Source organism: Streptomyces sp. TRM49041 (assembly GCF_008271805.1).
In the GTDB taxonomy this organism is placed as follows: domain Bacteria; phylum Actinomycetota; class Actinomycetes; order Streptomycetales; family Streptomycetaceae; genus Streptomyces.
The window spans coordinates 1-56,726 of sequence record NZ_VSRY01000159.1; the positions used below are offsets into that span (position 1 = coordinate 1).

The 56,726-nt window shown below is 72.2% G+C and carries 53 protein-coding genes (1 of these 53 running past the window's edge); 38 read left to right on the top strand and 15 right to left on the bottom strand.

The window, feature by feature from the left end:
* The 3 genes from FVS66_RS26535 to FVS66_RS26545 form a co-directional block, all read left to right on the top strand.
* Positions 1-1,083 (top strand): hypothetical protein (locus FVS66_RS26535; RefSeq protein WP_399226363.1); only part of this gene is annotated, 1,083 nt, incomplete at its 5' end.
* Positions 1,080-2,288, top strand: a complete 1,209-nt coding sequence (gene mycP, locus FVS66_RS26540; protein WP_149183757.1) for a type VII secretion-associated serine protease mycosin — start codon at positions 1,080-1,082, stop codon at positions 2,286-2,288. The genes FVS66_RS26535 and mycP, both read left to right, overlap by 4 nt.
* Positions 2,289-2,314: 26 nt before the next feature.
* Positions 2,315-3,046, top strand: a complete 732-nt coding sequence (locus FVS66_RS26545; RefSeq protein WP_149183758.1) for an SseB family protein — start codon at positions 2,315-2,317, stop codon at positions 3,044-3,046.
* 28 nt (positions 3,047-3,074) lie between these two features.
* Here FVS66_RS26545 and FVS66_RS26550 read toward each other — a convergent pair whose 3' ends face one another.
* Positions 3,075-3,437, bottom strand: a complete 363-nt coding sequence (locus tag FVS66_RS26550) for a DUF1844 domain-containing protein (protein WP_149183759.1) — start codon at positions 3,435-3,437, stop codon at positions 3,075-3,077.
* Between the two features lie 378 nt (positions 3,438-3,815).
* On the opposite strand from FVS66_RS26550, the gene infC reads away from it, so the two are divergent.
* The 10 genes from infC (at position 3,816) to FVS66_RS26605 (ending at position 14,767) form a co-directional block, all read left to right on the top strand.
* Positions 3,816-4,421, top strand: a complete 606-nt coding sequence (gene infC, locus FVS66_RS26560; protein WP_149183853.1) for a translation initiation factor IF-3 — start codon at positions 3,816-3,818, stop codon at positions 4,419-4,421.
* Positions 4,422-4,537: 116 nt separating this feature from the next.
* Positions 4,538-4,732 carry a 50S ribosomal protein L35 gene (gene rpmI, locus FVS66_RS26565; protein WP_010476245.1) on the top strand — a complete coding sequence of 65 codons (195 nt, stop codon included), beginning with the start codon at positions 4,538-4,540 and terminating at the stop codon, positions 4,730-4,732.
* A gap of 96 nt (positions 4,733-4,828) precedes the next feature.
* Entirely contained in the window at positions 4,829-5,215 is a 387-nt protein-coding gene (rplT, locus tag FVS66_RS26570) for a 50S ribosomal protein L20 (protein ID WP_071267962.1), read from the top strand.
* 146 nt (positions 5,216-5,361) lie between these two features.
* Positions 5,362-6,219: an RNA methyltransferase gene (locus FVS66_RS26575; protein WP_149183760.1), complete on the top strand. Its 858-nt coding sequence runs from the start codon at positions 5,362-5,364 to the stop codon at positions 6,217-6,219.
* Positions 6,220-6,285: 66 nt separating this feature from the next.
* Entirely contained in the window at positions 6,286-7,404 is a 1,119-nt protein-coding gene (locus FVS66_RS26580) for an ATP-binding protein (RefSeq protein ID WP_149183761.1), read from the top strand.
* Positions 7,405-7,541: 137 nt separating this feature from the next.
* The gene (gene pheS / locus FVS66_RS26585) at positions 7,542-8,669 is read left to right on the top strand and encodes a phenylalanine--tRNA ligase subunit alpha (protein WP_149183762.1); all 1,128 of its coding nucleotides are present in this window, start codon (positions 7,542-7,544) and stop codon (positions 8,667-8,669) included.
* Positions 8,669-11,197, top strand: a complete 2,529-nt coding sequence (gene pheT / locus FVS66_RS26590) for a phenylalanine--tRNA ligase subunit beta (RefSeq protein ID WP_149183763.1) — start codon at positions 8,669-8,671, stop codon at positions 11,195-11,197. The genes pheS and pheT overlap by 1 nt, the downstream gene beginning before the upstream one ends.
* A 262-nt stretch (positions 11,198-11,459) precedes the next feature.
* Positions 11,460-12,545 (top strand): PP2C family protein-serine/threonine phosphatase, encoded by a 1,086-nt coding sequence (locus tag FVS66_RS26595; RefSeq protein ID WP_149183764.1) that lies wholly within the window; start codon positions 11,460-11,462, stop codon positions 12,543-12,545.
* A 299-nt stretch (positions 12,546-12,844) separates the two neighbouring features.
* Positions 12,845-14,185, top strand: coding sequence for a transcriptional regulator (locus tag FVS66_RS26600; protein WP_149183765.1), 1,341 nt, complete (start codon positions 12,845-12,847; stop codon positions 14,183-14,185).
* 51 nt (positions 14,186-14,236) lie between these two features.
* Positions 14,237-14,767, top strand: a complete 531-nt coding sequence (locus FVS66_RS26605; protein ID WP_149183766.1) for an NUDIX hydrolase — start codon at positions 14,237-14,239, stop codon at positions 14,765-14,767.
* A 75-nt stretch (positions 14,768-14,842) separates the two neighbouring features.
* On the opposite strand, the gene FVS66_RS26610 is transcribed toward FVS66_RS26605, so the two are convergent.
* From FVS66_RS26610 to FVS66_RS26620, 3 genes are all read right to left on the bottom strand, one after another.
* Positions 14,843-16,159 carry an SPFH domain-containing protein gene (locus FVS66_RS26610; RefSeq protein WP_149183767.1) on the bottom strand — a complete coding sequence of 439 codons (1,317 nt, stop codon included), beginning with the start codon at positions 16,157-16,159 and terminating at the stop codon, positions 14,843-14,845.
* Positions 16,156-17,904, bottom strand: a complete 1,749-nt coding sequence (locus FVS66_RS26615) for an SPFH domain-containing protein (protein WP_149183768.1) — start codon at positions 17,902-17,904, stop codon at positions 16,156-16,158. The genes FVS66_RS26610 and FVS66_RS26615 overlap by 4 nt, the downstream gene beginning before the upstream one ends.
* A gap of 485 nt (positions 17,905-18,389) precedes the next feature.
* A complete protein-coding gene (locus FVS66_RS26620; RefSeq protein WP_149183769.1) occupies positions 18,390-19,250 on the bottom strand; it encodes a 3-hydroxybutyryl-CoA dehydrogenase in 861 nt (286 codons plus the stop codon).
* Between the two features lie 207 nt (positions 19,251-19,457).
* On the opposite strand from FVS66_RS26620, the gene FVS66_RS26625 reads away from it, so the two are divergent.
* Complete coding sequence (locus FVS66_RS26625; protein ID WP_149183770.1) at positions 19,458-20,753, top strand: family 10 glycosylhydrolase; 1,296 nt, start codon at positions 19,458-19,460, stop codon at positions 20,751-20,753.
* Positions 20,754-20,768: 15 nt separating this feature from the next.
* Here the strand turns inward: FVS66_RS26625 and FVS66_RS26630 are convergent, their stop codons facing one another.
* On the bottom strand, positions 20,769-20,975 hold the full coding sequence (locus FVS66_RS26630; protein WP_149183771.1) for a DUF1918 domain-containing protein: 207 nt from the start codon (positions 20,973-20,975) through the stop codon (positions 20,769-20,771).
* 89 nt (positions 20,976-21,064) lie between these two features.
* A complete protein-coding gene (locus tag FVS66_RS26635) occupies positions 21,065-21,670 on the bottom strand; it encodes a DUF6461 domain-containing protein (RefSeq protein WP_149183772.1) in 606 nt (201 codons plus the stop codon).
* Positions 21,671-21,913: 243 nt separating this feature from the next.
* Between FVS66_RS26635 and FVS66_RS26640 the strand changes: the two genes are divergently transcribed.
* Positions 21,914-23,077, top strand: a complete 1,164-nt coding sequence (locus tag FVS66_RS26640; RefSeq protein ID WP_149183773.1) for a methyltransferase — start codon at positions 21,914-21,916, stop codon at positions 23,075-23,077.
* A gap of 71 nt (positions 23,078-23,148) precedes the next feature.
* On the opposite strand, the gene FVS66_RS26645 is transcribed toward FVS66_RS26640, so the two are convergent.
* The gene (locus tag FVS66_RS26645; RefSeq protein WP_149183774.1) at positions 23,149-23,646 is read right to left on the bottom strand and encodes a hypothetical protein; all 498 of its coding nucleotides are present in this window, start codon (positions 23,644-23,646) and stop codon (positions 23,149-23,151) included.
* 165 nt (positions 23,647-23,811) lie between these two features.
* On the bottom strand, positions 23,812-24,384 hold the full coding sequence (locus FVS66_RS26650) for a YdeI family protein (RefSeq protein ID WP_149183775.1): 573 nt from the start codon (positions 24,382-24,384) through the stop codon (positions 23,812-23,814).
* A gap of 147 nt (positions 24,385-24,531) precedes the next feature.
* Here FVS66_RS26650 and FVS66_RS26655 point away from each other — a divergent pair, with 147 nt between their 5' ends.
* The 3 genes from FVS66_RS26655 (at position 24,532) to FVS66_RS26665 (ending at position 27,955) form a co-directional block, all read left to right on the top strand.
* Positions 24,532-24,969, top strand: a complete 438-nt coding sequence (locus FVS66_RS26655) for a helix-turn-helix transcriptional regulator (protein ID WP_149183776.1) — start codon at positions 24,532-24,534, stop codon at positions 24,967-24,969.
* Positions 24,970-24,979: 10 nt separating this feature from the next.
* On the top strand, positions 24,980-25,396 hold the full coding sequence (locus FVS66_RS26660; protein WP_149183777.1) for a VOC family protein: 417 nt from the start codon (positions 24,980-24,982) through the stop codon (positions 25,394-25,396).
* A 162-nt stretch (positions 25,397-25,558) separates the two neighbouring features.
* On the top strand, positions 25,559-27,955 hold the full coding sequence (locus FVS66_RS26665) for an excinuclease ABC subunit UvrA (protein WP_149183778.1): 2,397 nt from the start codon (positions 25,559-25,561) through the stop codon (positions 27,953-27,955).
* A gap of 63 nt (positions 27,956-28,018) precedes the next feature.
* Here FVS66_RS26665 and FVS66_RS26670 read toward each other — a convergent pair whose 3' ends face one another.
* The gene (locus tag FVS66_RS26670; RefSeq protein WP_149183779.1) at positions 28,019-29,158 is read right to left on the bottom strand and encodes a PP2C family protein-serine/threonine phosphatase; all 1,140 of its coding nucleotides are present in this window, start codon (positions 29,156-29,158) and stop codon (positions 28,019-28,021) included.
* Between the two features lie 171 nt (positions 29,159-29,329).
* Here FVS66_RS26670 and argC point away from each other — a divergent pair, with 171 nt between their 5' ends.
* Genes argC through FVS66_RS26695 form a run of 5 tightly spaced genes read left to right on the top strand, consistent with a single transcriptional unit; the run spans position 29,330 to position 34,166 of the window.
* The gene (gene argC / locus FVS66_RS26675) at positions 29,330-30,358 is read left to right on the top strand and encodes an N-acetyl-gamma-glutamyl-phosphate reductase (protein WP_149183780.1); all 1,029 of its coding nucleotides are present in this window, start codon (positions 29,330-29,332) and stop codon (positions 30,356-30,358) included.
* Entirely contained in the window at positions 30,355-31,506 is a 1,152-nt protein-coding gene (argJ, locus tag FVS66_RS26680; RefSeq protein ID WP_149183781.1) for a bifunctional glutamate N-acetyltransferase/amino-acid acetyltransferase ArgJ, read from the top strand. The genes argC and argJ overlap by 4 nt, the downstream gene beginning before the upstream one ends.
* On the top strand, positions 31,503-32,402 hold the full coding sequence (gene argB, locus FVS66_RS26685) for an acetylglutamate kinase (protein WP_149183782.1): 900 nt from the start codon (positions 31,503-31,505) through the stop codon (positions 32,400-32,402). The genes argJ and argB overlap by 4 nt, the downstream gene beginning before the upstream one ends.
* Positions 32,399-33,595: an acetylornithine transaminase gene (locus tag FVS66_RS26690; RefSeq protein ID WP_149183783.1), complete on the top strand. Its 1,197-nt coding sequence runs from the start codon at positions 32,399-32,401 to the stop codon at positions 33,593-33,595. The genes argB and FVS66_RS26690 overlap by 4 nt, the downstream gene beginning before the upstream one ends.
* 7 nt (positions 33,596-33,602) lie before the next feature.
* Positions 33,603-34,166, top strand: a complete 564-nt coding sequence (locus FVS66_RS26695) for an arginine repressor (RefSeq protein WP_149183784.1) — start codon at positions 33,603-33,605, stop codon at positions 34,164-34,166.
* Positions 34,167-34,230: 64 nt separating this feature from the next.
* On the opposite strand, the gene FVS66_RS26700 is transcribed toward FVS66_RS26695, so the two are convergent.
* On the bottom strand, positions 34,231-34,917 hold the full coding sequence (locus FVS66_RS26700; protein WP_149183785.1) for a L,D-transpeptidase: 687 nt from the start codon (positions 34,915-34,917) through the stop codon (positions 34,231-34,233).
* Positions 34,918-34,944: 27 nt separating this feature from the next.
* Complete coding sequence (locus FVS66_RS26705; RefSeq protein ID WP_149183786.1) at positions 34,945-35,547, bottom strand: pyridoxamine 5'-phosphate oxidase family protein; 603 nt, start codon at positions 35,545-35,547, stop codon at positions 34,945-34,947.
* A gap of 130 nt (positions 35,548-35,677) precedes the next feature.
* On the opposite strand from FVS66_RS26705, the gene FVS66_RS26710 reads away from it, so the two are divergent.
* The gene (locus FVS66_RS26710; RefSeq protein WP_149183787.1) at positions 35,678-36,871 is read left to right on the top strand and encodes an argininosuccinate synthase; all 1,194 of its coding nucleotides are present in this window, start codon (positions 35,678-35,680) and stop codon (positions 36,869-36,871) included.
* Positions 36,872-36,965: 94 nt separating this feature from the next.
* Positions 36,966-38,396 carry an argininosuccinate lyase gene (gene argH / locus FVS66_RS26715; protein WP_149183788.1) on the top strand — a complete coding sequence of 477 codons (1,431 nt, stop codon included), beginning with the start codon at positions 36,966-36,968 and terminating at the stop codon, positions 38,394-38,396.
* Positions 38,397-38,407: 11 nt separating this feature from the next.
* On the opposite strand, the gene FVS66_RS26720 is transcribed toward argH, so the two are convergent.
* Positions 38,408-38,923 (bottom strand): HAD domain-containing protein, encoded by a 516-nt coding sequence (locus tag FVS66_RS26720; protein ID WP_149183789.1) that lies wholly within the window; start codon positions 38,921-38,923, stop codon positions 38,408-38,410.
* Positions 38,924-39,008: 85 nt separating this feature from the next.
* On the opposite strand from FVS66_RS26720, the gene FVS66_RS26725 reads away from it, so the two are divergent.
* Entirely contained in the window at positions 39,009-39,560 is a 552-nt protein-coding gene (locus FVS66_RS26725; RefSeq protein ID WP_149183790.1) for a TetR/AcrR family transcriptional regulator, read from the top strand.
* The gene (locus FVS66_RS26730; RefSeq protein ID WP_149183791.1) at positions 39,557-41,101 is read left to right on the top strand and encodes an MFS transporter; all 1,545 of its coding nucleotides are present in this window, start codon (positions 39,557-39,559) and stop codon (positions 41,099-41,101) included. Before FVS66_RS26725 ends, FVS66_RS26730 begins: the two co-directional genes overlap by 4 nt.
* 126 nt (positions 41,102-41,227) lie before the next feature.
* Here the strand turns inward: FVS66_RS26730 and FVS66_RS26735 are convergent, their stop codons facing one another.
* On the bottom strand, positions 41,228-41,857 hold the full coding sequence (locus tag FVS66_RS26735; protein WP_149183854.1) for a lysophospholipid acyltransferase family protein: 630 nt from the start codon (positions 41,855-41,857) through the stop codon (positions 41,228-41,230).
* Positions 41,858-42,141: 284 nt separating this feature from the next.
* Here FVS66_RS26735 and FVS66_RS26740 point away from each other — a divergent pair, with 284 nt between their 5' ends.
* The 3 genes from FVS66_RS26740 to FVS66_RS26750 all read left to right on the top strand — a co-directional run bounded on the left by FVS66_RS26740 (position 42,142) and on the right by FVS66_RS26750 (position 44,519).
* A complete protein-coding gene (locus FVS66_RS26740; protein WP_149183792.1) occupies positions 42,142-43,314 on the top strand; it encodes a glycerophosphodiester phosphodiesterase in 1,173 nt (390 codons plus the stop codon).
* Between the two features lie 110 nt (positions 43,315-43,424).
* Positions 43,425-43,997, top strand: coding sequence for a sigma-70 family RNA polymerase sigma factor (locus FVS66_RS26745; RefSeq protein ID WP_149183793.1), 573 nt, complete (start codon positions 43,425-43,427; stop codon positions 43,995-43,997).
* A 39-nt stretch (positions 43,998-44,036) separates the two neighbouring features.
* On the top strand, positions 44,037-44,519 hold the full coding sequence (locus FVS66_RS26750) for a GNAT family N-acetyltransferase (protein WP_149183794.1): 483 nt from the start codon (positions 44,037-44,039) through the stop codon (positions 44,517-44,519).
* Between the two features lie 153 nt (positions 44,520-44,672).
* On the opposite strand, the gene FVS66_RS26755 is transcribed toward FVS66_RS26750, so the two are convergent.
* Together FVS66_RS26755 and FVS66_RS26760 are read right to left on the bottom strand one after the other, a co-directional pair.
* Positions 44,673-45,080, bottom strand: a complete 408-nt coding sequence (locus FVS66_RS26755) for a hypothetical protein (protein WP_149183795.1) — start codon at positions 45,078-45,080, stop codon at positions 44,673-44,675.
* A 1-nt stretch (position 45,081) separates the two neighbouring features.
* On the bottom strand, positions 45,082-45,444 hold the full coding sequence (locus FVS66_RS26760; protein WP_149183796.1) for a hypothetical protein: 363 nt from the start codon (positions 45,442-45,444) through the stop codon (positions 45,082-45,084).
* 552 nt (positions 45,445-45,996) lie between these two features.
* Between FVS66_RS26760 and FVS66_RS26765 the strand changes: the two genes are divergently transcribed.
* The 8 genes from FVS66_RS26765 to FVS66_RS26800 all read left to right on the top strand — a co-directional run.
* Positions 45,997-47,034: an ATP-binding cassette domain-containing protein gene (locus FVS66_RS26765; RefSeq protein WP_187645708.1), complete on the top strand. Its 1,038-nt coding sequence runs from the start codon at positions 45,997-45,999 to the stop codon at positions 47,032-47,034.
* Positions 47,031-47,702, top strand: coding sequence for a methionine ABC transporter permease (locus FVS66_RS26770; protein ID WP_149183798.1), 672 nt, complete (start codon positions 47,031-47,033; stop codon positions 47,700-47,702). Before FVS66_RS26765 ends, FVS66_RS26770 begins: the two co-directional genes overlap by 4 nt.
* A 108-nt stretch (positions 47,703-47,810) precedes the next feature.
* Positions 47,811-48,665 (top strand): MetQ/NlpA family ABC transporter substrate-binding protein, encoded by an 855-nt coding sequence (locus tag FVS66_RS26775; protein WP_149183799.1) that lies wholly within the window; start codon positions 47,811-47,813, stop codon positions 48,663-48,665.
* A gap of 130 nt (positions 48,666-48,795) precedes the next feature.
* Positions 48,796-49,443 carry a GNAT family N-acetyltransferase gene (locus tag FVS66_RS26780; RefSeq protein ID WP_149183800.1) on the top strand — a complete coding sequence of 216 codons (648 nt, stop codon included), beginning with the start codon at positions 48,796-48,798 and terminating at the stop codon, positions 49,441-49,443.
* A 124-nt stretch (positions 49,444-49,567) separates the two neighbouring features.
* The gene (gene cbiE, locus FVS66_RS26785; RefSeq protein WP_149183801.1) at positions 49,568-50,770 is read left to right on the top strand and encodes a precorrin-6y C5,15-methyltransferase (decarboxylating) subunit CbiE; all 1,203 of its coding nucleotides are present in this window, start codon (positions 49,568-49,570) and stop codon (positions 50,768-50,770) included.
* Positions 50,771-51,068: 298 nt separating this feature from the next.
* Positions 51,069-54,887, top strand: coding sequence for a nicotinate-nucleotide--dimethylbenzimidazole phosphoribosyltransferase (gene cobT / locus FVS66_RS26790; protein WP_149183802.1), 3,819 nt, complete (start codon positions 51,069-51,071; stop codon positions 54,885-54,887).
* Between the two features lie 199 nt (positions 54,888-55,086).
* On the top strand, positions 55,087-56,319 hold the full coding sequence (gene cobA / locus FVS66_RS26795) for a uroporphyrinogen-III C-methyltransferase (protein ID WP_149183803.1): 1,233 nt from the start codon (positions 55,087-55,089) through the stop codon (positions 56,317-56,319).
* Between the two features lie 70 nt (positions 56,320-56,389).
* A protein-coding gene (locus FVS66_RS26800; RefSeq protein ID WP_149183804.1) for an RNA methyltransferase crosses the window boundary here: on the top strand, positions 56,390-56,726 show its 5' end (the start). The gene runs 482 nt beyond the window's last position; only the first 337 of its 819 coding nucleotides appear in the window; it begins with the start codon at positions 56,390-56,392; its stop codon lies off the right edge, out of view.

Here is a 56,726-nt window from a genome sequence, read left to right on the forward strand (position 1 = left end):
CCCCGCAACCCGCACGCCGCCGCTCCCGCCTCCCCGACGGTGGCGAGCCCGGCCCGCGGCTCGGCGGCACCCGCGCCGGACGCGGGCGGGCCGCGCCCCGCACCTGACGGTGGTTCGCCGGCGTGGGCTCCGGTGGGCGTCCCACACCGGCCGGTGCCCGATGGGGCCGTCGGCGGGGCCGTGCCGCCCCCGCCGCGCACGGCCGCCGGGTTCGCCGCGCCGGACGGGCCGCCGCAGCCGTACCCGCATATGTACTGGCCGTCCCCCGAGGCGCCGGCCGAGACGACCACACGGCTCCGTCTCATACGGACGCGGCGCCCGGCCCGTACCGCGGCCGCCGTCGCCGCCCTCGTCCTCGGGCTCGGGCTCGTCGGGGGCGCCGCGGCAGGCACCTGGTTCCTCAGCGGCCCCGACGCCGCCCCCGCCCGCACGGCCTACACCGAGGCCGCCACCCTGTGGCACAGCACCCCCGTGGACACCCTGTTCCCGCGCAGCCTCCAGGGCGCCGGCGCCGGACCCGGCGGCGCGGACCGCACCTGGACACGGATCGCCGTCGCTCCCGACGCGCCCTGCGCCACCTCACTCCACCCGCGGCTGGCCGCGACGCTCGCCCCGACAGGCTGCGTGCGGGTGCTCCGCGCCACATACACGGACGCGACCTCCAGCAGCGTCACCACCGTCGGCATGGTCTTCATGGACACCGACGTCTCCGGCATGACCGCCCTGCACACCCGCTTCACCGACGGCGGACTCGACAAGAGCACCGAGCTCATACCGCCCACCCTCGCCGCCCCCGGCACCGTCGCCGCGGGGTTCGGCAACGCCCAGCGGGCCAGCTGGCACATCGACGTCCTCACCGAGATCCCCGTGGTCGTCTACGCCGTCTCCGGCTTCGCCGACGGCCGCGCAGTGCCCGACCCCCAGCCCGCCCAGCAGGCGATGGCCAAGGGGCAGACGACGGCCCCGGCGCAGTCCGGGCTCGGCCATGAGTCGCGCGGCATCGCCGACCGTATAGAGCAGGGACTGCGCCAGGCGGTCACCAGGGCGACCGAAGGCCCCGCCGAGAAGAAGGAGGCCCGGTGAGGCCCGACCGCACCACCCGCACCACCGGCAGCGCCTTCGGCCCCCGTACCGCCCGCCTCCTCCTCGCCGCCCTCACCGCCACCGCCTTCGCCCTGCTCCCCGCCGTCCCCGCCCAGGCCGACGCCATCCGTGCCCGTCAGTGGGGCATCGAGGCGCTCAACACCGACCAGGCATGGCGCACCACCAGGGGCGAGGGCATCACCGTCGCCGTCCTCGACACCGGCGTCGACGAGACCCACCCCGACCTCGCCGACAACGTCCTCCCCGGCAAGGACTTCATCGGCTTCGGCGCCGAGCGCGGCGACCGCGCGTGGGCCCGCCACGGCACCGCCATGGCCGGGATCATCGCGGGCCACGGACACGGCCCCGGCGACGGCGACGGAGTCCTCGGCGTCGCCCCCGAGGCGAAGATCCTGCCTGTCCGGGTCATCCTCGAAGGCAGCGACAAGGCCAGGAGCCGCGCCCGCCACACCCGCGGCAGCGCCCTCGCCCAGGGCATCCGCTGGGCCGCCGACCAGGGCGCCGACGTGATCAACCTCTCACTCGGCGACGACAGCGAGTCCGCCCACCCCGAGGCCGCCGAGGACGCCGCCGTCCAGTACGCCCTCTCCAAGGGCGCCGTCGTCGTCGCCTCCGCCGGCAACGGCGGCGAGAAGGGCGACCGCGTCTCGTACCCCGCCGCCTACCCGGGCGTGATCGCCGTCACCGCCGTCGACCGCCTCGGCACCCACGCGTCGTTCTCCACCAGCCGCTGGTACGCCACGGTCAGCGCGCCCGGCGTCGACGTCGTCATCGCCGACCCGGACCGCAAGTACTACGAGGGCTGGGGCACCAGCGCCGCCTCGGCGTTCGTCTCCGGTGCCGTCGCCCTCGTGCGGGCCGCGCACCCCGGGCTCACCCCGTCGCAGATCAAGAAGCTCCTCGCCGACACCGCCCGCGACAGCCCCGAGGGCGGCCGCGACGACGAGAAGGGCTACGGGATGGTCGACCCGGCCGCCGCGATCGAGGCGGGTGCCAGGCTGAGCCCGGCCGACCTCAAGACCGCGACCGCCGGCTACAGCGGCCCGTACTTCGGACCCGGCCCGAAGCCCGAGCCGGACACGGAGGAGTCCGTCGGCCTCCTCGCCCCGGTCACCGGGGGCGTGGGGGTGCTGCTCGTGGTCGTCGCGGCCGTGCTGTGGCGCGGAGGGCACCGTACGGAGTGACCACGGCGCCCGGATAGGCTCGGATCGTGGCGCTCAAGAACATCCCTGACCCCGCTTTCTCCGACGACGACGGCTCCGCCGACCCGAAGCTCACCGAGGCCCTCGCGGCCTGGGCGGAGGACCGGTCCGCCGAGCCGCGCGTGCTGGAGGCCCTCAAGGGGGCCCGGCTACTCGTCCCCGTCGTCGCCGTGCTCGGCGAGGTGGAGGAGGACGAGAGCGGCCTGCGCCGTGAGAAGACCAGCGACATGGCCGTGCCGACCCTCACCGCCGGCGACCGCCGCGCGCTGCCCGCGTTCACGTCCACCGACGCGCTCGCCCGCTGGGACCCGGCCGCCCGCCCCGTCGCCGTACCGCTGCACCAGGCACTCCAGGCCGCCGCGCACGAGAAGGCCGACACACTGGTGCTGGACATGGCCGGGCCGGTGCCGTACCAGCTGACCGGCCCCGCCCTGCTGGCCCTCGCCGAGGGCCGCACCAGCACCGACCCGCTGGCCGACCCGGCCGTCACGTCCGCCGTACGCGCCGTGGTCGCCGCGGAGCCGGCCGTGCTCCGCGCGTACCTGGCCCGTGGCAGCGCGGACGGCACCCTCGCCCTGGTCCTCGCCCCGGACGCGGCCCCCGCCGACACGGCCCGCCGTGTCGCCGGAGCCATGGCGGCCGACGGAACACTGAGGGCCCGCCTGGTGCGCGGTCTCGACCTGGCACTCCTGCCGGCCGAGGCCACCCCGCCGGGCGAGCCCTTCTACGTAAAGGAATAGGAGAACAGGGGAGCGAGGGAGCCGGGGCTCAGCCGAAGACCGGACCCGTGTACTTCTCGCCCGGGCCCTGACCCGGCTCGTCCGGGACCAGCGACGCCTCGCGGAACGCCAGCTGCAGGGACTTCAGGCCGTCCCGCAGCGGCGCCGCGTGGAACGAGCTGATCTCCGTCACACTCGCGTCCAGCAGACCCGCCAGTGCGTGCACGAGCTTGCGGGCCTCGTCCAGGTCCTTGTGCTCGTCGCCGTCCTCGGTCAGCCCGAGCTTCACGGCCGCGGCGCTCATCAGGTTCACGGCGACCGTGACGATCACCTCCACCGCGGGGACCTCCGCGATGTCGCGGGTCAGGGCGGCGAAGTCGGGTGCGGGCCGGCTGGGCGTGGCGTCACTCATGCCTCACACGATAGGCGGTACCCCGCGCACCCGGCGCCGCCCGCCCGATTGGGCACACCCCCGGGCAGCTGGTAGCCTGGAGTGACGACCGGCCGGAACCCTGAGCTCCGGCCCACAAGTGGAGGCTCCGCTCTCCCACCTGACCGTCCTCCGGGACGGCGGGTCACCGGTCAGGCGGCGCCCATCGTTCCGTACGGACGATGGACCCGCCCGAAGACAGCGCCCCGCGGTTCGCCGTGGCGGTGCTCCGGTAGTTCCAGGAGCCCCGCCTGTGTCCCGTCCGGGGCATTTTTCATGCACCGGCGCGGTTGGTCTCGCTATACAGACGTTACGCGTCCGTCCGCCAGGCGGTCGCGTTGGTGCTACCGAGGAGGATCCATCAGCGCCGAGCCCCGCATCAACGACCGGATTCGCGTTCCTGAGGTGCGACTTGTCGGTCCCAGCGGCGAGCAGGTCGGAATCGTTCCGCTTGCCAAGGCCCTGGAGCTTGCACAGGAGTACGACCTCGACCTGGTCGAGGTCGCGGCGAACGCCCGTCCGCCCGTGTGCAAGCTCATGGACTACGGGAAGTTCAAGTACGAGTCGGCCATGAAGGCCCGTGAGGCGCGCAAGAACCAGGCGCACACGGTCATCAAGGAGATGAAGCTCCGGCCGAAGATCGACCCGCACGACTACGACACCAAGAAGGGTCACGTCGTCCGGTTCCTCAAGCAGGGCGACAAGGTCAAGATCACGATCATGTTCCGTGGACGCGAGCAGTCCCGGCCGGAGCTCGGCTTCCGGCTCCTGCAGCGGCTCGCGGAGGACGTCCAGGACCTCGGTTTCGTCGAGTCGAACCCGAAGCAGGACGGCCGCAACATGATCATGGTTCTCGGTCCGCACAAGAAGAAGACCGAGGCCATGGCCGAGGCCCGTGAGGCGCAGGCCGCCCGCAAGGCGGAGCGCCAGGGCCAGCCCGCCCAGGCGGATCCGTCCGCCCAGTAGCCTGCAAGGCCGTGTCCGGGGCAACCAGCCCGGGGCGCGAAACGATCCATCTGACGCTCCCGAGTGCCGGTCCCCGGACCGGCTGGGAGCGCCACTGACGAGGAGATAACGGCGCGATGCCGAAGAACAAGACGCACAGCGGTGCCAAGAAGCGCTTCAAGATCACCGGCTCGGGCAAGGTGCTCCGCGAGCGCGCCGGCAAGCGCCACCTGCTCGAGCACAAGTCGTCCAAGCTGACGCGCCGCCTCACTGGCAACGCCGAGATGGCCCCGGGTGACAGCGCCAAGATCAAGAAGATGCTGGGCATCTGACCCTGATCATCCCTGATCCGAGCCCCCGATAGCCGGGTCCCATTCGTTTCCGGGCCGTGTGAGCACCACCACGGCCCCGCTACAAGGAGTTAACAAGTGGCACGCGTCAAGCGCGCAGTCAACGCTCACAAGAAGCGCCGTGCGATCCTCGAGCAGGCCAGCGGTTACCGCGGCCAGCGCTCGCGCCTGTACCGCAAGGCCAAGGAGCAGGTCACCCACTCGCTGGTCTACAACTACAACGACCGCAAGAAGCGCAAGGGTGACTTCCGCCAGCTGTGGATCCAGCGCATCAACGCCGCTGCCCGCGCCAACGGCATCACGTACAACCGCTTCATCCAGGGTCTGAAGGCCGCCAACATCGAGGTGGACCGCAAGATCCTGGCCGAGCTCGCGGTCAACGACGCCAACGCGTTCGCCGCCCTCGTCGAGGTCGCCCAGAAGGCCCTCCCGAGCGACGTCAACGCCCCGAAGGCCGCCGCCTGATCTCCCAGGCCGCCGTACTTCCGACCGGACCCGCAGGCGCTGCGCCTGCGGGTCCGCCGCGTTCGCCTGGCGAGGGCCCGGCGGAGCCGTCCCTCCCACGACCACGACCCCGGCCGCCCCGCAGCCAGAAAGAGTCGCCGAGCACCATGGGCACCCCCGAGCTGATCTCCCCGCGTTCCCCGCGCGTCGCCGCCGCCCGGCGGCTCGCCAAGCGCAACTTCCGGGGCAAGGAGCGCCGGTTCATCGCCGAGGGGCCGCAGGCCGTCCGTGAGGCCGTCGCACACCGCGGGCCCGACGGCGGGCCGACCCTGCTCGAACTCTTCACCACCACCGAGGCCGCCACCCGGTACGCCGACATCGTCGACGCCGCCATCGCCACCGGGGCCCGCGTCCACCACGCCTCCGACGCCGTCCTCGCCGAGGTCTCCCAGACCGTCACCCCGCAGGGCCTCGTCGGCGTGTGCGGCTTCCTCGACTCTCCGTTCGAGGACATCCTCGCGGCCCGGCCCAAGCTGGTCGCGGTCCTCGCCCACGTACGCGACCCCGGCAACGCCGGGACCGTGCTGCGCTGCGCCGACGCGGCCGGCGCCGACGCCGTCGTGCTCACCGACGCCTCCGTCGATCTGTACAACCCCAAGTCCGTACGTGCCTCCGTCGGCTCCCTCTTCCACCTGCCCGTCGCCGTGGGCGTCCCCGTCCAGCAGGCGGTCGCGGGACTGCGCGGCGCCGGGGTGCGGATCCTCGCCGCCGACGGGGCAGGCCGGGACGACCTGGACGCGGAACTCGACGCGGGCACCATGGGCGGCCCCACCGCGTGGATCTTCGGCAACGAGGCGTGGGGCCTGCCCGAGGAGACCCGCGCCCTCGCGGACGCCGTCGTCCGCGTCCCCATCCACGGAAAGGCGGAGAGTCTGAACCTGGCGACCGCCGCCGCCGTATGTCTCTACGCCTCCGCCCGTGCGCAGCGTGCTGCGGGAGGGTGCCGCTCCGTCACCTCGAGCTAGTAGGGTGACGGGCTCGGGGGCCCGTCGCGCAACACTGAGGGGTGGGGTACGGGGATGACGCTCGACATGAGCAGCCACGCGGAGAGCCGCGCTGCCTTAGCGCACCCCGAGGCCCGCCACGGCGTCCCCGAGTGCGACCCCGACGACCTGCCCGACGGGCTCGTCGTGGCGGACGCGAGCGGCCGGGTCGTCTGCTTCAATGCGACGGCCGCACGCATCACGGCGGTGCCCCGCTCCCAGGCCATGGGCCGTTCCCTGGACGAGGCCCTCCCGCTGGAGGACCTCAAGGGCCGCCGCTGGTGGGCCCTCACCGATCCCTACGGCGGCCTCGCCACCCGCACCGGCCAGCCGGAGCGCAACCTGCTCCTGCCGGGCGGCCGCGAGGTGCTGGTCGCCGCCCGGTACGTACGCGACCACCCGCTCGGCCCGGTCCGCCGCGTCGTTGTCACCCTGCGCGGCACCGAGGCCCGGCGCCGCACCGAGCGCAGCCATGCCGAGCTGATCGCCACGGTCGCGCACGAGCTGCGTTCCCCGCTCACCTCCGTCAAAGGCTTCACGGCGACCCTCCTCGCCAAGTGGGAGAGGTTCACCGACGACCAGAAGCGGCTGATGCTGGAGACCGTCGACGCGGACGCCAACCGCGTGACACGGCTGATCACCGAGCTCCTCGACATCTCCCGCATCGACTCCGGCCGCCTGGAGGTGCGCCGCCAGCCCGTCGACCTCGCCGCCGCCGTCGGCCGCCACATCCAGGCCCACACGGCGCGCGGCCAGTCCCCGGACCGCTTCTTCGTCCGGGTCCGCCGCCCGCTGCCCGCCCTGTGGGCAGACCCCGACAAGATCGACCAGATCCTCGGGAACCTGCTCGAAAATGCGGTGCGGCACGGCGAGGGAACCGTCACCATCGAGGTGGCCCCCACCGGCCCTGAGGACGACGAGAAAGGAACGGCGGTCACCGTGAGCGACGAAGGCGCCGGCATCCCCGAGGAGTCGATGGGCCGTGTCTTCACCCGCTTCTGGCGGGGAAGCACCCGCGGCGGCACCGGCCTCGGCCTCTACATCGTCAAGGGCATCGTCGAGGCACACGGCGGCACCATCACGGTGGGCCGCGCCCCGACGGGCGGCGCCCAGTTCCGATTTACCCTGCCCTTGGGCACCCCGGCGTACCTGACCCAGGGCTTCTGACCCAGGGCGGCCACCCCGCCGGACCCCCAGGGGCTCATCCGCGTCCGCCGCACCCCGTTAGACTCGACCTTTGGCACCTTTGCGTCCTCGGTCGTCGAGCGGGGGCCCCAGCCAGCCCATCGGAAGTACGGGAAGAGATGTCGGCACCCAACAAGTCGTACGACCCAGTCGAGGTCGAGGCACTGAAACCGCAAGAGATCGAGCGCATGCGGGACGAGGCGCTCGCCGCCTTCGCCGCCGCAGGCGACCTCGACGCGCTCGCCCACGCGAAGGTCGCCCACACCGGCGGCACCTCGCCGCTCGCCCTCGCCAACCGGGAGATCGGCGCCCTGCCCCCGCACGCCAAGGCCGAGGCCGGCAAGCGCGTCGGCCAGGCGCGCGGCGCGGTCGCCAAGGCGCTCGCGGCCCGCCAGGCCGAGCTGGAGGCGGAGCGCGACGCCCGCGTGCTGGTCGAGGAGGCGGTGGACGTCACGCTGCCCTACGACCGCACCCCGGCCGGCGCCCGGCACCCGCTCACCACCCTCATGGAGCGCGTCGCGGACGTCTTCGTCTCCATGGGCTACGAGGTCGCCGAGGGCCCCGAGGTCGAGGCGGAGTGGTTCAACTTCGACGCCCTGAACTTCGTCCCCGACCACCCGGCCCGCCAGATGCAGGACACCTTCTTCGTCCAGGGCCCGGAAGGCACCAAGGGCGACGAGTCCGGCATCGTGCTGCGCACCCACACCTCCCCGGTGCAGGCCCGCACGCTCGTGGACCGCGAGCCGCCCGTGTACGTCGTCTGCCCCGGCCGCGTGTACCGCACGGACGAGCTGGACGCCACGCACACCCCGGTCTTCCACCAGATCGAGCTGCTCGCCGTCGACGAGGGCCTCACCATGGCGGATCTGAAGGGCACCCTCGACCACATGGTCCAGGCGCTCTTCGGCCCGGACATGAAGACCCGGCTCCGCCCGAACTTCTTCCCCTTCACCGAGCCGTCCGCCGAGATGGACATGCTCTGCTACGTCTGCCGCGGCGAGTCCGTCGGCGACCCGGACCGGCCCTGCCGCACCTGCGGCAGCGAGGGCTGGATCGAGCTGGGCGGCTGCGGCATGGTCAACCCCAAGGTGCTGATCGCCTGCGGCGTCGACCCGGAGAAGTACAGCGGATTCGCCTTCGGGTTCGGCATCGAACGGATGCTGATGTTCCGCCACAACGTCGAAGACATGCGAGACATGGTCGAGGGTGACGTCCGGTTCACCCGGCCGTTCGGGATGGAGATCTGATGCGGGTCCCGCTTTCGTGGCTGCGGGAGTACGTCGACCTGCCGGCGACGGAGACCGGCCGTGACGTACAGGCCAGACTGATTTCGGCGGGCCTGGAGGTCGAGACCGTCGAGCAGCTCGGCGCCGGCCTCACCGGCCCCCTCGTGGTGGGCAAGGTCCTCACCGTCGAGGAGCTCACCGAGTTCAAGAAGCCGATCCGCTTCTGCACCGTCGACGTCGGCCAGGCCAACGGCACCGGCGAGCCCCAGGAGATCATCTGCGGCGCCCGGAACTTCGCCGAGGGCGACAAGGTGGTCGTCGCCCTCCCCGGCGCCGTCCTCCCCGGTGACTTCCGGATCGCCGAGCGCAAGACGTACGGCCGGATGTCCCGCGGCATGATCTGCTCCGGCGACGAGCTCGGCATGGGCGACGACAGTACGCACGGCATCATCGTCCTGCCGCCCGAGCACGAGGTCGGCACCGACGCCGCCGCCCTGCTGGAGCTGTACGACGAGGTCCTGGACATCGCCGTCACGCCCGACCGCGGCTACTGCCTGTCGATGCGCGGCGTCGCCCGCGAGACCGCCATCGCGTACGGGCTGCCGCTGCGCGACCCCGCGCTCCTCGACGTGCCCGCGCCGAACTCGTACGGCTACCCGGTCCAGATCTCCGACCCGATCGGCTGCTCCCGGTTCACCGCGCGCACCGTCGTCGGCCTCGACCCCGAGGCACGCTCGCCGATCTGGCTCCGCCGCCGCCTCCAGAAGGCCGGCATGCGCCCGATCTCGCTCGCCGTCGACGTCACCAACTACGTGATGCTCGAGCTGGGCCAGCCGCTGCACGCCTACGACCGCGGCCGCCTCGACGGCCCGATCGGGGTCCGCCGCGCCGAGACCGGCGAGAAGATCACCACCCTCGACGGCACCGTCCGCGCCCTCGACCCGGCCGACCTCATCATCACCGACAACCGCGGCCCGATCGGCATCGCGGGCGTCATGGGCGGCGCCAACACCGAGATCGCCGACTCCACCACCGACACCGAGACCGGCGAGGTGCGGGGCACGACCGAGGTGGTCATCGAGGCCGCGCACTTCGACGCGATCACCATCGCCCGCGCCGCGCGCCGCCACAAGCTGTCCTCCGAGGCGTCCAAGAGGTTCGAGCGCGGCGTCGACCCGCAGGCCGCGGCCGCCGCCGCGCAGCGCACCGTCGACCTGCTGGTCCTCCTCGCGGGCGGTACCGCCGAGGCGGGCGTCACCGAGATCGTCGCGCCCAGCGCGCCGCGTACGGTCGCCATGCACGCCGACCACCCCGACCGGGTCGCCGGCATGCGCTACGGCCGCGAGACGGTCGTACGCCGCCTCCAGGAGATCGGCTGCGACGTCTACGGGCAGGACGAGCTGGTCGTGACCGTGCCGTCCTGGCGCCCCGACCTCAACGAGCCCAACGACCTCGCCGAAGAGGTCATCCGGCTGGAGGGCTACGAGAACCTGCCCTCCACGCTGCCCAAGCCGCCGGCCGGCCGCGGGCTCACCGAGCGCCAGCGCACCCACCGCCGCGTGGGCCGCGCCCTGGCCGGAGCCGGGTACGTCGAGGCGCTGAACTACCCGTTCGTCAGCGAGCGGATCCTCGACCAGCTCGACATCCCGGCGGACGACCGGTCCCGCCGGGTCGTCAGGCTCGTCAACCCGCTCTCCGACGAGGAGCCCGCGCTGCGCACCACGCTGCTGCCCGGCCTCCTCGGCGCGCTCCGCCGCAACGACGGCCGCGGCAGCCACGACCTGGCCCTCTTCGAGACCGGCCTGGTCTTCCGGCTGCCGGCCGAGCCGGGCGTCGCGGTACGGCTGACCGTCGACCGCCGACCGACCGACGCGGAGATCGCCGGCGTCAACGCCGTCCTGCCCGAGCAGCCGCGGCACGTCGCCGTGGTCCTCGCCGGGGCGCGCGAGCAGGCCGGCTGGTGGGGCAAGGGCCGCCCGGCCGACTGGGCCGACGCGGTCGAGGCCGCCCGGACCGTCGCCCGCGAGGCCGGCACCGAGCTGATCGTGCGCCAGGGCCAGTACGGTCCGTGGCACCCGGGCCGCTGCGCCCGGCTCGCGGTCGTCGTCGACGGCGCCGAGCGGCTCGTCGGGTTCGCCGGTGAGCTGCACCCGCGTGTCGTCAAGACGCTCGGCCTGCCCGACCGAACCTGCGCCATGGAGCTCGACCTCGACCTCGTCGAGGAGGCGTCCGCCGGTCCCCTGCGCGCCCCGCGGATCTCCACCTTCCCGGTGGCCACGCAGGACGTCGCCCTGGTCGTCGACCAGGACGTGCCGGCCGTCGAGGTCGAGCGGGTGCTCCGCGAGGGCGCGGGTGAACTGCTGGAGTCCGTCCGGCTGTTCGACACGTTCACCGGCGAGCAGATCGGCGAGGGCAAGAAGTCCCTGGCGTACGCGCTCCGGTTCCGCGCCGCGGACCGCACGCTGACCGTCGAGGAGGCATCCGCCGCCCGTGACGCCGCGGTGGCGCTCGCCGCCGAGCGCACCGGCGCGGTGCTGCGCGGCGCCTGACGCCGACGGCCCGCCGCGAACGTCGCGAGCGCCGCGAACGTCGTGCGGTCTTGTACGGCTCGCACGTCTCGCACACCTCGCAGGGAGGGGCGTACCCGGACCACCGGGTACGCCCCTCCCGCGTTTCCGCACGTCCGGGTTGGGGCGTCCGCACGGTTGCCCACTCGTTCGGGTGAGAAGTCTGGTGGACGTTCCCCGCGAGCCGGGACGATCGGCAGAATCGTCCCGACCGCGACAAGGGGCCTGAAGAAGGGCGGTCCGCATGATCCGTAAGAGGCCCTGGAGGCCCCGCAGGCGCAGACTCGCCCGGCTCGTCCCCCTCGCGCTGCCGACGCTGTGGGGCGCCGTCGCCGTCGCCGTCACCTGGAAGCTGACCTGCCCGCCGGCCCAGCAGGACGGCATGGTCCCCCGGATCGCCACCAGCGCCGTCTTCCTCGCCGTCGGCACGGGCTTGGTCATCGGCCTCCGCCGCGGCCTGCGCCGCGAGCTTCAGCAGGTCAAGGCCGTCGCCCAGGCCGCCCAGCGGGTGCTGCTGCGCCCGCTGCCGCCCCACCTGGAGGGCCTGTCCATCGCCGCCGTCCAGCTGTCCGCCGTGCGGGGCGCGGCCGTCGGCGGCGATCTGTACGAGGCGGTCGCCACCCCGTACGGTGTGCGACTGATCATCGGTGATGTACGGGGGCACAGCCTGGCCTCCTTCGGGCCCGTCGCCGCCGTGCTGGGCAGCTTCCGGGAGGCCGCGCACGAGGAGCCGGGACTCGGCGGCCTCCTGCGGCGCCTGGACCGGGCGCTACAGCGGTACGTGGGGGAGCAGGCGCGCGACGAGGACGCGCAGCCGACCGGGGCGAGCCCGTCGGCGGAGGAGTTCGTCACCGTACTGCTGCTGGACATCCGCCGGAACGGCGACATCCTGGCGCTCAACTGCGGCCACCCGTGGCCCTACCGGCTGGGGCACGCCGCCGAGCCGCTCACTGCGGGCGACCCGCTGCCGCCGCTCGGCGCGTTCCCCCTGCCGGGCACCCTGCCCGTACGGCGGTGCGCCCGGCTGCTGCCAGGCGAGGCGCTGTTCCTCCACACCGACGGCGCCGAGGAGGCCCGGGACGCCGCCGGGCGGTTCTTCCCCCTGGAGGACGTACTGGCCGGGGTCGTGCAGGCCGTGCCGCAGACGCCCGCCGACGTCGTCGAGCACGTCCACACGTCCCTGCTCGCCCACACCGGGGGACGCCTCGCCGACGACGTGGTCCTCGTCGTCGTACGCAACGACCGGGTGCGCACCACGTGTCCGTGGGTGCCGGCGCAGTCCGGGGAGACCGGGCTGCGCCGCACTCGGCCCACACCCTCCTCTCGATAGCGGCTGGACACGGAGGGTGCGGCCGACGCCGCCCGCCCCTCCCCCGAGGACTACGTCCAGGAGGGACCCTCAGGAGCGTCGGGCAGATCGGCGGGACGGGCGGCGTGCGAACGGGCCGCCGCACTGTACGAGGGGGAGCCGGCGGCCCGGCCGCCTCCTGAGAGACATCAAGTCAACCGGCGCCCGGGGCATTGCGGGAGAGCGCGTGGGGCACGGATTCGGACACTTCATTCACACCCCGTGCGAACCGTGCTCCACTACGCTGAATCCACCGAGGCACGGCACCCGGAGGGGCACCCATGCAGCCCAACACCCTGCTCGACGCCCTGCTCGACGAGGCGGGGATCTCCCATGCGGGCCTGGCCGCCCACGTCAACCAGGCGGGACGCGCGCGCGGGCTGGCCCTGCGATACGAACACACGGCTGTGGCCCGCTGGTTGAAGGGCCAGCGGCCGCGCGGCCAGGTGCCGGACCTGATCTGCGAGGTGCTCGGCGCGCGGCTGTGCCGCCCGGTCGACCTGGACGACATCGGGCTCGGTGTACCGGGCGACGCGGCCGTGCCGCACGGCACGCCGCTGTCCGGCTTCGTGGAGCGGGCCACGGCGCTGTGGCGGTCGGACGAGCAGCAGCGCCCGCACCTGCTCGGGGTGCCCGCGGTGACCGGGACGCCCGCGGTGATGCCGGTCTGGGAGTGGGAGAACCCACCGGAGGACGCGGACGTCTCCCGGGACGGCCGGAATCGCGTCGGCAGGTCCGACATCGAGACGCTCCGCGCCGCCCGCGCCCACTACGAGCTGATGTACCGCAAGGCCGGCGGCATCGCGACCCGTTCGCGGATCGTCGGGTTCCTCAACGCGGAGACCGCGCCACTGCTGCGCGGCGCCTACAGCGACGCTCTCGGCCGCCAACTCCACCGGGCGGCGGGCGGCTTGGTCGCGGTGGCCGGCATCTGCGCGTACGACTCGGACGCGCCGGGTCTCGCGCAGCGCTACTTCCACCAGGCGCTGCGGCTCGCCAAGGCCAGCGGTGACCGCGGGCTCGGCGCGTATGTGATCGCGTTGCTGGTCAACCAGTCGCTGTTCATGGGGGAGTACCGCCAGTCGGTGGCGTTCGCGGAGGCGGCCCTGCGGGCGGCGCGGCAGCAGATCACCCCGGCGCTCGCCGCCGATCTGCACGCCATGCAGGCCAAGGCGTACGCGCATCTCGGCGACGGGGCCGCGGCGCTGGGCTGCATCCACCGCGCCGAGTCCGAGGCGGAACGGATCCGGCCCGGGCACGAGCCGGACGAGACCGGCTACGTCCAGCCGGGGCTGGTCAACGTCCAGGTCGCCGAGGCGCTGCTCAGTCTGGGGGATCTGCCCGGCGCACTGGAGAACGCCGCTGCCGCCGTACGCAACCCGGCGCACGACCGGGGGCGCGTGCACCGGCTGGCGATCCTCAGCCAGATCCAGCTGCGGCAGGGGGAGCCGGACCGGGCGGCCCGTACGGCCGTCGAGATGGCGGAGCGGGCGAGAGGGATGGAGTCGCAGCGGCTCAGGGACCGGCTGCGGGAGGTCCGTGAGCATCTGGTGGTCAGCGGCTGCGGGGACGCCGATGAGGCGGCCGGACTCATCGACACGGCACTGCGCGTTCCGCTCTGACCAAGCGCCTGCTGCGATATTGCCACCTACACGTCGAAAGGTGGCAGAACAGTGCAGTGGACGAACCTGAGTGAAACAACTGTGTATGAAAACCGCTGGTTCAAAGTCAATCTGGCCGATGTCGCCCTCCCCGACGGACGACACCTCGACCACTTCCTGATCCGGCTGCGCCCGGTCGCCGTGGCCACCGCCGTCAACGAGGCCAACGAGGTACTGATGCTGTGGCGGCACCGCTTCATCACCGACACCTGGGGCTGGGAGCTGGCCGCGGGCGTCGTCGAGGACGGCGAGGACATCCGGGCCGCCGCGGCCCGCGAGATGGAGGAGGAGACCGGCTGGCGCCCCGGCCCGCTCCAACACCTGCTCACCGTCGAGCCGTCCAACGGCCTCTCCGACGCCCGCCACCACCTCTACTGGGCGGAGGAGGCCACCTTCGTCGGCCAGCCCGAGGACGACTTCGAGTCCACCCGCCGCGAATGGATACCGCTGAAACTCGTCCCCGACATGATCGCCCGTGGTGAGGTCCCGGCCGCCAACATGGCGGCCGGACTGCTGATGCTGCACCATCTGCGGCTCGGCTGATACGAGAACGGGGGCCGGACCTCTCCAGGTCCGACCCCCGCCCGTGACGCCGCCGTCCACTGAGGCGGCCGTCCACTACTCCTCGTCGTCCCGGCCCGCCCCGCCGTCCAGGCCGACGCGCGGCAGCACAGGCGCCGTCCTGGGCAGCAGCTGCGCGGTGAGCAGCGTGGACAGCGCCGACGTGTCGCCGCCGCCCGGTCCGTCGGTACGGACCACCACCGGCTGCGGGGCGTTCGTCGCCAGCTCCGCGCCCACGTCCAGGCGGCGCAGGGCCAGCTCGTACTGGAGGACCGCCCGGTTGTCCCGGTACGCCTGGGCCAGCGCCCGCTGCGCCCGTGCCTCGTTCTCCGCCGCGATCAGGCCGCTGCGCCCGCGCGTCTCGATCTCGAACCGTACGCGCTGCGCGTTGGTCTCCTGCTCCTCCAGGAGCTGGGCCACCGCCTCACGCGCCCGGTTCAGCGCGGCCTTCACCTCGACGATCCGCGCGTCCCGCACCTTCTTCGCCCGCTCGATGTCCATCTGCAGGCTGTCGATCCGGCGCTTGCGGGTCAGGCCCCACTCCTGCTCGTACGCGGTCCGCTCCTTCGCCACCCGCTCACGGGTCGCCAGGTGCTGCTGGTACTGCGTCGGCAGCTGCACGTCCGGGATGTTGGAGCCGGTGATGCGCACCCCGTACCGGGACAGCTGGCGGTTGAGCAGCTCCTGCATGTCCGCGACGTCCGAACCGCGCAGGTCGTACGCCCGCTCGGTGCGCATCTTGCGGGCGCGCTGCCGGATCGCGTCCTGTACGGCGCTCGACAGGACCAGATCGAAGTTGCCCGCGCCGATGGTCCGTACGAACAGCAGCGCGTCCGTGATCCGGAACTTCAGGAAGAACTCGATCGACCGCAGCGGCACGTTCTCCTGCGTCGGGCACGCCATCACCGGGGCGGAGTACGGGATCTCCGTCGCCGTGTCGACGACGAACTCGACCCGCGCCCACGGGTGCCACAGATAGTGGCGACCGGCCTCCAGCGTGCGGGTGTACGCCCCGTAGCGGGTGAGGATGCCGTGGGTGCCCTGCTCGATCTCCACGATCGAGGACCGCCACCACCACAGCCCGCCCACCACCAGCAGCAGCGCGCCGACGGTGTACGAGAGTGTGGCGAGCGCCCCGTACGCGAGGTCACCGAGCCCGTCGGAGTCCACCCGCAGCGTCAGCATCACACCGCTGAGCAGCGCGAACACTCCGATCCACAGCGGGAGCATCCACCACAGGCGGCGGCGCGACTTCGGGATGATGACGGGGATGAGGGTGCCCGCCTCGCCGCCGCGCAGCAGCTGGGCGATGTCGCTCCAGGGGGCGACGGCCTCGGCGATGACGGACCGGTTGCTCATACGTGCCGTGCTCACTGACCCGCCTCCTGCTCCTGCTGCTCGTCGTGCCCGGACTGCCCGGACTGCCCGAACTGCTCGAATCGCCCGGTCCGCTCAGGCTGTCCCGGCTGTCCCGGCTGTCCCGGCTGTCCCGAACCCTGTTCCCGGGCGGCCTCGTCGTGGACGGCGGCCGGTACGGTCGGCCGCTCCTCCTCCAGCAGCGCGCGGATCTCCGGGCTGCGCGCCGCGATCCGCTCCGCCACCTCGGCGAGCCGGGCGCGCATCGCGGTCATGTCGGCGTCCGAGAACAGCTCCGCCCCGCGCTCACCGATCAGCTCACGCGCCAGCAGCAGGAAGTCCACACCCGCCGCCTCGGCCGGGTCGCCCGAGCCGCCGATCCGCACCAGCTGCGGCAGGTGGTCCGCCACCTGCTCCAGGGTGTCCAGGACCCGCTGCTGGTAGCGGTACTCCAGGATCTCCGGGGCCTCGGCCGCGGTCATCGCGCGGATGTCCAGGGCCTGGGCCTCCAGCAGCGCCGCGTTGGCCTTCGCCTCCGACTCCGCCTGCACATACCGCTGACGGGCCAGGGCCTGTGCCCGGTTGGTCTCCCGCTCCACGGCGGTGTCCATCTGGGCCTGGTAGCTGGCGATGTCCGCCTGGATCGCCGACAGGGTCTCCTGACGGGTCGCCAGCTCCTTGGTGAGGTCGCCCTCGTCCTGCTCCTTGCGCAGCTGGAGCGCGTACTCGTGGGTGTACGCCTCCTTCGCGACGCGCACCATCTCGGGCGCCGCCAGGTCCATCCGGTACGCCCGGTCCGACGGCTCGGCGTGCGTGATGTTGGCGTTGGTCAGCTCCACGGCGGGCTGGAACTGCTGGTTCAGCTGCTCCAGGAGACGGCCGGTGTCCTCGCCGACCATGTCGTAGATGCCGGCCGCCTCCTGCTCGTAGATCAGGCTGCGGATGGTCTCACTCACCGCGTTGCTCAGCTTCTCCTCGAAGCCGCGCACCGCGCCCAGCGTATAGACGAACTCGGTCGGGTCATTGATCCGGAACTGGATGAACAGGTCGATGGACGCCTTCACCCCGCCCTTCGTCGGTGCCTCGCGCACCGGGGCGTTGAACGGGTACTCGCGGGTGGTGTTGAGGATGTACGACACCCGCTTCCACGGGCTGAGCAGGATCACCCGCCCCGGCCCGACGACCTTCTCCAGCTTCCCGAACCGGGTGATCAGCGCCTGACAGCCGTCCGGGACCATCACCATGCCCTGCCGCGCCCACACGAAGCACACGGCCAGCACCGAGATCACCCAGTAGTGGACGCCGAAGAGCGGATGCGTCAGCACCTCGCCCCCGACCGCCGCGACGACGGCGGAGCCGACCACACCGATCACCAGCAGCAGCCCGACCGGCAGCATGCTGAGGAAGGACCGTCCCTTCGGCATCACCATCGGACAGATGGCATGCACCTGCTGCCCGCCGTCGCGCTCCTGCTCACTGCGGTTCAGCGCCTCGCCGGCGTCGTCGAGCGGCACGGTCTTCTGCGTCATGACGGTGGCGATACTGCCGCCCTGCTCACGCGCGGCCGGGAAGTCCGCGGGGTCCATGCCCTCGTCCTCCGGCTCCTGCTGCGCCGCGCCGGCGGCCGGGGGGACGACGGTCGCGCCGCCGACGCCCATGCCGCCTGCACGCCGCCGCACCTCCGCCTCGGCCACCGCCCGTGGATCGCCGCTGTCGGCCAGTGCCCGTGTGATCCTGCGTACGCTCTGGGTCCGCGACACCATTCCCCCTCAGTTGTGCTCGATCGTGCTGTTGTCACGTCGTGTCATGCGCGCCTGCCTCCTGGCGGCCTCCGCCACCGCGGTGCTGACCGGCCATCAGGACGATCGCGCCGACCGCGGTGCTCAACAGCCCAGGGGGCGGCGAACACGACACGCTGTTCGTGCTTGAGTGCCACCTCGTACTCGGATGAGCAGGCCGAGACAGCGGTACGAGCAGCGGCAGGGCCACTTTGCCGTTACCGAGCAGGGCCGGGCCCGGGGGCAGGGTGAGCGTCGAAGCGAGCGGCGGGACGGACCCGAGTCCCAGCGCGACGCCCGCGTGTACCTTGAAGCTCGGCTTCACCTCACCCGTCTCCTCACCGCCTGCTCGGGCGGACCGAGGGTCTCACGTGGGTGGGGGCGCGCACACTGCCGGATTACGGCAGGATTCGGCGCGCCACACCGCGTGATCCCGAACCGCCCGCACGCGCAGGAGACCGCCCGGACGGTCAGGAGTAGAGGTAGAAGCCCGAGCCGGTCTTGCGGCCCAGGCGGCCCGCGTCGACCATGCGCTGGAGCAGCGGGGGAGCCGCGTACAGGGGCTCCTTGTACTCCGCGTACATCGAGTCGGCGACCGAGGCGACGGTGTCGAGGCCGATCAGGTCGGACAGCTTCAGGGGGCCCATCGGGTGGGCGCAGCCCAGCTCCATGCCGTTGTCGATGTCCTCGCGGCTGGCGATGCCCGACTCGAACATCCGGATCGCCGACAGCAGGTACGGGATCAGCAGGGCGTTCACCACGAAGCCGGACCGGTCCTGGGCACGGATGGCGTGCTTGCCCAGCACCTTCTCGACCACGGCCTGGGCGCGGCTGATCGTGCCCTCGGAGGTGGTCAGCGCCGGGATCAGCTCGACCAGCTGCTGCACCGGCGCGGGGTTGAAGAAGTGGATGCCGATGACCTGGTCGGGGCGGGACGTCGCGACGGCAAGCTTCACCAGCGGGATGGACGACGTGTTCGACGCCAGGATGGCGTCCTGCCGGGTCACCACCTGGTCGAGGACCTGGAAGATCTCGGTCTTGACCTGCTCGTTCTCGACGACCGCCTCGATGACGAGGTCGCGGTCGGCGAACTCCCCGAGGTCCGTGGTGAAGCTCAGCCGGGCCAGCGTCGCGTCCCGCTCGTCGTCGCTGATCTTGCCGCGCTGCGCGGCCTTGTCGAGCGAGTTGTACAGCCGGGTACGGCCGATCTCCAGCGCCTCGCCCGTGGTCTCCGCCACCTTGACCTCGAGGCCGCTGCGGGCACACACCTCCGCGATGCCTGCGCCCATCTGACCGCAGCCCACCACTCCGACGCGTGCAATGTCGGCCATTGAGTCCGTCACCTCGTGCCTTTCGCTGATCTTCGGGTGGCGGGCCGCCGTATGGTTCCGGCACACCCGCCTCGACGCCACGACGTTACTCCGTTCGCACGGATCGATTACCGGCCGGGCCGGGCATGCTTGAAGGCGGCCGGGCGCGACGGTACGGAGCGCGACCGGACGAACACGGCGACCGACAAGGAACGACTGGGGCAGCACATGAGGCACAAGGGCAGCGGCGGCGGGATCGGGCGGCGCGGGCTGGTCGCGAGCGCGGCCGGACTGGTGGCGTCCCTGCTGGTGACCGGGGACGCGACGGGCCTCACCGGGGCGGCCACGAAGAAGGACCGGAGCCCCGGGGACGGCAAGCCACGGGGCGGCCGGCGCGCGGAGGACTTCCGAGGCATGTGGCTGGCGACGGTCACCAACCGCGACTGGCCCTCCCGCCCCGGCCTGCCGCCCGCCGACCAGCGCGCGGAGCTCATCGCCCTCCTCGACCGCGCCGTCGAGCGCCGGCTGAACGTGGTCATGCTCCAGGTGCGCCCCTCCGCCGACGCCCTCTGGCCGTCGCCGTACGAGCCCTGGGCGCAGTGCCTGACCGGCGTCCAGGGCAAGGACCCCGGCTGGGACCCGCTGGGCACCGCCGTCGAAGAGGCCCACCGGCGCGGCCTGGAGCTGCACGCCTGGTTCAACCCGTACCGCGTCGCCATGCACGACGACCCCTCGCGACTGGCCGAGCGGCATCCGGCGCGCCGCAACCCCGACTGGGTCGTGCCGTACGGCGGGAAGCTCTACTACAACCCCGGCGTGCCCCAGGTCCGCCGGTTCGTCCAGGACGCCATGCTGGACGCCGTCCGCCGGTACGACATCGACGCCGTCCACTTCGACGACTACTTCTACCCGTATCCGCTGGCAGGGCAGGTCTTCGACGACGACGACGCCTTCGCCGCGCACGGCGCCGGCTTCCCGGACCGGGCGGCCTGGCGGCGCGACAACATCGACCGGCTGGTCCGGGAGACGTCGGAGCGGATCAAGGACATGAAGCCGAAGGTGAGGTTCGGCATCAGCCCCTTCGGCATCTGGCGCAACTCCACCAGCGACCCGCTCGGCTCCGACACCGGCGGCCTGCAGACCTACGACGACCTGCACGCCGACACCCGTAAGTGGATCAAGGAGCGCTGGATCGACTACGTCGTCCCCCAGCTCTACTGGCACATCGGCTTCGGCGCCGCGGACTACACGACCCTGGTGCCCTGGTGGTGCGACGTCGTCCGGGGCACGGGCGTCCACCTGTACGTGGGGGAGGCCCTGTACCGCGCGGGAGACCCCACAGCGCCCGCCCCGTGGCAGGACGCGGCCGAACTCTCCCGGCACCTCACCTTCGCCCGCGCCCACGACCAGGTGCTCGGGCACGCCTTCTTCGGCGCCCGTGACGTGGTGACGGACCGGATCGGGGCGATGGCCAGGGTCGTGGCCGACCACTATCCGACGCCGGTCCGTCCGCCGAGGACGTGAGACGTTCCGGAGAAGTCAGGGCTGCGCCTTGAACTGCCCCTTGTGCCGCACGACGGCGTCCGGGCCCGGAGACATGACGGCCTCGTGCCCGTCGTCGTCGAAGCGGACGCGGTACGGGGGATGGCCCTGCTCTCCCAGGACCTCGAGAATCTCGGCCGTACGGTCGTGCTGACCGACCACCCGGCCGTGCACCAGCAGCTTGTCGCCCACGGTTGCTTCCATCGGGAGTGACCTCCTCGCGGCGGATTTCCGTATTTGGGAGTCTACGTCCGCAGCTGTGGTCCGCGTCACTCGAGAGCCTCCGACGGGGGTCATACAGCCGGCGCCGACCCGCACAGGAACTCCGCCGCGTCGAGCAGCTCCGGCGTGAGCCGCACCCCCGTGAGCCGCTCGGCGAGGGCGAACGCCGCCTCCGTCGTGGCCCCGATGTCCGCGCCCTCCTCCCGCAGGTCGAAGCCGACCTCCCGCATCAGCGCCACCGCCCCGTCCGGGTCGGCGCCGTCCCGCGCGTACGGGAACAGCGGCTCGAAGTGCAGCCGCAGCCCGCCGTCCACGTACCGGCTGAAGTGGTCCACCGCGTTCACGTTCCGGAAGTGGGTCACCAGCTCCGTGCCCCGCGACAGCGCCGCGGCCGTCTCGTCCAGGCTGCCCAGATAGCCGTTCGGCTCGACCACCAGGCTCCAGCCGTCCACGGCGCAGACAGCCACGAAATGCCGGTCGCCGCCGGACTCCTTCCATGCGTCGTGCGTGGCCTCCACCAGCCCGGATATCCCGGTCACCCGGGCCTCCTCGCGCGCTCGCAGCCGGCCCAGCACCTCCGCGGGCGGCAGCGCGTGCACCAGCGTGACGCAGTACGCCTCGATCAGTTCCGGGCAGTGGTCGTCGAGCCAGCGGTAGTCGGCAGCAGTCGCGTTCATGCCTCGATCGTGGCACCCACCACCGACAGTGGGCCCTGGCACTGCGAACGTTCGACCATGAGGGAGGCGATCGCTTTCGGCCCGTACGAGATCTCGACCGACCCTGCCCGACTCGGCCGCTCCCGCGTTCACCAATGGCAGGAGGACCCGGAGCGCCGGACGGCCCCGGCCCCCGGCCCCGGCCCCGGCCCGCGGTGAACGGCGTACGGGCGGAGCCCGCGCACCGGATAGCCTGAACCCACGATGAACCGTTTGACCACGTCATGGGGCGAGTACGCGCTCACCCGCTTCCCCGAGCACCCTCGCGACCGGCTGCGCGCCTGGGACGCCGCTGACGAGTACCTGCTGCGGCAGTCGGCGGAGCCGGACTCCCCGGCCCTCTCGGGCACCGTGGCCGTGGTCGGCGACCGCTGGGGCGCGCTGGTCACCGCCCTCGCCGGCCGGCCGGGGCCCGACGCGCTGATCCAGATCACCGACTCGCACCTGGCCCGCGAGGCGACCCGGGCCAACCTGGCCAGGGCGGGGCTCGACGGCGACCCCGCCGTCCGCCTCCTCACCACCCGGGACACCCCGCCCGACCGCGTCGACGTACTCCTCGTCCGCGTCCCGAAGAGCCTCGCGCTGCTGGAGGACCAGCTGCACCGCCTCACGCCCGCCGTACACGCGGGCACGGTCGTCATCGGCACGGGCATGGTCAAGGAGATCCACACCTCCACGCTCAAGGTCTTCGAGCGCCTTGTCGGCCCCACGCGCACCTCGCTCGCGGTGAAGAAGGCCCGGCTCGTGTTCTGCACCCCCGACCCGGCCCTGCCGCGCACCCGGAACCCGTGGCCGCACCGGTACACGCTGCCGGACGACGCCGCGACGGTCGCCGGACTGACGGTCGTCAACCACGCGGGCGTCTTCTGCGCGGACCGCCTGGACATCGGCACGCGCCTCTTTCTCCAGCACCTGCCCCACGGCCTCGGCGGCTCCCGCGTCGTCGACCTGGGCTGCGGGAACGGTGTGGTGGGCCTCGCCGTCGCGGTCGCCGAACCCGACGCCGAAGTGATCTTCACCGACGAGTCGTACCAGGCGGTCGCCTCGGCGGAGGAGACCTTCCGGGCCTCCGCCCCGCCCGCCGCGAAGGCCCGGTTCGTGGTCGGCGACGGCACGGCGGAGATCCCGGACGGCTCGGTCGACGTGGTCCTGAACAACCCGCCGTTCCACAGCCACCAGGCCCTGACCGACGCCACCGCCCGCCGCATGTTCACCGGGGCGCGGCGCGTCCTGCGGCCCGGCGGCGAGCTGCGGGTCGTCGGCAACCGCCACCTCGGCTACCACGTGACCCTCAAGCGCCTCTTCGGTAACTGCGAGGTGGTCGCGAGCGACCCGAAGTTCGTGGTGCTGCGGGCGGTGAAGCACTGACCACCCCGCTCCCGCCGGCCTGCCGGGAGTGACCCCGGGTGCCGCGGCCGTTCAGCCTCCGGCGGTGGCCGTCACCGCTCGGGCAGCCGGTTCCCGCACCGCGCGCAGAACCGAACGTCGACGCCCTCGGGCGCCGGCCGGCCGCACGCCGGGCACACCCGGTCCAGCAGACCGGCGGGCTCATCGCCCGCCCGCTCCGAACCCGGGGCGGAACGGATGGTCATGCCGGGACGCCGGCGGTGCACCGTGAGGTAGTCGAGCCCGTGCGGCCCCGCCGACAGCCCACGCCGCGACCCGCGCGGCAGCCACACCACGCACCCGCCCGCCAGCGGCTGCCGCCCGTCCTCCGCCGCCAGCTCGCCGTTGCCGTTCACCACGTACACGAGCACATCGAGATCCGGCTCCACATGCGCCGCCACCTCCGCGCCGGGCGCCAGCCGCACCACGTTCGCGTCGAGCTGGCGGTCCTCCGGCGCGAGCCGCCACAGCGCGCCGCCCCGCTCGGCCGGCATCGCACGGACGAGATCGGCCATCCGGGCGAGCACGCTCGGTGCGGGGGACGCTGCCACGTTTTCCTCCTGCGGACGGAGATCTGGGGGTAGGAGCCCCCGGATCCTAACGGCTCAGTCGGACGACGGGCCCTCCGCGCGGCCGTGCCGGGCCGCCGGACGACCCGCTGCCGAAGAACCCACCCGGATGCCTCAGCGTGGCGGGCCCGAGCGCGCCGACAGGGCTCACGGCCTCCCCGCCACCAGCCCGCCCAGCGCCTTCTCCAACCGTTCCCGCCTGGCCTCCGGAGTGAGCGCCTGGAGCAGGGGCAGGATCACCAGGTACCGGGCGGTCCTGTCGAGCGCCTCGAACGCCTTCCTGGCCTCCGGGTCCGCGTCGAGCGCCGCCGCGAGGTCGGGCGGTACGGTCGCGGTCCTCTGCGACGCGTACGCGGCGGCCCACCGCCCGTCCTCCTGCGCCTTGCGCACCTCGGCGAGACCGGGCTCCCGCATCCGCCCGGCGGCGGTCAGCGCGGCGACCTTGTCGACGTTCACCCGCGACCAGAGACTCCGGGGCCGGCGCGGGACGTACTTCTGGAGGTAGTACCGCTCGTCGTGGGACCGCCGCTGCCCGGAGATCCAGCCGTAGCAGAGCCCGATGTCGACGAGCTCGTCGTCGGAGACCGTCGGAATACCCGTCTTCTTCCTGGCCACCCTGATCCATACACCCTCGTGGCGCGTGTGGTGCTCGGCCAGCCAGCTCTCGAACGCCACGGCGTCCGGAAAGGTGATGACCTCCACCCCGTCGAGCTCGTCCATGGGGCTCAGGCTATCCCCCGCGAGATCCCGATCGTGTTCGACGCGGCAGCCCGCGCGGTCCCCCGGCAGTAACGACGGGCTCGGGTGGTGGCCGTCACCGAGTGCCGCGCGATGTGCCCTGCGATGTGCCGTGCGATGCTGGAGCGCGTGACGCTCGAAGACCTGGTACGGCTGCGCCGCGCGCGCGACGTGATGGACCGCGACTACGCGCGGCCGCTGGACGTGCCGGCGCTCGCGAAGGTCGCCCTCATGTCGCCCGGGCACTTCTCCCGGAGCTTCCGCGCGGCCTACGGGGAGACGCCCTACCGCTACCTGATGACCCGCCGCGTCGAGCGGGCGAAGGCGCTGCTGCGCCGGGGCGACCTGAGCGTGACGGAGGTCTGCTTCGCGGTCGGATGCACCTCGCCGGGGTCGTTCAGCTCGCGCTTCACCGAGCTGGTGGGTGAGACCCCGAGCGCGTACCGGGCCCGTCGCCACGAGGCGGGCGCCGCCATCCCGGCGTGCGTCGCCAAGATCCTCACGCGGCCGGTGAGGAACGGTAAACCGGTCAGGATCGGAGAAGCGTCGTCCCCCGCCGCCTCGTAACGTCGACGGCATGGAAATCAAGCTCTCGCAGTGCTTCATCGCAGTCGACGACCATGACAAGGCCCTCGCCTTCTACCGCGACGCCCTCGGCCTGGAGGTACGCAACGACGTCGCGTTCGAGGGGATGCGCTGGGTGACCGTCGGCTCGCCCACGCAGCCCGATGTGGAGATCGTCCTGGAACCGCCGCTCGCCGACCCCAACGCCTCACCGGCCGACAGGCAGGCGATGGCGGAACTGCTGGCCAAGGGCATGCTCCGCGGCGTGATCTTCTCGACCGACGACGTCGACGCCACCTTCGAGCGCGTCCGGGCCGCCGGCGCCGAGGTGCTGCAGGAGCCGGTCGACCAGCCGTACGGTGTCCGCGACTGCGCCTTCCGCGACCCGGCAGGCAACATGCTCAGGTTCAACCAGCCCCGCAGGCGGTGAGGCCGCCTGCGGTAAGGTCCTGGCCCAGGGCTGCGGAGCGTCCCAACTCCTGTGCGGAGCAGGCGATTCGGCGGCCCGGGGCCGGCCTTCACCGCGGTTGTACCGGCGAAGACACCCGGGGACATGCCGGCCGGGGCCGAGCGATGACGGAGACCGATAAGCATGGCCACGAGGACGGACACGGAGTCGACCGGGGCTGCGCCGCACGTCGCCGACAGCCATGATCTGATCCGGGTGCACGGCGCGCGTGTGAACAACCTCAAGGACATCGACGTCGAGATCCCGAAGCGCCGACTGACGGTGTTCACGGGCGTCTCCGGCTCGGGCAAGAGTTCGCTGGTCTTCGACACGGTCGCCGCGGAGTCGCAGCGGCTGATCAACGAGACCTACAGTGCCTTCCTGCAGGGCTTCATGCCCACGCTGGCGCGGCCCGAGGTCGACGTCCTCGAAGGGCTGACGACGGCGATCATCGTCGACCAGCAGCGGATGGGTGCCGACCCCCGCTCCACGGTCGGCACGGCCACCGACGCCAACGCGATGCTGCGCATCCTCTTCAGCCGACTCGGGGAGCCGCACATCGGGCCGCCCAGCGCGTTCGCCTTCAATGTCCCCTCGGTCCGGGCCAGCGGTGCGATCACGGTCGAACGCGGTGCCGCCAAGGCCGTGAAAGCGACCTTCACCCGCACCGGCGGAATGTGTCCGCGCTGCGAAGGCCGGGGCACGGTCTCCGACATCGACCTCAGCCAGCTCTACGACGACTCCAAGTCGATCTCCGAGGGCGCTTTCACCATCCCCGGCTGGAAGTCGGACAGCTTCTGGACCGTGCGGCTCTACGCCGAGTCGGGCTTCCTCGACCCGGACAAGCCGATCCGCGACTTCACCGAGAAGGAGATGCGGGACTTCCTCCACCGGGAGCCGACCAAGGTGAAGGTCGAGGGCGTCAACCTCACCTACGAGGGGCTGATCCCCAAGATCCAGAAGTCCTTCCTCTCCAAGGACCGGGAGGCGATGCAGCCGCACATCCGGGCGTTCGTGGACCGGGCGGTCACCTTCACCACCTGTCCCGAGTGCGGCGGCACCCGGCTGAGCGAGGCGGCCCGGTCGTCGCGGATCGGCGGGATCGGCATCGCCGACGCGTGCGCGATGCAGATCGGCGATCTGGCCGCATGGGCCGGCGGCCTCGACGAGCCGTCGGTGGCGCCGCTGCTCACCGCGCTGCGGGGGACACTCGACTCCTTCGTGGAGATCGGCCTCGGCTACCTCTCGCTCGACCGGCCCTCGGGCACCCTGTCGGGCGGCGAGGCGCAGCGCGTCAAGATGATCCGCCACCTCGGCTCCTCGCTCACCGACACCACCTACGTCTTCGACGAGCCCACCATCGGGCTGCACCCGCACGACATCCAGCGGATGAACGACCTGCTGCTGCGGCTGCGGGACAAGGGCAACACGGTGCTCGTCGTGGAGCACAAGCCGGAGACGATCGCGATCGCCGACCACGTCGTCGACCTCGGTCCCGGCGCCGGTACGGCGGGTGGCACCGTCTGCTTCGAGGGCACCGTCGAGGGGCTGCGGGCCGGCGGCACCCTCACCGGCCGCCACCTCGACGACCGGGCCACCCTCAAGGAGACGGTGCGGAAGCCCACCGGCACGCTGGAGATCCGCGGCGCGACGGTGAACAACCTGCGGTCCGTGGACGTCGACATCCCGCTCGGGGTGCTCACCGTCGTCACCGGCGTCGCCGGTTCCGGCAAGAGCTCGCTCGTCCACGGCTCGATCCCCGCCGGGGAGGGTGTGGTGTCGATCGACCAGACCGCGATCCGCGGCTCGCGACGGAGCAACCCGGCGACGTACACGGGACTGCTCGACCCGATCCGCAAGGCGTTCGCGAAGGCCAACGGCGTGAAGCCGGCGCTGTTCAGCGCCAACTCCGAGGGCGCCTGCCCCACCTGCAACGGCGCCGGCGTCGTCTACACCGACCTGGCGATGATGGCCGGCGTCGCCACGACCTGCGAGGACTGCGAGGGGAAGCGGTTCCAGGCATCGGTGCTCGAGTACCGCCTCGGCGAGCGGGACATCAGCGAGGTGCTCGCGATGTCGGTGTCCGAGGCCGAGGAGTTCTTCGGCGCGGGCGAGGCGCGCACGCCGGCCGCGCACCGGGTCCTCGACCGGCTCGCCGACGTCGGGCTCGGCTACCTCAGCCTCGGCCAGCCGCTCACGACACTGTCCGGCGGCGAGCGTCAGCGGCTCAAGCTGGCCACCCAAATGGCCGAGAAGGCCGGCGACCGGCGCGTCTACGTTCTCGACGAGCCGACCACCGGCCTCCATCTCGCCGATGTCGAGCAGCTGCTCGGCCTGCTCGACCGGCTCGTCGACTCCGGCAGGTCGGTCATCGTCATCGAGCACCACCAGGCGGTCATGGCGCACGCCGACTGGATCATCGACCTCGGCCCCGGCGCCGGCCACGACGGCGGCCGGATCGTCTTCGAGGGAACCCCCGCCGACCTCGTCGCCGCCCGCTCCACCCTCACCGGCGAGCACCTCGCGGCCTACGTCGGCTGATGTGACTGAGCGCTTCAGTCGGCGGGTTTCGCCAAGCACCGTGCTCAGGACGTGGCCGGGAGATCACTGCGGTCTGTCACCTGCTTGTTCGTCGAGACGGTCCACGAGGAGCATCGCCGCATCGTCCGCCAGGCCGCCATCGGTGTGACGGAGCAGTCCGCGGTGCAGTTGTTCCAGGAACTCGTGCGGGGGGCAGGTGTGCACCGCCTCCATTGCCTCGGGCAGGGCGAAGAAATCGTTGTTGTCAGGGTTGCGGGCTTCGATCACGCCGTCGGTGTGCAGCAGCAGACGGTCGCCGGGTGCGAACGGATAGCTCTCCGCCTTGGCGGGAGGACCACCGGTGAGGAGGTCTTCCAGGCCGAGGGGTGGCAGCGGTGAGGTGGGCATCAGGGCCTGAACCTTGCCCTGGCGCAGTACCAGCGGAGGCGGATGGCCGCGGTTGACCACCTCGACCACTTGGCTGTCCGGGACCTGGGCTATGAGCGCGGTGACGAAGCCCTCCAGCAGAACTTCCTGATCGACCGCACCGGGCACGGCGCGCTCCTGTCGCAGCGCGGCCGCGCAGTGGTTCATCACCTCCGCGAGTTCATCCTCGTACTGCGCGGTCACCCGGAACGCGCCCAGCACGGCTGCGGCCGCGCGCACGGCAGGCAGTCCCTTGCCCCGGACGTCCCCCACGATCAGCCGGACCCCGTACCGGGTGTGCACAGCCTCGTACAGATCACCGCCGATCTGCGCCCCCGTCTCAGCCGCGAGATACATGCTGGCCGCCCGCACCGGGCCCAGCCGGGCGGGTACCGGACGCAGGATGGCCTCCTGGGCTGCCATGGCGATCCGACGGACCTGGTCGAGCTCGCTCTGCCTGCGCGTACGCACGGCGTTGCTCATCGTGACACTGGCCAGGGACACCAGAAGCAGACTCACGATGTTGCTGTAGTACGCCTGGTCGTAGGCGGGGGAGGTCAGGTCAGTGGCCAGAGCGAGAGCTGCTACGGAGAGGATGCCTTTCGGGCCCATCGTCAACGCGGCCAGCGCCGGCATCGCGGTGAGGAAAGTGCCGGTGACCAGAAAGTTGGCAGGTGAGAGCTCGATGCCCAGCGCGACCAGTACGATCACGAACGGCACGCACTGCGCGACTCGGAAAAGGGCCCGGCTATGACCGCCCACTCCTGGCGGAGGAGCTGCGCGGAAGAGCGATCGCATGTGTACAGCCTGCCTCGCTGAAGTTGAGTGTTCCACTCATCGCTCTCGCGGCCTCCCGGGGTATCCAGCGACCCGCGACCGACAGCCCCGGCGCGCTACTGTGCCCGTCGAGAACTCTTTGCATAAAACTGCATTGGTGCGTATAGTCATGCCATCGATGATGGAGGTCCGATGACGGTACGTGTGGCAGTTGCGGGTGCGAGCGGATACGCGGGTGGAGAGCTTCTCCGTCTGCTGCTCGCGCACCCCGGCGTGGAGATCGGCGCGCTGACCGGCAACTCCAACGCCGGCCAGAAGCTCGGCGCTCTGCAGCCGCATCTCGTGCCGCTCGCCGAGCGGGTCCTGGAGCCGACCACCGGTGAGGTGCTCGCCGGCCACGACGTCGTCTTCCTCGCCCTGCCGCACGGGCAGTCCGCGGCCGTCGCCGAGCAGCTCGGGGACGACGTCCTGGTGATCGACATGGGCGCCGACTTCCGGCTGAAGGACGCCGCCGACTGGGAGAGGTTCTACGGCTCGCCGCATGCCGGGACCTGGCCGTACGGCCTCCCCGAACTGCCGGGCGCCCGAGCCGCGCTGGAGGGGTCCAAGCGTGTCGCGGTGCCCGGCTGCTACCCGACCGCCGTGTCGCTCGCGCTGTTCCCCGCGTACGCGAACGGCCTCGCCGAGCCCGAAGCCGTGATCGTCGCCGCGACCGGCACCTCCGGCGCGGGCAAGGCGCTCAAGCCGCACCTGCTCGGCTCCGAGGTCATGGGCTCCATGTCCCCGTACGGCGTCGGCGGCGGCCACCGGCACACCCCCGAGATGGTCCAGAACCTCGGCGCGGCAGCCGGCGAGCCCGTCACCGTCTCCTTCACGCCCACCCTCGCGCCCATGTCCCGCGGCATCCTCGCCACGTGCAGCGCCAAGGCGAGGGCGGGGACCACGGCGGAGGACGTACGCGCCGCCTACGAGAAGGCATACGCCGACGAACCGTTTGTGCACCTCCTCCCCGAGGGCCGGTGGCCGGCCACCGCGTCCGTCCAGGGTTCCAACGCCGTTCAGGTGCAGGTCGCCTACGACGAGGCGGCGGGCCGCGTCATCGCCATCAGCGCCATCGACAATCTCACCAAGGGCACCGCGGGCGGCGCGATGCAGAGCATGAACATCGCCCTCGGGCTCCCGGAAGAGACCGGGCTTTCCACGATCGGAGTCGCACCGTGAGCGTCACGGCAGCCAAGGGATTCACGGCGGCGGGCATCGCCGCCGGAATCAAGGAGAACGGCAACCCGGACCTGGCCCTCGTGGTCAACAACGGTCCCCGGCGCGCCGCCGCGGGCGTCTTCACCTCCAACCGCGTCAAGGCCGCCCCGGTCCTCTGGTCCGAGCAGGTCCTCAAGACCGGCGAGCTGACCGCCGTCGTCCTCAACTCCGGCGGTGCCAACGCCTGCACCGGCCCCCAGGGCTTCCAGGACACCCACGCCACCGCCGAGAAGGCCGCGGAGGTCCTCGGCACCGGCGCGGGCGAGGTCGCGGTCGCGTCTACCGGCCTCATCGGCATCCTGCTCCCCATGGACAAGCTCCTGCCCGGCGTCGAGAAGGCCGCCGCCGAGCTCTCCGAGCACGGCGGCGAGAAGGCCGCCATCGCGATCAAGACCACCGACACCGTCCACAAGACCGCCGTCGTCACCAAGGACGGCTGGACCGTCGGCGGCATGGCCAAGGGCGCGGGCATGCTCGCCCCGGGCCTCGCCACCATGCTCGTCGTCCTCACCACCGACGCCGACGTCGACGCCCCCGTCCTGGACAAGGCGCTGCGCGACGCCACCCGCGTCACCTTCGACCGGGTCGACTCCGACGGCTGCATGTCCACCAACGACACGGTCCTGCTCCTCGCCTCCGGCGCCTCCGGCCTCGCCCCCGCCTACGACGACTTCGCCGAGGCCGTCCGCGAGGTCTGCGACAACCTCGGGCGACAGCTCATCGGCGACGCCGAGGGCGCCTCCAAGGACATCCGCGTCGAGGTGATCAACGCCGCGTCCGAGGCCGACGCCGTCGAGGTGGGCCGGTCCATCGCCCGCAACAACCTCCTCAAGTGCGCCCTGCACGGCGAGGACCCCAACTGGGGCCGTGTCCTGTCCGCCATCGGCACCACGAGCGCCGTCTTCGAACCGGACCGGCTCAACGTCGCCATCAACGACGTCTGGGTCTGCAAGAACGGCTCCGTGGGCGAGGACCGCGACCTCGTCGACATGCGCTACCGCGAGGTGCGGATCACCGCCGACCTCGCCGCCGGAACCGACTCCGCGGTCATCTGGACCAACGACCTCACCGCCGACTACGTCCACGAGAACAGCGCCTACAGCTCATGAGCACCCGTAAGCACACAGCGCTCCCGAAGGCAGAGATCCTCATCGAGGCCCTGCCCTGGCTGACCCGCCACCACGGCAAGACGGTCGTCATCAAGTTCGGCGGCAACGCCATGGTCGACGACGCGCTCAAGGCCGCCTTCGCCCAGGACGTGGTCTTCCTCCGGCACGCCGGCCTCAAGCCGGTCGTCGTGCACGGCGGCGGCCCCCAGATCAGCGCGGCGCTCGACAAGCACGGGCTGGTCAGCGAGTTCAAGGCCGGCCTGCGCGTCACCACACCCGAGGCGATGGACGTCGTACGGATGGTCCTCGCCGGACAGGTCCAGCGCGAACTCGTCGGGCTGCTCAACCAGCACGGCCCGCTCGCCGTCGGCCTCACCGGCGAGGACGCCCACACCATCACCGCCACCAGGCACCAGCCCCGCATCGACGGCGAACTGATCGACATCGGCCGCGTCGGCGAGATCACCGCCCTCGACACCGGCGCCATCGAGGCGCTCCTCGCGGACGGACGCATCCCGGTCGTCTCCTCCATCGCCCGCTCCGAGGACGATGGACATGTCTACAACGTCAATGCCGACACGGCGGCTGCGGCACTCGCCGCGGCGCTGGACGCCGAAACGCTGATGGTCCTGACCGACGTCGAGGGACTGTACGAGGACTGGCCGAACAGCGACGAGGTCATCAGCCGCCTCACCGCCACCGAACTCGAGAAGCTCCTGCCCGAGTTGTCCAGCGGCATGGTCCCCAAGATGGAGGGCTGCCTCCACGCCGTACGAAACGGGGTCCACACGGCGCGCGTGATCGACGGACGCGTCCAGCACTCGATCCTGCTGGAGATCTTCACCGACGAGGGCATCGGCACGATGGTCGTGCCCGACGACCAGGGGGCGTCATGAGCGACAACCGGCATCTCACCCAGCGCTGGCAGGGCGCGCTGATGGACAACTACGGCACGCCCAGGCTGCCTCTCGTACGCGGCGAGGGCGCCACTGTGTGGGACGCCGACGGCACCGCATACCTCGACTTCGTCGGCGGCATCGCGGTCAACGCCCTCGGTCACGCGCACCCCGCCGTCGTCGAGGCGGTCTCCGCGCAGATCGCCTCCCTGGGGCACGTATCCAACCTGTTCGTCGCCGAGCCCCCCGTCGTGCTCGCCGAGCGGCTGCTCCAGCTCTTCGGCCGCCCCGGCAGGGTCTTCTTCTGCAACTCCGGCGCCGAGGCCAACGAGGCAGCGTTCAAGATCGGCCGCCTGACGGGCCGGCCGCACATGGTCGCCACCACCGGCGGCTTCCACGGCCGCACCATGGGCTCCCTCGCGCTCACCGGCCAGCCCGGCAAGCAGGAGCCGTTCCTGCCGCTCCCCGGTGAGGTCACCCACGTTCCCTACGGCGACGCCGACGCCCTGCGCGCCGCCGTCACCGAGCGGACCGCGTTCGTGATCATCGAGCCCGTCCAGGGCGAGAACGGTGTCGTCGTCCCGCCCAAGGGCTACCTGGAGGCGGCCCGGGAGATCACCCGAGCCACCGGCACCCTCCTCGTCCTCGACGAGGTGCAGACCGGCATCGGCCGCTGCGGCCACTGGTTCGAGCACCAGGCGCACGGCGTCGAGCCCGATGTCGTCACCCTCGCCAAGGGCCTGGGCGGCGGCCTCCCCATCGGCGCGACCGTCGCCTTCGGGGAGGCGGCCGAGCTGCTGAGGCCAGGCCACCACGGCACGACCTTCGGCGGAAACCCCGTCGCGGCCGCCGCCGGCCTCGCCGTGCTGGACACGCTCGCCGCCGACGGGACACTCGACCAGGTCAAGCGCCTCGGCGAGCGGCTGCGCGACGGAATCGAGGCCCTGAACCATCCGTTGGTCTCCCATGTCCGGGGCGCGGGCCTCCTGCTGGGTATCGTGCTCACCGAGCCCCTCGCACCTCGGGTGCAGCAGGCGGCTCAGGACGCCGGCCTCCTGGTGAACGCGCCCGCCCCCGATGTCGTACGGCTCATGCCACCGCTGATCATCGGCGACGACGAGGTGGACGCCTTCCTCCGGGCCCTGCCCGGTGTCCTCGAGGCAGCCGACGGGGACGGACGATCCGGAGAATGAAGCGACGATGACCGAGGCCCGGAACAACGAGCACTGGGCGTCCCCCCAGACGGAGTCTGTGGGAGGGCCCTCCGTGCCGCAGACCCGCACGGCGCGCCACCGCCGGATCGTGGACATCCTCAACCGGCAGCCGGTGCGCTCCCAGAGCCAGCTGGCGAAGCTCCTCGCGGACGACGGACTGAGCGTCACCCAGGCGACGCTCTCCCGCGACCTCGACGAGCTGGGCGCGGTGAAGATCCGCAACACCGGCGGCGAGCTGATCTACGCGGTCCCCAGCGAAGGCGGTTTCCGTACCCCGCAGGCCCCGCTCGGCGAGTCGGCGAAGGAGGAGCGCATGCGGCGCCTCTCCGGCGAACTGCTGATCTCCGCCGAGGCGTCCGCCAACCTGGTGGTCCTGCGTACGCCTCCGGGCGCCGCCCAGTTCCTCGCCTCGGCCATCGACCAGGCCGAGCTGAACGCCATCCTCGGCACCATCGCGGGCGACGACACGCTGCTGCTCATCTCCCGCGACCCGTCCGGCGGCCAGGCGCTCGCCGACCACCTGCTGGGGCTGGCGCAGAAGGACCGGTAGCCGCTGCCACCCGCTCGACCGTCAGGACGGCGCCCCGGACACCGGGGCGCCGTCCTGACGCCGTTCAGGCCCCCGACGCCGTCCCGATCGCGATGTGGGGGCGAGCGTCGCGCCGGACCCACGTCAGAATGCGGGCCATCGCGTCCTTCGGGACCGACACGCAACCCGCCGTCGCTCCCTCGCCGTTCGCGTGGAGGAAGATACCGGCGCCCCGGCCGCGGACCGGGCGGTGGTAGTTGAAGGCGATCACCAGGGCGTGGGCGTACTGCGCGCGGTAGGTGATCAGGTGCTCCGCCTCGTCCGCCCGGCAGTCCGCCGGCAGGGGCTCGACCCAGCGGTTGTACGAGCGTGACGCGTTGTCCTGGCACCACCACGCGGCGGGCGTCACCCCGCGGTACGGGTACGACGCCCCCGCCGGCGCCGGGTCGATGCCGAAGCCGTACAGGAGCTCGTACACGCCCGTCGGGGTCGTCGACGTGCCCTGCTCGCGGCGTTCCCCGTCCACGAGGCCGCCCGCGCCGAACCTCGCCGGGGCGGTGCCCGCCCGTACCCAGCGGCGGCGGTCGCCGGTCAGCTCCCACCAGGTCACCGTCCCCGTCGTCGCCCCGGCGTCCGGCGCCTCGGCGGTGATCAGCTGCGTGGCTCCGCCGGTGTCGGTCAGCCACGACGGCAGGGAGTCCGGGTCGCCGGGGGCCACCCATGACGCGGGCAGGAGCAGGAGGACGGAAGCCAGGGCGAGACCGGGGCGCATGGCCACGACCGTAAGGGCGCGGCTCCCTCACCGCTCCCGGGGCGCGTCCGTCCGGGGCGGCAGGGGCAGGGGGAGCGCGGGCAGGCCGTCCAGGCTCCGGCCGACGTGCTCCTTCTTCTCGCAGTACGCCGCGAACTCCTCGTCCGTCCTGCGGCCGAAGTGCTCGGCGTGCTGGGTGCGCTCCTCGCGGTAGTCCATGAACGGGACGGCGAAGCCGCACGCGTCACTGATCCGCCGCGCGTGGACGAGGACGATCGCACGGGCGGCCGGGCCGTCCGCCTCCGCGAAGTGCGGGACGAGCTCCGCCCAGCGGGGGTCGTCCCGGAAGACCGCCTCGCCCGTGCCGTGCACGCGCAGCACCTTGGGAGGCCCGGCGAAGGCGCACCACATCAGGGTGATCCGGCCGTTGCCCGCCTCGCGCAGATGGGCGACGGTCTCGGCGCCGCTGCCGCCGAAGTCCAGGTAGGCGAGGGTGAGTCCGTCGATGACGACGAGAGTCCCCTTGCGTCCCTTGGGGGAGAGGTTGACGTGGCCGTCACCCGCGAGCGGGGCGGTGGCCGTGAAGAAGACCGGCTGCTCCTCGATGAAGGTGCGTATCCGGCCCTCGATGCGTTCGTATCGCTGTCCCATGGGAGTCATTGTCGTCCGGCGGAGGCATGCGCCGGGCAGGAAACGGACCGGCTCAGGATCCGCGTTGACAAAACATACGGCCCCCTGCATAGTTATGCCTGTCAGTGAATGCACCGCTAAGGAGAAACCCGTGACCGAGCGCGTCGTACTCGCCTACTCGGGCGGCCTTGACACCTCCGTCGCCATCGGCTGGATCGCCGAGGAGACGGGCGCCGAGGTCATCGCCGTCGCCGTGGACGTCGGCCAGGGCGGCGAGGACCTGGACGTCATCCGCAAGCGCGCGCTCGCCTGCGGTGCTGTGGAAGCCGAGGTCGCGGACGCCAAGGACGAGTTCGCCGACGAGTACTGCCTCCCGGCGATCAAGGCGAACGCCCTCTACATGGACCGGTACCCGCTCGTCTCCGCGCTGTCCCGGCCCACGATCGTCAAGCACCTCGTCGCCGCCGCCCAGAAGCACAACGCCTCGATCGTCGCCCACGGCTGCACCGGCAAGGGCAACGACCAGGTCCGCTTCGAGGCCGGCATCGCCGCCCTCGGCCCCGACCTGAAGTGCATCGCCCCGGTCCGGGACTACGCGATGACCCGGGACAAGGCCATCGCCTTCGCCGAGAAGGTGGACCTGCCGATCGCCACCACCAAGAAGTCCCCCTACTCGATCGACCAGAACGTCTTCGGCCGGGCCGTCGAGACCGGCTTCCTCGAGGACATCTGGAACGGCCCGATCGAGGACATCTACGAGTACACCTCGAACCCGGCCGAGCCCCGCGAGGCCGACGAGGTCGTCATCACCTTCAAGGAGGGCGTCCCGGTCGCCGTCGACGGCAAGCCCGTCACCGTCCTCCAGGCCATCCAGCAGCTCAACGAGCGGGCCGGCGCCCAGGGCATCGGCCGGATCGACATGGTCGAGGACCGGCTCGTCGGCATCAAGTCCCGCGAGGTGTACGAGGCTCCCGGCGCGATCGCCCTGATCACCGCCCACCAGGAGCTGGAGAACGTCACCGTCGAGCGCGAGCTGGCCCGGTACAAGCGGCAGGTCGAGCAGCGCTGGGGCGAGCTGGTCTACGACGGCCTGTGGTTCTCCCCGCTGAAGCGCGCCCTGGACGGCTTCATCAACGAGGCCAACCAGCACGTCTCCGGCGACATCCGGATGACCCTGCACGGCGGCCGGGCCGTCGTCACCGGCCGGAAGTCGGACCAGTCGCTGTACGACTTCAACCTCGCCACGTACGACTCGGGCGACACCTTCGACCAGTCGAAGGCGCAGGGCTTCATCGACCTCTTCAGCCTGTCGGCGAAGATCGCCGCCAAGCGTGACCTCGCCTGAGCCGAAGTCGTTCGACAACCGCCTCCCCGCTTCCCCGCTTCCCGTGCGGCGGGGAGGCGGACGTACATCCCTATCCTCCCGAGGAGCTTCCGCAGTGAGCAGCAACAACGGTGACGTCCGGCTCTGGGGCGGCCGGTTCGCCGACGGCCCGGCCGAGGCGCTGGCGAAACTGTCCGCGTCGGTCCACTTCGACTGGCGGCTGGCGCCGTACGACATCGCCGGTTCCCGCGCCCACGCGCGCGTGCTGCACAAGGCCGGGCTGCTCACCGAGGACGAGCTGACCCGCATGCTGGCCGGCCTCGACCGGCTGGAGGCCGACGTGGCGGACGGCTCCTTCACCGGCACCATCGCCGACGAGGACGTGCACACCGCCCTGGAGCGCGGCCTGCTGGAGCGCCTCGGCCCGGACCTCGGCGGCAAGCTGCGGGCGGGCCGGTCCCGGAACGACCAGGTCGCCACCCTGTTCCGGATGTACCTGCGCGACCACGCCCGGATCGTCGGCGGCCTGATCGCCGACCTGCAGGACGCCCTCGTGGGCCTCGCCGATGCGCACCCGGACGTCGCGATGCCGGGCCGTACGCACCTCCAGCACGCCCAGCCCGTGCTCTTCGCCCACCATGTGCTCGCCCATGTCCAGTCGCTCTCCCGGGACGCGGAGCGGCTGCGCCAGTGGGACAAGCGCACGGCGGTCTCCCCGTACGGCTCCGGCGCACTCGCCGGGTCGTCCCTCGGGCTCGACCCGGAGGCGGTCGCCAAGGACCTGGGCTTCGAGAACGGCAGCGCGGGCAACTCGATCGACGGCACGGCGTCGCGGGACTTCGTCGCCGAGTTCGCGTTCATCACCGCGATGATCGGTGTGAACCTCTCCCGGATCGCCGAGGAGGTCATCATCTGGAACACGAAGGAGTTCTCCTTCGTGACCCTGCACGACGCCTTCTCGACCGGCTCGTCGATCATGCCGCAGAAGAAGAACCCGGACATCGCGGAGCTGGCGCGCGGCAAGTCGGGCCGTCTGATCGGCAATCTGACCGGGCTCCTGGCCACCCTCAAGGCGCTGCCCCTCGCGTACAACCGCGACCTTCAGGAGGACAAGGAGCCGGTCTTCGACTCCTGCGACCAGCTGGAGGTCCTGCTGCCGGCCTTCACCGGCATGATGGCGACTCTCACGGTCAACCGCGAGCGCATGGAGGAGCTGGCCCCGGCGGGCTTCTCCCTGGCGACGGACATCGCGGAGTGGCTCGTCAAGCAGGGCGTGCCGTTCCGGGTGGCCCACGAGGTCGCCGGCGAGTGCGTCAAGGAGTGCGAGGCGCGGGGCATCGAGCTGGACCAGCTGACCGACGAGCAGTTCGCGAAGATCTCCGAGCACCTCACCCCCGAGGTCCGTACGGTCCTCAACGTCCCGGGTGCCCTGGCGTCGCGCAGCGGCCGGGGCGGCACGGCCCCGTCGGCGGTCGCGGCCCAGCTGGCCGAGGTCAAGGCGGATCTGGTGATCCAGCACGCATGGGCGGACGCCAGGAAGAAGTAACCGCAGGTCCCTCACAGCGCCGCCGCCCAGTCCGCGAGCGCGTCGAAGTCCGGCCGGATCAGCCCGATCCCCGGATCGACGTGCAGCAACAGGGCGGCGGCGAGGTGTTCCCGCTCCACCCATTCGCGGTCGTACGCCGTGATGTCGTCGTCCACCCACGCGAACGGCCGCCCGGCCGCGTACTCCAGCACGTACCGCGTCTTCCAGAAGGTCCCGCGAGGGGCCTTCCCGCGCGTCTCGGGCCAGGCGATGTACGGCAGCTCGGGCAGCCCGAGGCGCGGCCCTATCCATGTGTTGGCCTCGTCCTTCCATGTGGTCGCCCACACCAGCTCGTATGTGCCTGCCAGCGCCAGCAGCCTCTCGCCGTGTCCGGGATTCAGCAGCACCGGCAGGGGCTGGACGTCGGTCCAGCCGGACGGGCGCATCCGATGCCTGCGGTAGCCCTCCGGCGGCCCGCTCCGCGACAGCGCCTCGTACGGGTTCAGCGGACCGTCGACATCGATCAGCAGCAGCGGCTTCCTCGCCATTCGCACATCCTTCCGTTCGCCTCGTTCATGAGTCGACGACCTTTCAAGTGAGACATTCATGTCTCACTTGGGTTATGGTTGTCTCATGAGTGTTGACCGTGACCAGGTGCTCCGCAGTGCCGCCGCCCTTCTCTCCCGTAAGTCGACCGCCACCATGGACGAGGTCGCCCGCGCCGCCGGGATCGGCCGGGCGACCCTGCACCGGCACTTCGCCGGGCGGGACGCGCTGGTCAGGGCGCTGGAGGAGCTCGGCATCCAGGAGTTCGAGGCGGCCATCGACGCCGCCCGGCTCGACGACGGCACCGCCGAGGACGGCCTCCGGCGGCTGGTGGCCGGCGTGGAGCCGGTCGCGGGGCTGCTCGCGTTCCTCGTCACCGAGAACCAGCTGTTCGAGGGCGATCAGATGAACGAGGGCTGGGCCCGCCTCGACGCCCGTGTCTCCGCGCTGTTCCGGCGTGGCCAGGAGCGCGGCGAGTTCCGGATCGACCTCACGCCCGCCTGGCTGACAGAGGCCCTCTACGGCCTCATCGGCACCTGCGCCTGGTGCGTCCAGGACGGGCGGGTCGCGGGCAAGGACTTCCAGTACATGATCGTCGAGTTGCTGCTCGGCGGAGCACGCAGGAGCGTGGACAAGTGACCCGAACCGCACAGCCGGTCGAGGACGCGGAGGCCGTACACCGCCCGGGCCGCTGGCTCGCGCTCGCCGTGCTCGTCCTGGCCGTGCTGCTGGTCGCGGTCGACGCCACCGTACTCGGCCTGGCCACGCCCTACCTCAGCGAGGACCTCAAGCCGTCCGGCACGCAGCTCCTCTGGATCGGCGACGTCTACTCCTTCGTGATCGCGGGGCTCCTGGTCTCCATGGGCAGCCTCGGTGACCGCATCGGCCGCAAGAAGCTGCTTCTCACCGGAGCGACCGCGTTCGGCGCGGTCTCCGTCCTCAACGCCTACGCGACCACGCCCGAGATGATGATCGCCGCCCGGGCGCTGCTCGGCGTCGCGGGGGCGACGCTCATGCCGGCCACGCTGGCCCTGATCCGCAACCTCTTCCCCGACCCGCGCGAGCGCAGCTTCGCCGTCGGTATCTGGGGTGCGATGGCGTCGGCGGGCGCCGCCGTGGGGCCGGTCGTCGGCGGGTTCCTGCTGGAGCACTTCTGGTGGGGCTCGGTCTTCCTGATCAACCTGCCGGTCATGGCGGTCCTCGTGGTGGTCGGCGCCCGGCTGATCCCCGAGTCGAAGAACCCGGCGCCCGGCCCGTGGGACCTGCCGAGCGTCGCCCTGTCCCTCGTCGGCATGATCGGTGTCGTATACGCGGTCAAGGAGGCGGCCGCGCACGGCTTCCGCCCGGAGGCCGGAATCGCCGCCGCGGTCGGTGCCGCCGCGCTGATCTGGTTCGTACGCCGTCAGCTGACGCTGCCGGCGCCGCTGCTCGACATGCGGCTGTTCCGGCACCGGGGCTTCTCGGGCGCGGTCCTCGCCGACCTGCTGACCATCCTGGGCCTGTCCGGGCTGATCTTCTTCCTGTCCCAGTTCCTGCAACTGGTCCAGGAGCGCAGCCCGCTGGAGGCCGGTCTCGCCGAGCTGCCCGCCGCGCTCGGCGCGGTCGGGGCGGGACTGGTCGCGGGTGTCGCCGCCCGCCGGTTCTCGGTGCGGTCCGTCGTCTCCGGCGGACTCGCGGCGATCGGGCTCGCACTGGCCGCGCTGACGGTGCTGGACCGCACGACCGGCTACCCGGTGCTCGGAGTGTCGCTGCTGGCCGTGGGCGTCGGCGCGGGACTGGCGTTCACGGTGACCGCGGACGTCATCCTGTCGAGCGTGCCCAAGGAGCAGGCGGGCGCGGCCTCCGCCGTGTCCGAGACGGCGTACGAGCTGGGCGCGGCGCTCGGTATCGCGCTCCTCGGCTCCATCGTGACGGGCGTCTACCGGGACTTCGTCACCCCCCGAGGCGTCCCCGGCGACACCGCGGCCGCCGCGCACGAGTCGCTCGGCGGTGCCGTGGAGGCGGCCAAGGCGCTTCCGGAACGTTCCGCCGATGCCCTCGTGGCCGCCGCGCAGCACGCGTTCGTGGAGGGCCTGCGCCTGGCGGCCGGCGTCGGCGCGGCCGTCCTGCTGGCCACCGCGGCCGCGGCCTGGCTTCTGCTGCGGAGGCAGCACCTGGAGGACGGCGTCGAGCACCCGTGACGTATACGACCCACACCACGGCCCACACCTGCGGGGGTGCGGCACGCGTGAGGCCGGTACGGATGAGGGCCGCACTCCCCTGGGGGCGCGGCCCTCATCCGTACGGCAGACCGGTCACGAGGCCGGTCAGGCCGCCTTCGCCTTCGTGGCGTACATGTCCACGTACTCCTGCCCCGACAGCCGCATGACCTCCGCCATCACGGAGTCCGTCACCGCCCGAAGCACATACCGGTCGCGGCCCATGCCCTCGTACCGCGAGAACTCCATCGGCTCGCCGAACCGGACCGTCACCCGGCCCGGCCGGGGCAGCCCCGCGCCGCCCGGCTGCAGCTTGTCCGTGCCGATCAGGGCGAACGGCACCACGGGCGCGCCCGTCATCAGCGTGAGCCGCGCGATACCCGTACGGCCGCGGTAGAGGCGGCCGTCGGGGGAGCGGGTGCCCTCCGGGTAGATGCCGAAGACCTTGCCCTCCTCCAGCACCCGGCGTCCGGTGTGCAGCGCCGCCACGGCCGCCCCGGCGCCGTCCCGGTCCACCGGGATCATGCCGACGCCGGTGAAGAACCATGCCATCAGGCGGCCCTTGAGTCCCTTACCGGTGACGTACTCGTCCTTGCCGATGAAGAACACCTGACGGTCCACGACCAGCGGAAGGATCATCGAATCGATGAACGTCAGATGATTGCCCGCCAGGATGACCGGCCCGGACCCGGGGATGTTCCCGGCGCCTTCCACCCGTGGGCGGAACATCAGCCGCATGACCGGGCCGAGCACTGCCTTGATGAGCGCGAAGCGGGACAACGAGTCCTCCGGTGTCGTGAGCGGTCGCGGTCGCGGTCCTGCACGGCCGACGAAGTCTGCAGGTGAGTACGGTACTCGCGAGTCACCTCCCGCCGCACATCGGGTTCACAAGTCGATACACAGTGTTGACCCACGTTTTCCACACGTTCGTCCAGGGGCTCCCGTACGGGAGGCGTAGCCGCATACGATCAGCCGCGCCCGACAACCCGTATATCGAAGACATGTTCACTGGAGGAGCCTTTATGACTCAGGGTGCGCGCAGGAGTCCCGCTCGCAGGACCGTACTGGGGGCGGCGGCGCTCACCACGGCGGCGGCCGTGTCGGCCGCCGGCGCCGGAAGCGCCGTGGCAGCGGCCCCGGCCGGACGTGGCGGGCGGCCGGGTCACGGCCCGGCCTTCCGCCGGCTGCCGGTCCCCACGGTGATCGCGCACCGCGGTGCCAGCGGCTATCGCCCCGAGCACACGTTCGGCTCCTACCAGCTGGCCCTGGACATGGGCGCCCACGTCATCGAGCAGGACCTGGTGCCCACCAGCGACGGCCATCTGGTGTGCCGTCACGAGAACGACATCACGGGCACCACGGACATCGCCGACCACCCCGAGTTCGCCTCCCGCCGCACGACCAAGACGGTCGACGGCCAGTCCCTCACCGGCTGGTTCACCGAGGACTTCACGCTCGCCGAGCTGAAGACGCTGCGCGCCAAGGAGCGCATCCCCGGCACCCGCCCGGACAACACCCTCTACGACGGCCGCTGGACCATACCCAGCTTCGAGGAGGTGCTGCGCTGGGCCGAGAAGGAGGGCCGCCGCCGCGGCCACCCGGTGTGGCTGCACGTCGAGACCAAGCACCCCGCGTACTTCCGCAAGCTCGGCCTCGGCCTGGAGGAGCGGCTCGCGAAGCTGCTGCGCCGCTACGGCCGGCACCGTGCCGACTCGCCGACGTTCCTCCAGTCCTTCGAGCCCACCAGCATGGAGCGGATGGCCAGGCTCGTCGGCACCCCGCGCGTCGTCCTGCTGTGGACCCCCGACGACCGCCCCTGGGACTTCGTCGAGGCCGGCGACCCGCGCACCGTCGCCGACCTCATCACGCCCGAGGGCCTCGACTGGATCGCGTCGTACGCCCAGGGCATCGGCCCCCTCGCCGACCTGGTCATACCCAAGGACGCCGACGGCAGGCTGGGCGAGCCCACCACTCTCGTACGGGACGCGCACGCCCGCGGCCTGGTCCTCCACCCGTACACGCTGCGCAACGAGAACACCTTCCTGCCCGCCGACTTCCGGCGCGGCACGGACCCGAACGCGTACGGCGACGTCTTCGGGGCGTACCGGGCGTACCTCGCCACCGGCATCGACGGCATCTTCACCGACCAGCCGGACACCGGCCTGCTGGCCGCCGCCGACCACTGCGACCGCTGACACCCGCGGGGGCACGCGTCCGCGTCACCCGCGTGCCCCCGCACCGCCCCATCGGGCGATTCCCCGGCGGCCGGGCAACCGCCCCCGCCCCCACGCGTGTCATGCCGGGCATGACGTCCCGTGAACCAGTCCCGCAGCCGTCGGCCGTACCCGAACTGGTGGGCGCCTTTACGCCGTTGCTCGCCGCCGAGTCCGACGCGGAGGCCGCCGCGGCGGGCGTCGAGTCGCGCGACCTGCAGCAGGCGGTCTGGCTCCGCCTCCTGGAGCGCCTCGACGGAGACGGCTTGCCCGACCGCCCCGCCGACTGGCTGCGCCGTGCCGTACGGGCAGAGGCCCGCCGCGCCCGCCGCACCACCGTCCGGGAACTCCCGTACGACGACGAGCCCGCCCCCGACAGCCGCTCGGGCCCCGGCTCCGACCTCGCACCGGCACCCGAGTGCGCCGCGCTCGCCGCCGAACGCCGCCGCGCCCTGCGCTCCGCCATACGACGGTCACCCGCCCGCTGCCGGCGGCTACTGGCTGCGATGCTGTCGCCGAACGACCTGACCTACCAGGAAATCGCAGGGAAGTTGGGTATCTCACAGGGCAGTTTGGGGCCGATGCGTTCCCGATGCCTGGGATGCCTGCGCAGAATGCTGGCAGCAGAGGTTGCCGCTCCTGACCATCGGGGAAAGCTGCGGTAGACCGACAGGGTGTATCAGGTGAGCCGGAGGCATGCACACATGGGCATGAGCGTGACCATCTCAGCGGCAGACACACAGGATGCCGAACAGATCCTCAAGCTGCAGTACCTCTGCTATCAGAGCGAGGCGGAGCTGTACGGCGACTACACCATCGAGCCCCTCACCCAGCCGCTCGACGACCTCAGGGCCGAACTCGTGCGCGGCCGCGCGCTCGTCGCCCGCCTCGGTGACGAGATCGTCGCCTCCGTACGCGGCGAGGTCGACGAGACGGGTACGGCGCGCATCGCCAAGCTCATCGTCCACCCGCGGCTCCGTGGCCACGGTCTGGGCGGCCGGCTCCTCGACGCCATCGAGGAGCACCTGGCCACCGACGCGCAGTTCGCCGCCAAGCGGTTCCAGCTCCTCACCGGCCACCGCAGCGAGGGCAACCTGCGCCTCTACCGCAAGAAGGGCTACGAGGCCGTCGGCGCCCTGGAGATCGGCCCGCGCCTCACTCTGGTCACCCTGGAGAAGGCCGCCTAGGTCTCTCCGGCGGGTCTTTCCGCTGCCCCGCCCCTCCCGAAAGCGGGGGCTCCGCCCCCGGCGTGCTGATGATCAGCCCCTCCGGCCTTTGAGGAGCGGGGTTCGGTGGCGGAGCGGCGGGGTGGGAAGATCCGCCGGACACGGCCTGACCAGCTAGACGGCGGCGGCGACCTGGCGCGAGCGGCGCAGCCACAGCATGCCGGTCACCGGAAGCAGGACCGGGATGAAGATGTAGCCGTAGCCGAACTTCGACCAGACCGTGGTGTCGGGGAAGGCCGCCGGGTCAAGCACCGTCCATGTGCCGACGGTCAGCACGCCGACCAGCTCGGCGGCGCAGCACACCAGCGCCGCCTTGCGGGCGGTCTCCCCGCCCCGTACGAGCGTGTACGTGATGAAGACGTAGACGACGGCGGCGACCGCCGACAGGCCGTACGCCAGCGGAGCGCGGTCGAACTCGGTGGCGATCTGGTACGCGGAGCGCGAGACGGCGCCGACCGACATCACCCCGTACAGCCACACCAGCAGCATGCCGGGTCCTTTGACCAGGCGGTTCGTGGTCATCTCAGCCCTTCCACCAGATGTCGTGGAGACGCACCTCCAGCACCGCCAGCACGACCGCGCCGGCCGCGACGGTCGCCGAACCCCACCGGCTCCGCTCCACCAGCGACATGAACCCCGCCGCCGGCACCGCCAAGAGCGCCCCCAGCAGATACGCCACGAAGATCGCCGTACCCTCGTCGGCCCGGTCGCCCTGCGCCAGCCGCACCACACCGACCACCAGCTGGGCCAGAGCCAGCAAGGTCACCACGGCCATGCCGATGAAGTGCCAGTCCTTCGTGGGCTGGTCCCGGGACGCGGCGAAACCGCACCACGCGGCCAGGGCCAGCGCGGCGACGGACACCGTGAGGGTCAGGGCGGTGAGCATGCGCCGAGACTATTACGGACGAAAACGCCCGCTGCGGCCGCCCCCGCACAGCACGTGGTCTTGACCACAGCTCGCCCCGCCGCCCGGTGCGCGGTCCGGCGCCCCGGCGTCGGCCGTCGTGCCGTATCCGCGCAGGCCGGCACCGGAGAATCGGAGGTCCCGGCGGGTTCCGGACCTTCCGGGCCGTCCGTATGCCGCAGCGCAAGCGTCCGCTATGCGGACATCCGTGATCGATCAACGACGGATTCTGCTTTACTGCAGCCATGACCACGACGAGCAGCCGCACCCTTGCGACCGAGGCGATGACGACGCCCGGTGCTCGTTGTATGTGTCGAATGCGCGCCTTCTAGAGGGCCCCTGACCGAGCCTCGCGCCCCGAAGCGAGACCCGACAGCCGAGCAGTCGGCCGCGTCCGCGTGTGAAGGAACCCGCCGGACCGCGCCTGCCCCGCGCACACGCCTCCCACCGGCAGCTGTGCCGCGCGTCGGAATTGACGAATGCCCCGTGCCCGGCGGACACCGCGCCGCGCACTCGACAGTGACGGAAACCCCAGTGATCACCACCAAGGGCCTGACCAAGGTCTACGAGTCGCGCGGCCGCCAGGTCACCGCTCTGGACGGCGTCGACCTGCACGTCCGCGAAGGGGAGGTGTTCGGCGTCATCGGCCAGAGCGGCGCCGGCAAGTCCTCCCTGATCCGCTGCGTCAACCTCCTGGAGCGCCCCACCTCCGGGACCGTGACGGTCGACGGCACCGACCTCACCGCCCTCGCCGGCCGCGGCCGCCGCGCCGGGAAGGACCTGCGCCGCGCCCGCAGCCGCATCGGCATGGTCTTCCAGCACTTCAACCTGCTGTCCTCGCGCACCGTCCAGGACAACATCGAACTGCCGCTCGAGATCCTCGGCGTCTCCGGCGCCGACCGCGCCCGCCGCGCCCTCGAACTCCTCGACCTCGTCGGCCTCGCCGACAAGGCCCGGACCTACCCGGGCCAGCTCTCCGGCGGTCAGAAGCAGCGCGTCGGTATCGCCCGCGCCCTCGCCGGCAACCCCAAGGTGCTGCTCTCCGACGAGGCCACCAGCGCCCTCGACCCGGAGACCACCCGCTCCATCCTCCAACTGCTGCGCGACCTCAACCGGCAACTCGGCCTGACCGTCCTCCTCATCACGCACGAGATGGACGTCGTGAAGACGATCTGCGACTCCGCCGCCCTCATGAAGAAGGGCCGCGTCGTCGAGTCCGGCACCGTCGCCGAACTGCTCGCCACCCCCGGCTCCGAACTGGCCGGTGAACTCTTCCCGGTGAGCGGCCAGGCCACCGGCCCCGACCGCACCGTCGTCGATGTCACCTTCCACGGCGAGGCCGCGACCCAGCCCGTCGTCTCCCAGTTGGCCCGCACCTACAACATCGACATATCGATCCTCGGCGCCGCCATGGACACCGTCGGCGGCAGGCAGATCGGACGTATGCGCATCGAACTCCCCGGCCGGTACGAGGAGAACGTCGTCCCCGTCGGCTTCCTCCGCGAACAGGGCCTCCAGGTCGACGTCGTCGACGCCCCTCAGTCCCTCCTCGCCAAGGACGGTGCCCGGTGACCTGGAACGAGATGCAGCCCCTGCTCGGCCAGGGCACCGTCGACACCCTCTACATGGTCCTGTGGGCCACCGTCGTCTCCGTACTCGGCGGACTGCCCCTCGGCCTCCTGCTCGTCCTCACCGACAAGGGCGGTCTGCTGCGGAACACCGCCGTCAACAAGGCCGTCGGCGTCCTCGTGAACATCGGCCGCTCACTGCCGTTCATCATTCTGCTGATCGCGCTGATCCCGTTCACGAAGCTGGTCGTCGGCACCTTCATCGGCCCCACAGCGATGATCGTCCCCCTCGCCATCGGCGCCATCCCGTTCTTCGCGCGCCTCGTCGAGACCGCCGTCCGCGAGGTCGACCACGGCCTGGTGGAAGCGGTCCAGTCCATGGGCGGCTCCATCCCCACCATCATCCGCAAGGTGCTCCTGCCGCAGGCCCTGCCGTCCCTGGTCTCCGCCGTCACCACCACCGTCATCGTCCTCATCGGCTACTCCGCGATGGCCGGCGCGGTCGGCGGCGAAGGACTCGGCTCCAAGGCCATCACCTACGGCTACCAGCGGTTCGACACCACCTTCATGCTCGTCACGATCGTGATCCTCATCGTGATCGTGTCCGTCGTCCAGCTGATCGGCGACGGCGTCGTACGGCTCCTCGCCCGACGCGGCCGCACAGCGTCCTGACCCGACGGACGCACCCCGACTTCGCGCGACCACACAGCTCGCGACCGAAGAAGAAGCCCGCACTCCTTGTCCGGGCGTCATCCGCACCACCAGAAAGAGGCACTCTTCGTGCGTAACGACATCAAGACCATCGCCGCCTTCACCGGCATCACCGCGCTCGCCCTCGGCCTCACCGCCTGCGGCACCGCCTCCGACCCGGCCACCGCCGACTCGGGCACCGCCGACGCGTCCAAGCCGCTCGTCGTCGCCGCGTCCCCGACGCCGCACGCCGACATCCTCACCTACGTCAAGGACAACCTCGCCGAGAAGGCCGGCCTCAAGCTGGAGATCAAGGAGTTCACCGACTACGTCCTGCCGAACACCGCCACCCAGCAGGGCCAGGTCGACGCCAACTACTTCCAGCACAAGCCGTACCTGGACGACTTCAACAAGAAGAACAGCACCACCATCGTCCCCGTGGTGAACGTCCACCTCGAACCGCTCGGCCTCTACTCCCAGAAGCTCAAGTCCCTCAAGGACATCAAGCCGGGCCAGACCGTCGCCGTCCCCAACGACACCACCAACGGGGGCCGCGCGCTCAAGCTCCTCGCCGACAACGGCCTGATCGCCCTCAAGGACGGCGTCGGCGCCGATGCCAGGCTCTCCGACATCACGGACAAGAAGGGCCTGGAGTTCAAGGAGCTGGAGGCCGCCACGGTTCCCCGCGCCCTGAGCGACGTCGACGCCGCCGTCATCAACGGCAACTACGCGATCGAGGCCGACCTCACCCCCGCCGAGGACGCCCTGGCCCTCGAGAAGTCCGAGGGCAATCCGTACGCCAACTTCCTCGCCGTCAAGGACGGAAAGCAGAAGGACCCGAGGGTCGTGAAGCTCGCCGAGCTCCTCAACTCGCCCGAGGTCGAGAAGTACATCGAGGACACCTACAACGGCTCCGTCATCCCCGCCTTCGGCGCGGCCAAGTAACAGCAGCCCCACAAAGGGCCCCGCGCACCACCCGGTGCACGGGGCCCTTCCCGTCCCGCCATGCACGGCGGCCAGTTCATGCTGCATGCTGTCCGTTCACGACCTTCACCAACAGTCCCCGGCCCTTTGCATGGAGTTGCGCATGACCACCACCTTTCCGGACATCTCCATCAGCACGGAACGGTTGGTGCTGCGCCCCTACGACGACATGGACATCCCGGCCCACACCGAGATGATGAACGACGAGCTGACCGTCGCCTGGACCTCGGCCCCGCACCCCTACACCACGGCACACGCGGAGGACTGGGTGCGCAGGATCGCTCCTGCGGAACGCACCGGCGGCCACGGCATCGCACTCGCCGTCACCGAGTTCCTCACCCAGCGCCTCGTCGGCACCGTCCATCTGCGCCAGACCGACTGGCGCGCCCGCTCCACCGAGATCGCCTATGTCACCGCCCCCTGGGCCCGCGGCGAGGGCTACGCCACCGAATCCGTCCTCGCCGTCGCCCGCTGGCTCTTCCGCGAACAGCGCTTCGAACGCCTCGAGCTCCGCACCGCCGCGGGCAACACCGCGTCCCAGCAGGTCGCACAGAAGATCGGCTGCATCAGCGAAGGCGTCCTGCGCAACGCCTGGATAGCCCGCGCCCAGACGGAGGACGGCGGCTGGACCGAGATCCGGACCGACCTGATCGTCTGGAGCCTCCTCCCCGAGGACTTCGAAGGCACCACCGACCACTTCGCCGACGCCGGTTACCCCTCCTACAACGACTGGAACTGACTCCGGCCACCTGCTGCCCGACGCAGGTTCCAGGTACGCTCGCACCAGCCCCGACCTGCACCGACACCCCGTACCGACACCCCGTACCGACACCCCGTACCGACACCCCAGGAGACAGACGAAGATGGCCGACCGGGTCACGGTGATCGGATGGGACGGCTCCCCGCTCACCGCAGCCGCGCGGTCCGCCCTCTCGGCCGCCACCCTCGTCGCCGGGGCCGCCCACCACCTCGCGCTGCCCGAGATCCCCGCCCAGGCCGAACGCATCCGCCTCGGCAGCGTCGACCTCGCCGCCCGCCGCATCGCCGCCCACCGTGGCACCGCCGTCGTCCTCGCCGACGGCGACCCCGGCTTCTTCGGCGTCGTCCGCACCCTCCGCGCCCCCCAGCACGGCCTCGAAGTCGAAGTCGTCCCCGCCGTCTCCTCCGTCGCCGCCGCCTTCGCCCGCGCCGGAATGCCCTGGGACGACGCCCGTGTCGTCGTCGCCCACACCCGGACGCTGCGCCGCGCCGTCAACGTCTGCCGCGCCCACCCCAAGGTCGCCGTCCTCACCTCCCCGGGCGCCGGACCCGCCGAACTCGCCCTCATGCTCGACGGCGTCCATCGCACCTTCGTCATCTGCGAGGCCCTGGGCACCGAGCGGGAACAGGTCACCGTCCTCACCTCCGACAAGGTCGCCGACCACACCTGGCGCAACCCCAACGTCGTCATCGTCATCGGCGGCTCCGCCACCCCCGGCAGCGGCTGGCTCATGGGCCCCGACCCCGGCCCCGCGCGCGGCTGGGGACTGCCCCCGGAGGCGTACGACGAGGAGCCCACCCACGCGACGGGCGAGGCCCCCGAGCTCCGTGCCGCCCAGCTGGCCCGCCTGGGCCCCCGCGTCGGCGACCTCGTGTGGGACATCGGCACCGGCTCCGGCGCCTTCGCCGCCGAGGCCGCCCGCTTCGGCGCCGCCGTCATCGCCGTGGACGCCGACCCGGCCGCCTGTGCCCGTGCGGAGGCGGCCGCCCGTCGCTTCGGCGTCCAGCTCCAGACCGTCACCGGCCGCGCCCCGTACGTACTGGAACGTCTCCCCGAACCCGACGTCGTACGCGTCGGCGGCGGGGGAGCGCCCGTCGTGGCCGCCTGCGCGGACCGGCGCCCCGAACGGATCGTCGCGCACGCCGGCACCCGCGACGAGGCCGAGGCCGTCGGAGCGGCCCTCACCGCCGGCGGCTACACCGTCGAGTGCCGCCTCCTTCAGTCCGTCGACCTCGACCCCGCCGCCTGGTCCGAACGCGACCGCTCGGTGGCCTTCCTCATCGCCGGACGCAGACCCGCCCCGTGATCCTGTCGCTACAGAAGGACAGGTAGGCTGGCCGACCGTTCCACCACAGCCGGGCATTCGTTCGTCAATATCCGGAGAAGTGCCCCTCTTCGGGGTCATCACGTGGGAGAACGTGACAGGGGGGGACGCGCGACGTGGCGCAGTCCACAGCCGACCGTGGCGGAAGCCGCTGCCGCGGGGCCCGAAGGCGGAGAGAATGCTGCGTGTCCGCACGCCGTTCGTGCCGCGCGGCGCGCACGCTCGTTGTTGATGGCGGGCGGAAGTCTGAAGGAGCAGAACCGATGGGCGAGGGGTACGCATGACTGACACCGGCCAGGTCCCGGGCGAGGGACAGCCGGAGAACGCAGGCATGGTGGAGCAGCCGGGCATGCCCGCTCCGGGTGCGTACACCTTCCTCGACCCCTCCGAGAACACCGCCGACGACGATGACCTTCTCCTGATGCCGGGCGCCCAGGGCGCCTGGACCGAGCCGCAGCCCGGCGTCCCGACGGCCCCGCCGGTGGCCGTACCGATGCCGCAGGCGGCCGCGCAGCCCGGGTACGATCCGTTCGCCCAGGAGGCCGCCGTCGCGTACGAGCCCGCCGTCCACGAGACCGGAGCGCACGAGACCGGAGCGCACGAGGCGGGCGGCCGGGACTCCGGCTCCGTCGACCTCGGGGCCGTACGGTTCCCTCAGTCGGCCGCCGGCCAGGCGCCGCAGCACGCGCGGCGCCCCCTCCACATGGGCCCGCCCATGCCCGAGAGCACGGGCGGCGTGGTGCGCTCGCTCGCCGACCGTGGGCCGGCGCCCATGCCGGTCCAGGGCCCGCCGACGACCGGCCCCGAGTACCTGGACGTCCCGCGCGAGGAGCCCGCCTCCGTACGGCCCGCACCGCAGACGGCCGAGGTCCCTCCACAGGGCGCGGAACCCTGGTCGCAGCAGTCACACGAGTCACAGCAGCCCCAGAATCCGCTTGCCGCCCCAGCAGAAACGGTCGTCCGGGACCCGGCGGCTCCGGCGCAGTTCGTGCCGGTGGAGGGCTCCGTCCCGACCGCCCCGAACCTCGCCCCCACGCCGGGCAGCCCCGAGCCGGCCCAGGCGCCCGAACCCGCCCCGAGGGTTCCCGCCCCCCGCGACGGTGCCACGACGGAGCCCCAGGCCCCGCAGGCCCCGGAGGCCGGCGTCGACCAGGCGCAGCAGGTCCAGGCGGCTGTACAGCCGACGCCCCCGCAGGGCGTCCCGACCCCGGAGCAGGCCACCGTGGCTCCCGAACCGACCCCGGCCCCAGCCCAACCGACCCCAGCCCAGCCAGCCCCGGCCCAGCCGACGTCGGCCCAGCCGACGCCGACCCCGGCCCAGCCGACCCAGGCCCCCGAGCAGGCCGTCCCCGTTCCCGAGCAGGGCGCCCCCGCCCCGGCACAGGCGACGCCCGCCCATGGCGTCCCGGCCACCGAGCCGACCCCCCAGGCCCCGGGCCAGGGCGTTCCGGCGCCAGAACAGGGCATCCCGGTCCCGCAGGCCGCGGCCGCCGAACAGACACCGACCGCTCCCGAGCAGGGCGCACCCGCCCCGGAGCAGGCCCCGGCCGCCGAGCAGGTCCCGGCCGCGCCCCAGCAGGAAGCGCCCGGCCCTGAGCGGGCCTCCGGTCCCGAGCAGGTGCTGCCCGCGCAGGAGCCGACCGTCGCCCCGGCGCCGGAGCCCACCACTCCCGAACAGATGACGCAGGTCCCGGGGCAGGCGGCTCCCGCGCCCGCGCAGGGGACGACGCCCGAGCCGGTCGCCCCCGCCGCCGAGCCGGTGGCCCAGGCGCGGGCCGTCCCCGTCGCCGGGCAGCCGGGCCCCGCCCCCGCGCAGACGACGCCCGCCCCGGAGCAGGCCGCCACCCCCGCGCAAGGCACGCCGGTCCAGGAACCGGCCCAGCCCGCGGCCGAGCCGACCGAGCAGGCGGGCCACACCGCGGACGCCCGGCCCGCCGAAGGCCCGGCGGACGGGACGGGTCCGGCCGAGGCGGCGCCCACCGACTCGGCACCCACTTCCGCCGCGCCCGCCGACCAGGCCCAGGCCGGACAGGCACCCGTCGTCGCCGTGCCCACCGCAGCCGCGCCCGACGAGCAGACAGCCCCCGCCGAGCAGGCAACCGCCGCGGCTGCCGACGCCACCGCGCCCGTCGACCCGGCCGCCGGCGTCGCGCCGGCCGATCCCGCACCCGCCGAGCAGACCACCGCCGAGCAGGCAGCCACCGAGCAGGCAGCCGCCGACGCGGACCCCATCGCTGCCGCCGCCGACCCGGCGCTCGCCGAGCAGCCCCCCGCGGGCGCCGAGGCCGCGGCTGCCGAGGCTGCCGCGCTCACCGCCCCGGCCCCCGCCCCCGAGGAGGCGCAGCCCGCAGACGGCTCCGACGCCGGCGCCCCGGCGCCCGGCTACGCGGACGACGAGCGTGAGGCGATCCTGCGGGTGATGCGGGAACGCCGCGACATCCGCAACGGCTTCCGCAGCGACCCGATCCCGCACGAGGTGCTCCTGCGCGTCCTGGAGGCGGCCCACACGGCGCCCTCCGTCGGCCACTCGCAGCCCTGGGACTTCGTCGTCATCCGCTCCGCCGAGACGCGCCGCAGCATGCACGAACTCGCGCAGCGCCAGCGCGAGGCGTACGCCAATTCGCTGCCCAAGGGCCGGGCCAAGCAGTTCAAGGAACTGAAGATCGAGGCCATCCTCGACACTCCGGTGAACATCGTCGTCACCGCCGACCCGACCCGCGGCGGCCGCCACACCCTGGGCCGCCACACGCAGCCGCAGATGGCCCCGTACTCCTCCGCGCTCGCCGTCGAGAACCTCTGGCTCGCCGCCCGCGCCGAGGGCCTCGGCGTCGGCTGGGTCAGCTTCTTCGACGAGCGCGAGATGGTCCGCGTCCTCGGTCTGCCCGACCACCTCGAAGTGGTCGCGTACCTCTGCGTCGGCTACGTCGACGAGTTCCCCGACGAGCCCGAGCTGATGCAGGCGGGCTGGTCCAAGCGCCGCCCGCTGTCGTGGGTCGTCCACGAGGAGACGTACGGCCGCCGCGCGCTGCCCGGCGAGGAGCCGCACGACCTCCTCCAGGAGACCGTCGCCAACATCCGGCCGCTGGACGCGAAGGCGCTCGGCGAGGCGTGGGAGCGCCAGAAGCGCATGACCAAGCCGGCCGGCGCCCTCGGCATGCTGGAGATCATCTCCGCCCAGCTCTCCGGCCTCTCCCGCACCTGCCCGCCCCCCGTCCCGGAGCCCGCCGCCGTGGCGATCTTCGCGGGTGACCACGGGGTGCACGCCCAGGGCGTCACCGCCTGGCCGCAGGAGGTGACGGCCCAGATGGTCGCCAACTTCCTCGGCGGCGGCGCGGTCTGCAACGCGTTCGCCCACCAGGTCGGCGCGGAGGTCTGCGTCGTCGACGTCGGCGTCGCCGCCGAACTCCCGGCCACGCCCGGCCTGCTGCCCCGCAAGGTGCGCCCCGGCACGGCCGACTTCACCGCGGGGCCCGCCCTCACCCACGAGGACGTCCTCTCCGCCATCGAGGTCGGCATCGAGACCGCCCGCGACCTGGTCGCCGCCGGCAACAAGGCCGTCCTCACCGGCGAGATGGGCATCGCGAACACCACCGCGTCGGCCGCGCTGATCTCCGTCTTCACGGGCGCGGACCCCGCCGAGGTCACCGGCCGCGGCACCGGTATCAACGACGAGATGCACGCCCGCAAGGTCGACGTCGTACGCCGGGCCCTCGACCTCCACAAGCCGGACCCGGCCGACCCGATCGGCGTCCTCGCGGCGATCGGCGGCCTGGAGCACGCCGCGATGGTCGGCTTCATCCTCGGCGGCGCGTCCCTGCGTACCCCCGTCATCCTCGACGGGGTCAGCGCGGGCGCGGCGGCCCTGGTCGCCCGGGCCATCGCACCCGAGTCCCTGGCGGCCTGCATCGCTGGCCACCGCAGCGCCGAGCCCGGCCATGTGGCCGCGCTCAACAAGCTGGGCCTCCGCCCCCTGGTCGACCTGGACCTCCGCCTCGGCGAGGGCACCGGCGCCCTGCTGGCCCTCCCCCTGGTGCAGAGCGCGGCCCGCGCCATGCACGAGGTGGCGACGTTCGACTCGGCCGGCGTCACCGAGAAGTAGCCGCACCCGGGCGCCGGGTCGCCGTACGAGGCCGGTCCCGTTGTGGGCATGCGTTCCGTCTGGGCCGGAACGGGTGGACACAACGGGACCCGGCGGCGCGGCCCCGTATCGTGGTCGCAGCGCACGCCCCTCTCACCAGCCACTTCACCGCCGCAGTGGCTCCGCACACCGCACCACCCGCCGAGGAGACCACACCGCCATGGTCGAAAACGCCGAGCAGCCCGCCTACCCCGTCGGTCTTCGCCTCTCCGGGCGCCGTGTCGTCGTCATCGGCGGCGGCCAGGTGGCTCAGCGCCGCCTCCCGGCGCTGATCGCCGCGGGCGCGGACGTCACGCTCGTCTCGCCGTCCGCCACCGCGTCCGTGGAGGCCATGGCGGAGGCCGGTGAGATCCGCTGGGAGCGCCGCAGGTACGAGGACGGCGACATCGCCGACGCCTGGTACGCGCTGATCGCGACCACCGACCCGGCCGCCAACGCCCGCGCCTCCGCCGAGGCCGAGCGGACCAAGACCTGGTGCGTACGCGCCGACGACGCCGAGGCGGCCACCGCCTGGACCCCGGCGACCGGCCGGATCGAAGGTGTCACCGTCGCGGTCCTCACGGGTAACGACCCGCGCCGCTCCGCCGCCGTCCGGGACGCGATCGTCGAGGGCCTGCGCGACGGCACCCTCGCGGCACCCCAGCACCGCGCCCGCGCCCCGTTCGTCGCCCTGGTGGGCGGCGGCCCCGGCGACCCGGACCTGATCACGGTCCGCGGCCGCCGCCTCCTCGCCGAGGCCGACGTGGTCATCGCCGACCGGCTGGGCCCGCGCGACCTCCTGGACGAGCTGCCGCCGCACGTCGAGGTCATCGACGCGGCGAAGATCCCGTACGGCCGTTTCATGGCTCAGGAGGCGATCAACAACGCGCTGATCGAGCACGCCAAGCGGGGCAGGTCGGTGGTCCGCCTCAAGGGCGGCGACCCGTTCGTGTTCGGCCGCGGCATGGAGGAGGCCCAGGCGCTCGCCGAGGCGGGCATCGCCTGTACGGTCGTCCCCGGCATCTCCAGCTCCATCTCGGTGCCCGGAGCTGCCGGCATCCCGGTCACCCACCGCGGGGTCGCCCATGAGTTCACGGTGGTCAGCGGCCATGTCGCCCCGGACGACCCACGGTCCCTGGTGGACTGGGCGTCCCTGGCGAAGCTCCGCGGCACACTGGTGATCCTCATGGGCGTGGACAAGATCGGGAAGATCGCCGAAGCCCTGATCGCACACGGCAAGGACCCGGCCACCCCGCTCGCCCTCGTCCAGGAGGGCACGACATCTGCCCAGCGCCGCGTGGACGCCACGCTCGCGACGGTCGCCGAGACGGTCAGGGCGCAGGACGTACGTCCCCCGGCGGTCATCGTGATCGGCGACGTGGTCGCCGAAGGCCCGGCCAAGCACCAGCGGTAAGCCCCTCCCGCCGACTCACGCCCACCCGGCGGCCGTTGGCACCCCACCTTCGACAAGGCAGTATCACCTCGTGGCCGAACTCATCACCGTCGACGACCCCGACGACCCCCGCCTGCGCGACTACACGGGCCTGACCGATGTCGAGCTGCGCCGACGGCGCGAGCCGGAGGAGGGCCTGTTCATCGCCGAGGGGGAGAAGGTCATCCGCCGCGCACGGCAGGCCGGGTACGAGATGCGGTCGATGCTGCTCTCGGCGAAGTGGGTGGACGTCATGCGGGACGTCATCGACGAGGTCCCCGCGCCCGTGTACGCGGTGCACCCGGACCTCGCCCAGCGGGTCACCGGCTACCACGTGCACCGGGGCGCGCTGGCGTCCATGCAGCGCAAGCCGCTGCCCACGGCGGCGG

Coding starts and splice junctions, on each gene's coding strand:
- FVS66_RS26550 (WP_149183759.1), bottom strand. CDS start 3,437: ATGAGTGACGCCACGCCCAGCCGGCCCGCACCCGACTTCGCCGCCCTG.
- rpmI (WP_010476245.1), top strand. CDS start 4,538: ATGCCGAAGAACAAGACGCACAGCGGTGCCAAGAAGCGCTTCAAGATC.
- FVS66_RS26575 (WP_149183760.1), top strand. CDS start 5,362: ATGGGCACCCCCGAGCTGATCTCCCCGCGTTCCCCGCGCGTCGCCGCC.
- FVS66_RS26580 (WP_149183761.1), top strand. CDS start 6,286: ATGAGCAGCCACGCGGAGAGCCGCGCTGCCTTAGCGCACCCCGAGGCC.
- pheS (WP_149183762.1), top strand. CDS start 7,542: ATGTCGGCACCCAACAAGTCGTACGACCCAGTCGAGGTCGAGGCACTG.
- pheT (WP_149183763.1), top strand. CDS start 8,669: ATGCGGGTCCCGCTTTCGTGGCTGCGGGAGTACGTCGACCTGCCGGCG.
- FVS66_RS26595 (WP_149183764.1), top strand. CDS start 11,460: ATGATCCGTAAGAGGCCCTGGAGGCCCCGCAGGCGCAGACTCGCCCGG.
- FVS66_RS26600 (WP_149183765.1), top strand. CDS start 12,845: ATGCAGCCCAACACCCTGCTCGACGCCCTGCTCGACGAGGCGGGGATC.
- FVS66_RS26615 (WP_149183768.1), bottom strand. CDS start 17,904: ATGGTGTCGCGGACCCAGAGCGTACGCAGGATCACACGGGCACTGGCC.
- FVS66_RS26620 (WP_149183769.1), bottom strand. CDS start 19,250: ATGGCCGACATTGCACGCGTCGGAGTGGTGGGCTGCGGTCAGATGGGC.
- FVS66_RS26625 (WP_149183770.1), top strand. CDS start 19,458: ATGAGGCACAAGGGCAGCGGCGGCGGGATCGGGCGGCGCGGGCTGGTC.
- FVS66_RS26630 (WP_149183771.1), bottom strand. CDS start 20,975: ATGGAAGCAACCGTGGGCGACAAGCTGCTGGTGCACGGCCGGGTGGTC.
- FVS66_RS26635 (WP_149183772.1), bottom strand. CDS start 21,670: ATGAACGCGACTGCTGCCGACTACCGCTGGCTCGACGACCACTGCCCG.
- FVS66_RS26640 (WP_149183773.1), top strand. CDS start 21,914: ATGAACCGTTTGACCACGTCATGGGGCGAGTACGCGCTCACCCGCTTC.
- FVS66_RS26650 (WP_149183775.1), bottom strand. CDS start 24,384: ATGGACGAGCTCGACGGGGTGGAGGTCATCACCTTTCCGGACGCCGTG.
- FVS66_RS26660 (WP_149183777.1), top strand. CDS start 24,980: ATGGAAATCAAGCTCTCGCAGTGCTTCATCGCAGTCGACGACCATGAC.
- FVS66_RS26665 (WP_149183778.1), top strand. CDS start 25,559: ATGGCCACGAGGACGGACACGGAGTCGACCGGGGCTGCGCCGCACGTC.
- FVS66_RS26670 (WP_149183779.1), bottom strand. CDS start 29,158: ATGCGATCGCTCTTCCGCGCAGCTCCTCCGCCAGGAGTGGGCGGTCAT.
- argC (WP_149183780.1), top strand. CDS start 29,330: ATGACGGTACGTGTGGCAGTTGCGGGTGCGAGCGGATACGCGGGTGGA.
- argB (WP_149183782.1), top strand. CDS start 31,503: ATGAGCACCCGTAAGCACACAGCGCTCCCGAAGGCAGAGATCCTCATC.
- FVS66_RS26690 (WP_149183783.1), top strand. CDS start 32,399: ATGAGCGACAACCGGCATCTCACCCAGCGCTGGCAGGGCGCGCTGATG.
- FVS66_RS26695 (WP_149183784.1), top strand. CDS start 33,603: ATGACCGAGGCCCGGAACAACGAGCACTGGGCGTCCCCCCAGACGGAG.
- FVS66_RS26700 (WP_149183785.1), bottom strand. CDS start 34,917: ATGCGCCCCGGTCTCGCCCTGGCTTCCGTCCTCCTGCTCCTGCCCGCG.
- FVS66_RS26705 (WP_149183786.1), bottom strand. CDS start 35,547: ATGGGACAGCGATACGAACGCATCGAGGGCCGGATACGCACCTTCATC.
- FVS66_RS26720 (WP_149183789.1), bottom strand. CDS start 38,923: ATGGCGAGGAAGCCGCTGCTGCTGATCGATGTCGACGGTCCGCTGAAC.
- FVS66_RS26725 (WP_149183790.1), top strand. CDS start 39,009: ATGAGTGTTGACCGTGACCAGGTGCTCCGCAGTGCCGCCGCCCTTCTC.
- FVS66_RS26735 (WP_149183854.1), bottom strand. CDS start 41,857: ATGCGGCTGATGTTCCGCCCACGGGTGGAAGGCGCCGGGAACATCCCC.
- FVS66_RS26740 (WP_149183792.1), top strand. CDS start 42,142: ATGACTCAGGGTGCGCGCAGGAGTCCCGCTCGCAGGACCGTACTGGGG.
- FVS66_RS26745 (WP_149183793.1), top strand. CDS start 43,425: ATGACGTCCCGTGAACCAGTCCCGCAGCCGTCGGCCGTACCCGAACTG.
- FVS66_RS26750 (WP_149183794.1), top strand. CDS start 44,037: ATGGGCATGAGCGTGACCATCTCAGCGGCAGACACACAGGATGCCGAA.
- FVS66_RS26755 (WP_149183795.1), bottom strand. CDS start 45,080: ATGACCACGAACCGCCTGGTCAAAGGACCCGGCATGCTGCTGGTGTGG.
- FVS66_RS26760 (WP_149183796.1), bottom strand. CDS start 45,444: ATGCTCACCGCCCTGACCCTCACGGTGTCCGTCGCCGCGCTGGCCCTG.
- FVS66_RS26780 (WP_149183800.1), top strand. CDS start 48,796: ATGGAGTTGCGCATGACCACCACCTTTCCGGACATCTCCATCAGCACG.
- cbiE (WP_149183801.1), top strand. CDS start 49,568: ATGGCCGACCGGGTCACGGTGATCGGATGGGACGGCTCCCCGCTCACC.
- cobT (WP_149183802.1), top strand. CDS start 51,069: ATGACTGACACCGGCCAGGTCCCGGGCGAGGGACAGCCGGAGAACGCA.
- cobA (WP_149183803.1), top strand. CDS start 55,087: ATGGTCGAAAACGCCGAGCAGCCCGCCTACCCCGTCGGTCTTCGCCTC.